The sequence below is a fragment of the Pantoea sp. EKM21T genome, from assembly GCF_011800405.1.
GTDB lineage: Bacteria > Pseudomonadota > Gammaproteobacteria > Enterobacterales > Enterobacteriaceae > Pantoea > Pantoea agglomerans.
Map to the genome: position 1 here is coordinate 228,073 of NZ_JAALFV010000002.1, position 57,671 is coordinate 285,743.

50 protein-coding genes (2 of these 50 only partly in view) are annotated in these 57,671 nt (G+C 57.3%); 22 read left to right on the forward strand and 28 right to left on the reverse strand.

What is annotated here, in order from left to right; translation table 11 throughout:
- The 10 genes from HFD87_RS04620 to ydgT form a co-directional block, all read right to left on the reverse strand.
- Positions 1–532, reverse strand: the 5' portion of a protein-coding gene (locus HFD87_RS04620) for an HPP family protein (RefSeq protein WP_010670074.1). The gene continues 188 nt to the left of window position 1, outside the view; 532 of the gene's 720 nt are visible here — the first part of the coding sequence; its start codon is at positions 530–532; the stop codon falls past the left edge of the window.
- Between the two features lie 207 nt (positions 533–739).
- Positions 740–1,372 (reverse strand): endonuclease III, encoded by a 633-nt coding sequence (gene nth / locus HFD87_RS04625; RefSeq protein ID WP_167422996.1) that lies wholly within the window; start codon positions 1,370–1,372, stop codon positions 740–742.
- Positions 1,369–2,073, reverse strand: a complete 705-nt coding sequence (locus HFD87_RS04630; protein WP_010245400.1) for an electron transport complex subunit E — start codon at positions 2,071–2,073, stop codon at positions 1,369–1,371. Before HFD87_RS04630 ends, nth begins: the two co-directional genes overlap by 4 nt.
- Positions 2,066–2,698: an electron transport complex subunit RsxG gene (gene rsxG / locus HFD87_RS04635; protein ID WP_010670075.1), complete on the reverse strand. Its 633-nt coding sequence runs from the start codon at positions 2,696–2,698 to the stop codon at positions 2,066–2,068. The genes HFD87_RS04630 and rsxG overlap by 8 nt, the downstream gene beginning before the upstream one ends.
- 3 nt (positions 2,699–2,701) lie before the next feature.
- Positions 2,702–3,760 (reverse strand): electron transport complex subunit RsxD, encoded by a 1,059-nt coding sequence (gene rsxD, locus HFD87_RS04640; protein ID WP_010670076.1) that lies wholly within the window; start codon positions 3,758–3,760, stop codon positions 2,702–2,704.
- The gene (rsxC, locus tag HFD87_RS04645) at positions 3,761–6,595 is read right to left on the reverse strand and encodes an electron transport complex subunit RsxC (RefSeq protein WP_167422997.1); all 2,835 of its coding nucleotides are present in this window, start codon (positions 6,593–6,595) and stop codon (positions 3,761–3,763) included.
- Positions 6,588–7,166: an electron transport complex subunit RsxB gene (gene rsxB / locus HFD87_RS04650; protein ID WP_167422998.1), complete on the reverse strand. Its 579-nt coding sequence runs from the start codon at positions 7,164–7,166 to the stop codon at positions 6,588–6,590. The genes rsxC and rsxB overlap by 8 nt, the downstream gene beginning before the upstream one ends.
- The gene (rsxA, locus tag HFD87_RS04655) at positions 7,166–7,747 is read right to left on the reverse strand and encodes an electron transport complex subunit RsxA (protein ID WP_003853423.1); all 582 of its coding nucleotides are present in this window, start codon (positions 7,745–7,747) and stop codon (positions 7,166–7,168) included. The genes rsxB and rsxA overlap by 1 nt, the downstream gene beginning before the upstream one ends.
- 123 nt (positions 7,748–7,870) lie before the next feature.
- Positions 7,871–8,314: a DUF2569 domain-containing protein gene (locus HFD87_RS04660; protein WP_010245382.1), complete on the reverse strand. Its 444-nt coding sequence runs from the start codon at positions 8,312–8,314 to the stop codon at positions 7,871–7,873.
- Positions 8,315–8,424: 110 nt separating this feature from the next.
- Positions 8,425–8,640: a transcription modulator YdgT gene (ydgT, locus tag HFD87_RS04665; RefSeq protein WP_003853427.1), complete on the reverse strand. Its 216-nt coding sequence runs from the start codon at positions 8,638–8,640 to the stop codon at positions 8,425–8,427.
- A gap of 687 nt (positions 8,641–9,327) precedes the next feature.
- Here ydgT and ytfQ point away from each other — a divergent pair.
- From ytfQ to yjfF, 4 genes are all read left to right on the forward strand, one after another.
- Positions 9,328–10,284: a galactofuranose ABC transporter, galactofuranose-binding protein YtfQ gene (ytfQ, locus tag HFD87_RS04670; protein ID WP_167422999.1), complete on the forward strand. Its 957-nt coding sequence runs from the start codon at positions 9,328–9,330 to the stop codon at positions 10,282–10,284.
- Positions 10,285–10,360: 76 nt separating this feature from the next.
- Positions 10,361–11,881: a sugar ABC transporter ATP-binding protein gene (locus HFD87_RS04675; protein ID WP_167423000.1), complete on the forward strand. Its 1,521-nt coding sequence runs from the start codon at positions 10,361–10,363 to the stop codon at positions 11,879–11,881.
- Positions 11,874–12,890: a galactofuranose ABC transporter, ATP-binding protein YtfT gene (gene ytfT, locus HFD87_RS04680; protein WP_167423001.1), complete on the forward strand. Its 1,017-nt coding sequence runs from the start codon at positions 11,874–11,876 to the stop codon at positions 12,888–12,890. Before HFD87_RS04675 ends, ytfT begins: the two co-directional genes overlap by 8 nt.
- Entirely contained in the window at positions 12,887–13,873 is a 987-nt protein-coding gene (gene yjfF, locus HFD87_RS04685) for a galactofuranose ABC transporter, permease protein YjfF (protein ID WP_010245373.1), read from the forward strand. Before ytfT ends, yjfF begins: the two co-directional genes overlap by 4 nt.
- A gap of 44 nt (positions 13,874–13,917) precedes the next feature.
- Here the strand turns inward: yjfF and HFD87_RS04690 are convergent, their stop codons facing one another.
- From HFD87_RS04690 to HFD87_RS04700, 3 genes are all read right to left on the reverse strand, one after another.
- Positions 13,918–14,385, reverse strand: coding sequence for a GNAT family N-acetyltransferase (locus HFD87_RS04690; RefSeq protein WP_167423002.1), 468 nt, complete (start codon positions 14,383–14,385; stop codon positions 13,918–13,920).
- Positions 14,386–15,212: 827 nt separating this feature from the next.
- The gene (gene araA / locus HFD87_RS04695; RefSeq protein ID WP_099257449.1) at positions 15,213–16,712 is read right to left on the reverse strand and encodes an L-arabinose isomerase; all 1,500 of its coding nucleotides are present in this window, start codon (positions 16,710–16,712) and stop codon (positions 15,213–15,215) included.
- A 202-nt stretch (positions 16,713–16,914) separates the two neighbouring features.
- Positions 16,915–18,618, reverse strand: coding sequence for a ribulokinase (locus tag HFD87_RS04700; protein WP_033757547.1), 1,704 nt, complete (start codon positions 18,616–18,618; stop codon positions 16,915–16,917).
- Positions 18,619–18,983: 365 nt separating this feature from the next.
- On the opposite strand from HFD87_RS04700, the gene HFD87_RS04705 reads away from it, so the two are divergent.
- The 5 genes from HFD87_RS04705 (at position 18,984) to HFD87_RS04725 (ending at position 24,726) form a co-directional block, all read left to right on the forward strand.
- A complete protein-coding gene (locus HFD87_RS04705) occupies positions 18,984–19,967 on the forward strand; it encodes an arabinose ABC transporter substrate-binding protein (protein WP_010245365.1) in 984 nt (327 codons plus the stop codon).
- A gap of 99 nt (positions 19,968–20,066) precedes the next feature.
- A complete protein-coding gene (araG, locus tag HFD87_RS04710; protein WP_010245364.1) occupies positions 20,067–21,587 on the forward strand; it encodes an L-arabinose ABC transporter ATP-binding protein AraG in 1,521 nt (506 codons plus the stop codon).
- Positions 21,588–21,599: 12 nt separating this feature from the next.
- A complete protein-coding gene (gene araH / locus HFD87_RS04715; RefSeq protein WP_010245363.1) occupies positions 21,600–22,583 on the forward strand; it encodes an L-arabinose ABC transporter permease AraH in 984 nt (327 codons plus the stop codon).
- Between the two features lie 76 nt (positions 22,584–22,659).
- Entirely contained in the window at positions 22,660–23,577 is a 918-nt protein-coding gene (gene araC, locus HFD87_RS04720) for an arabinose operon transcriptional regulator AraC (RefSeq protein WP_003853440.1), read from the forward strand.
- 102 nt (positions 23,578–23,679) lie between these two features.
- Complete coding sequence (locus HFD87_RS04725) at positions 23,680–24,726, forward strand: oxidoreductase (RefSeq protein ID WP_010245361.1); 1,047 nt, start codon at positions 23,680–23,682, stop codon at positions 24,724–24,726.
- Positions 24,727–24,808: 82 nt separating this feature from the next.
- On the opposite strand, the gene add is transcribed toward HFD87_RS04725, so the two are convergent.
- From add to malX, 3 genes are all read right to left on the reverse strand, one after another.
- Positions 24,809–25,804, reverse strand: coding sequence for an adenosine deaminase (add, locus tag HFD87_RS04730; protein ID WP_045140385.1), 996 nt, complete (start codon positions 25,802–25,804; stop codon positions 24,809–24,811).
- Positions 25,805–25,947: 143 nt separating this feature from the next.
- Positions 25,948–27,120 (reverse strand): MalY/PatB family protein, encoded by a 1,173-nt coding sequence (locus HFD87_RS04735; RefSeq protein ID WP_167423003.1) that lies wholly within the window; start codon positions 27,118–27,120, stop codon positions 25,948–25,950.
- Between the two features lie 17 nt (positions 27,121–27,137).
- Positions 27,138–28,727: a maltose/glucose-specific PTS transporter subunit IIBC gene (malX, locus tag HFD87_RS04740; protein ID WP_010670088.1), complete on the reverse strand. Its 1,590-nt coding sequence runs from the start codon at positions 28,725–28,727 to the stop codon at positions 27,138–27,140.
- 174 nt (positions 28,728–28,901) lie between these two features.
- Here malX and malI point away from each other — a divergent pair, with 174 nt between their 5' ends.
- Positions 28,902–29,927 (forward strand): Mal regulon transcriptional regulator MalI, encoded by a 1,026-nt coding sequence (gene malI / locus HFD87_RS04745; RefSeq protein WP_167423004.1) that lies wholly within the window; start codon positions 28,902–28,904, stop codon positions 29,925–29,927.
- A gap of 42 nt (positions 29,928–29,969) precedes the next feature.
- On the opposite strand, the gene HFD87_RS04750 is transcribed toward malI, so the two are convergent.
- Together HFD87_RS04750 and manA are read right to left on the reverse strand one after the other, a co-directional pair.
- Positions 29,970–31,469, reverse strand: a complete 1,500-nt coding sequence (locus HFD87_RS04750; RefSeq protein ID WP_010245343.1) for a YdgA family protein — start codon at positions 31,467–31,469, stop codon at positions 29,970–29,972.
- 132 nt (positions 31,470–31,601) lie between these two features.
- Positions 31,602–32,777, reverse strand: coding sequence for a mannose-6-phosphate isomerase (manA, locus tag HFD87_RS04755; protein ID WP_022625703.1), 1,176 nt, complete (start codon positions 32,775–32,777; stop codon positions 31,602–31,604).
- Between the two features lie 199 nt (positions 32,778–32,976).
- Here manA and fumC point away from each other — a divergent pair, with 199 nt between their 5' ends.
- On the forward strand, positions 32,977–34,374 hold the full coding sequence (gene fumC, locus HFD87_RS04760) for a class II fumarate hydratase (protein ID WP_010670092.1): 1,398 nt from the start codon (positions 32,977–32,979) through the stop codon (positions 34,372–34,374).
- Positions 34,375–34,416: 42 nt separating this feature from the next.
- Here fumC and tus read toward each other — a convergent pair whose 3' ends face one another.
- Positions 34,417–35,346: a DNA replication terminus site-binding protein gene (tus, locus tag HFD87_RS04765; protein WP_167423005.1), complete on the reverse strand. Its 930-nt coding sequence runs from the start codon at positions 35,344–35,346 to the stop codon at positions 34,417–34,419.
- A gap of 202 nt (positions 35,347–35,548) precedes the next feature.
- Here tus and HFD87_RS04770 point away from each other — a divergent pair, with 202 nt between their 5' ends.
- The 4 genes from HFD87_RS04770 (at position 35,549) to HFD87_RS04785 (ending at position 38,262) form a co-directional block, all read left to right on the forward strand.
- On the forward strand, positions 35,549–36,733 hold the full coding sequence (locus HFD87_RS04770) for an MFS transporter (protein WP_167423006.1): 1,185 nt from the start codon (positions 35,549–35,551) through the stop codon (positions 36,731–36,733).
- Between the two features lie 207 nt (positions 36,734–36,940).
- Positions 36,941–37,435: an Rrf2 family transcriptional regulator gene (locus HFD87_RS04775; RefSeq protein ID WP_010245324.1), complete on the forward strand. Its 495-nt coding sequence runs from the start codon at positions 36,941–36,943 to the stop codon at positions 37,433–37,435.
- A 196-nt stretch (positions 37,436–37,631) separates the two neighbouring features.
- Positions 37,632–37,814 carry a type II toxin-antitoxin system HicA family toxin gene (locus tag HFD87_RS04780; protein WP_010245321.1) on the forward strand — a complete coding sequence of 61 codons (183 nt, stop codon included), beginning with the start codon at positions 37,632–37,634 and terminating at the stop codon, positions 37,812–37,814.
- A gap of 22 nt (positions 37,815–37,836) precedes the next feature.
- Complete coding sequence (locus HFD87_RS04785; RefSeq protein WP_010245317.1) at positions 37,837–38,262, forward strand: type II toxin-antitoxin system HicB family antitoxin; 426 nt, start codon at positions 37,837–37,839, stop codon at positions 38,260–38,262.
- Positions 38,263–38,497: 235 nt separating this feature from the next.
- On the opposite strand, the gene oqxB is transcribed toward HFD87_RS04785, so the two are convergent.
- Positions 38,498–41,650, reverse strand: a complete 3,153-nt coding sequence (oqxB, locus tag HFD87_RS04790) for a multidrug efflux RND transporter permease subunit OqxB (protein ID WP_167423007.1) — start codon at positions 41,648–41,650, stop codon at positions 38,498–38,500.
- A 12-nt stretch (positions 41,651–41,662) separates the two neighbouring features.
- On the reverse strand, positions 41,663–42,817 hold the full coding sequence (locus HFD87_RS04795) for an efflux RND transporter periplasmic adaptor subunit (RefSeq protein WP_010245312.1): 1,155 nt from the start codon (positions 42,815–42,817) through the stop codon (positions 41,663–41,665).
- Between the two features lie 302 nt (positions 42,818–43,119).
- On the opposite strand from HFD87_RS04795, the gene HFD87_RS04800 reads away from it, so the two are divergent.
- From HFD87_RS04800 to HFD87_RS04810, 3 genes are all read left to right on the forward strand, one after another.
- On the forward strand, positions 43,120–43,461 hold the full coding sequence (locus tag HFD87_RS04800) for a helix-turn-helix domain-containing protein (RefSeq protein ID WP_009090299.1): 342 nt from the start codon (positions 43,120–43,122) through the stop codon (positions 43,459–43,461).
- A gap of 86 nt (positions 43,462–43,547) precedes the next feature.
- Positions 43,548–43,982 carry a ribonuclease domain-containing protein gene (locus tag HFD87_RS04805; protein ID WP_010245306.1) on the forward strand — a complete coding sequence of 145 codons (435 nt, stop codon included), beginning with the start codon at positions 43,548–43,550 and terminating at the stop codon, positions 43,980–43,982.
- A gap of 2 nt (positions 43,983–43,984) precedes the next feature.
- A complete protein-coding gene (locus HFD87_RS04810) occupies positions 43,985–44,248 on the forward strand; it encodes a barstar family protein (protein ID WP_010670099.1) in 264 nt (87 codons plus the stop codon).
- On the opposite strand, the gene HFD87_RS04815 is transcribed toward HFD87_RS04810, so the two are convergent.
- The 4 genes from HFD87_RS04815 to HFD87_RS04830 all read right to left on the reverse strand — a co-directional run bounded on the left by HFD87_RS04815 (position 44,245) and on the right by HFD87_RS04830 (position 52,319).
- Positions 44,245–46,611 carry a virulence factor SrfC family protein gene (locus HFD87_RS04815; protein WP_167423008.1) on the reverse strand — a complete coding sequence of 789 codons (2,367 nt, stop codon included), beginning with the start codon at positions 46,609–46,611 and terminating at the stop codon, positions 44,245–44,247. The genes HFD87_RS04810 and HFD87_RS04815 overlap by 4 nt on opposite strands.
- Positions 46,608–49,571: a virulence factor SrfB gene (locus HFD87_RS04820; RefSeq protein WP_010670101.1), complete on the reverse strand. Its 2,964-nt coding sequence runs from the start codon at positions 49,569–49,571 to the stop codon at positions 46,608–46,610. Before HFD87_RS04820 ends, HFD87_RS04815 begins: the two co-directional genes overlap by 4 nt.
- 2 nt (positions 49,572–49,573) lie before the next feature.
- Positions 49,574–50,935: an SrfA family protein gene (locus HFD87_RS04825; RefSeq protein ID WP_167423009.1), complete on the reverse strand. Its 1,362-nt coding sequence runs from the start codon at positions 50,933–50,935 to the stop codon at positions 49,574–49,576.
- Positions 50,936–51,107: 172 nt separating this feature from the next.
- A complete protein-coding gene (locus tag HFD87_RS04830) occupies positions 51,108–52,319 on the reverse strand; it encodes a benzoate/H(+) symporter BenE family transporter (RefSeq protein WP_155740623.1) in 1,212 nt (403 codons plus the stop codon).
- A gap of 84 nt (positions 52,320–52,403) precedes the next feature.
- On the opposite strand from HFD87_RS04830, the gene HFD87_RS04835 reads away from it, so the two are divergent.
- The 3 genes from HFD87_RS04835 (at position 52,404) to HFD87_RS04845 (ending at position 54,029) form a co-directional block, all read left to right on the forward strand.
- Complete coding sequence (locus HFD87_RS04835; protein WP_167423010.1) at positions 52,404–52,961, forward strand: helix-turn-helix domain-containing protein; 558 nt, start codon at positions 52,404–52,406, stop codon at positions 52,959–52,961.
- Positions 52,962–53,027: 66 nt separating this feature from the next.
- Positions 53,028–53,453, forward strand: coding sequence for a MarR family winged helix-turn-helix transcriptional regulator (locus HFD87_RS04840; RefSeq protein ID WP_010245273.1), 426 nt, complete (start codon positions 53,028–53,030; stop codon positions 53,451–53,453).
- 15 nt (positions 53,454–53,468) lie between these two features.
- Positions 53,469–54,029, forward strand: a complete 561-nt coding sequence (locus HFD87_RS04845; RefSeq protein WP_109650288.1) for an isochorismatase family protein — start codon at positions 53,469–53,471, stop codon at positions 54,027–54,029.
- A gap of 13 nt (positions 54,030–54,042) precedes the next feature.
- On the opposite strand, the gene HFD87_RS04850 is transcribed toward HFD87_RS04845, so the two are convergent.
- From HFD87_RS04850 to pqqU, 3 genes are all read right to left on the reverse strand, one after another.
- Positions 54,043–54,384, reverse strand: coding sequence for a contact-dependent growth inhibition system immunity protein (locus tag HFD87_RS04850; RefSeq protein WP_033779224.1), 342 nt, complete (start codon positions 54,382–54,384; stop codon positions 54,043–54,045).
- Positions 54,353–55,177, reverse strand: coding sequence for an RNase A-like domain-containing protein (locus HFD87_RS04855; protein WP_167423011.1), 825 nt, complete (start codon positions 55,175–55,177; stop codon positions 54,353–54,355). The genes HFD87_RS04850 and HFD87_RS04855 overlap by 32 nt, the downstream gene beginning before the upstream one ends.
- Positions 55,178–55,268: 91 nt before the next feature.
- Positions 55,269–57,389: a TonB-dependent receptor PqqU gene (gene pqqU, locus HFD87_RS04860; RefSeq protein ID WP_170933467.1), complete on the reverse strand. Its 2,121-nt coding sequence runs from the start codon at positions 57,387–57,389 to the stop codon at positions 55,269–55,271.
- 165 nt (positions 57,390–57,554) lie between these two features.
- Between pqqU and HFD87_RS04865 the strand changes: the two genes are divergently transcribed.
- On the forward strand, positions 57,555–57,671 hold the start of the coding sequence (locus HFD87_RS04865) for an NAD(P)-dependent oxidoreductase (protein ID WP_167423012.1). It continues 774 nt past the right edge of the window; only the first 117 of its 891 coding nucleotides appear in the window; it begins with the start codon at positions 57,555–57,557; its stop codon lies off the right edge, out of view.

Below are 57,671 nucleotides of genomic sequence, written 5' to 3' on the forward strand. Positions count from 1 at the left end.
GACGACCGGCCAGATTATTAAACAGCAGAGCCAGCAGGGCCAGGGTCAGTGAATTGAGCAGGATCGGCGTCAGGACAAAGTGATATCCAAGCTGCTGCACCGAAGGGCCGCCCAGAATAGCGGTCAGCGCAACGGCACCGCCGGGCGGATGCAGACAGCGCAGCTGGAACATTAACAGGATCGCCACACAGGCTGCGACGCCGCAGGCAAGGGCAGGATCAGGGATCAGCTGGCTGACGGTAACGCCCGCCAGCGCTGACAGGCTGTTGCCGCCGACGATTGCCCACGGCTGAGCCAGCGGACTGGCGGGCAGACCAAAGAGTAAAACCGCCGAGGCACCGACCGGCGCGACAAACCACAGGTTCAGTTCGCCCAGCACCCAGTGGCTCAGCAGGCTGGTCAGGATCAAGCCGATACCGGCACCCAGTCCGGCGATCACCACATGCTTTTTACTCACTGCCAGCGGATGTGGCCAGAGGCGCGCCAGAAACAGGCGCAGAGGATGGCTTCCGGCAGAAGCGCTTTTGTTCATTACTTTACTCACTGTGTCATAACATTTTCTTATCGTCAGGGGCGGCGATTTTCCATCATCAACATCAATGTAACAACCCGACAAACTGTACTGTTATTCGTACGAACAGGGAGAGCAGCGAAAAGGGGGATCGGGCAGGAGACGCGTTAGCAGAAGTGATCGCCGGATAATAAAAAACCCGCCGCAGCGGGTCTTTCATCAGTGCAATCACTCGACTTTGTCGGGATACTCGCAGAGATCTTCAATCAGGCAGGAGCCACAGCGGGGTTTACGCGCTACGCAGGTGTAGCGACCGTGCAGAATCAGCCAGTGATGGCAATCAACCTTATACGCCGCCGGAACCACCTTCAGCAGCTTCTGCTCCACCTCTTCCACATTCTTACCCGGCGCAAATTTCGTCCGGTTGCTGACGCGAAAAATATGGGTATCGACGGCAATCGTCGGCCAGCCAAAGGCGGTGTTGAGCACCACATTGGCGGTTTTACGGCCGACACCGGGCAGGGCTTCCAGTGCCGCACGATCTTCCGGCACTTCGCCGTTGTGCTGCTCAAGCAGAATGCGGCAGGTTTTAATCACATTTTCCGCTTTGCTGTTAAACAGGCCGATGGTTTTAATGTACTCCTTCACGCCATCCACACCCAGCGCCAGCATCGCGGCAGGCGTATTGGCCACCAGATAGAGCTTTGCGGTGGCTTTGTTCACGCTGACATCGGTCGCCTGCGCCGAGAGCAGCACCGCAATCAGCAACTCAAATGGCGTGCTGAAGTTGAGTTCGGTGGTCGGATGCGGATTATTCTGCTGCAGCCGACGGAGAATTTCGGTGCGTTTGGTCTGATTCACACCGGTTTCCCGACAGCGTCCTGAGGCGGCGCGGTTTCAGCCGCCTGAGCACGCAGTGCTGCCCGCTGTTTCATCTTCTGATCGATCAGATATTTTCCGGCCAGCATCATGCCCAGGCCGATAAAGGCGCCTGGCGGCAGCATCGCCAGCAACATTGGCGAGTCGAAATGGACCACTTCGATACGCAGCGACTTCGCCCAGGGACCGAGCAGCTGGTCGGCACCGTTAAACAGCGTGCCACTGCCGATAATTTCGCGCAGCGATCCCAGCACCACCATGGCGCAGGTCGCGCCCATGCCGATGGCGAAGCCATCCAGCGCGGCAAGCGGGATGCTGCTTTTAGAGGCGACGGCTTCAGCACGACCGACCACGATACAGTTGGTCACGATCAGCGGGATAAAAATCCCCAGCGACTGATAAAGACCATAGGCATAGGCGTTGATCAGCATCTGTACACAGCTCACTACCGAGGCGATGATCATCACATAAATCGGGATACGAATTTCCGATGGCACCCAGCGGCGCGAGGCGGAAATAAAGCTGTTGGTCAGGGTCAGCACCAGCGTGGTCGCCAGACCTAAACCCAGCGCGTTGGTGGCGGTTGCCGTGACCGCCAGCAGCGGACAGAGGCCCAGCAGCTGCACCAGCGCTGAGTTGTTCTTCCATAATCCACCGACCAGCAGGCTTTTAGCTTCACTCATTTGCGTCTCCACATACCGGTAACGAAGAGAGTCTCTCCGGAAGCGTTTTCATTAACAGCGCGGTGCGTTTGGTTGCATTGACCACCGCGCGTGGGGTAATGGTGGCACCGGTGAACTGATCGAATTCACCGCCATCTTTCTTAACCGCAAAAGCTTTATCCGCCGGACCATGAACCACTTTGCCATTAAAGCTGTTGATCCAGTCAGAGATACGCAGTTCGATCTTATCCCCCAGACCGGGCGTTTCGTGGTGTTCAATCACCCGCACGCCCAATACTTTACCCTGGAAATCGGCACCGACCAGCATCTGTATCGCACCAGAATAGCCGTCAGGTGCAGTCGTCTCCAGTGCAGCCGCGACCGGCTGGCCGCCTTTACGCGCCAGGAAGAGATGATGCGGCGCACTGTTGCCCAGCGCTGCATCCGTGACAACGTAACAGTCCTGCTGGATGTTGTTGTCATAAAGCTCAACAGGCACCACCTGGTCCAGCAGGTTTTTCTGCTGCAACAGGGTCTGATGTTCCACCGTCGGCCTGGTTACGGTATTTACCACTGCCGTGGCGGCGGTGGTGATCGCGGCAAAAATCGCCAGCGTTACCCCATTTTTGCGAATCGTCTCCAGCATCGCTTAATCCTTCTGATGGCCGTAAACGCGCGGCTGGGTGTAGTAATCGATGAGCGGCACGCAGATGTTCGCCAGCAGCACAGCAAACGCTACGCCATCGGGATAACCGCCAAAGCTGCGGATCAGCCAGACCAGCAGTCCAATCAGCGCGCCATACACCAGGCGGCCACGGTTGGTGGTTGAAGCGGTCACCGGATCGGTGGCAATGAAGAACGCACCCAGCATGGTGGCACCGGAGAAAAGATGAATCAGCGGGCTGTTCAGCGATTCTGGTGAGAAGAACCAGCCCAGCGTCGCGCAGAAGGCCAGTGACAGTAGCATGGCGGCAGGGACATGCCAGCGGATAGCATTTTTCCAAAGCAGGAACAGGCCGCCGGCCAGATAACCCACGTTAACCCACTGCCAGCCGAGGCCCGCCAGCACGCCGCTGTAAATCGGCTGCGCCAGCAGATGTTCAGCACTGTGCCCCGCGCGTAAACCAGTTTTAAACGTATCAAGCGGCGTCGCCTGGCTGATGCCATCAACACCCATCTGTAACTGCTGCATGGTTTCACCCGCCAGCGTGTGGCCCTGGAACACCATGCTCAGGCTGTCCATCAGCCCGGGTTTGATCGCCTGAAGCGTATCGGGCGGCAACCAGCTGGTCATCTGCACCGGGAAGGAGATGAGCAGGACCACATAGCCGACCATCGCCGGGTTAAACGGATTCTGGCCCAGTCCGCCATAGAGCTGCTTCGCAATGACGACAGCAAACAGGGTACCGATCACCACCAGCCACCACGGCGCCAGCGGCGGCAGGCTGATACCGATCAGGACGGCGGTCAGCAGCGCCGAGTTATCTGCCAGGGTGCTGGCAACGGGCGCTTTGCGCAGTCGCAGAATCGCTGCCTCTGTCAGCCAGGCAGTCAGCGTCGCCAGTAAGACCTGTAAAAAGGTGCCGTAGCCAAAGAAATAACACTGTGCAGCAAAACCTGGCACCGCGGCCAGCACCACCAGCAGCATGATATTGCCGGTGCTGCGGCGATTATGGGTGTAAGGAGAACTTGCGATACGAAAAGCCATTTAATCCTCAAGCGTCGTAGACGACTGCGCTTTACGCGCTTTGGCACGGGCGATGGCGGCAGCAATAGCGGCCTTGCGCGCATCATCGGGTTGATTCAGTTCAGGTGCCTGTTCAGGTTCTGCATTGGCGTTGTTTGCCTGCTCCTGGGCCTGCTCCGCTTTATCCACCGCAAAATGCGCGGCGGTGGCCAGTGCTGCGGCATCACGTGAAGCGGCATCCGCCTCACTTTCCGCCTGTGCGGCTTTCTTCGCTTTGGCGCGGGCGATGGCGGCCTGAACTGCGGCTTTACGCGGATCGATTTCAGCGGCGGCGTCCGGCGCAGCCTCTGCAGCGCTGTCGCCTGCGGCCTGCGGTGCCTCGGCGTTTTCTGCCTGTAAGGCTTTCTTCGCTTTGGCACGGGCGATGGCGGCCTGAACCGCGGCTTTACGCGGATCGGTTTCAGCGGCGGCGTCCGGCGCAGCCTCTGCAGCGCTGTCGGTTGCGGCCTTCGGTGCCTCGGCGTTTTCCGCCTGAGCGGCTTTCTTCGCTTTGGCGCGGGCGATGGCGGCCTGAACCGCGGCTTTACGCGGATCGGTCTCAGCGGCGGCGTCTGGCACGGCTTCTGCAGCGCTGTCGCCTGCGGCCTGTGCCTCGGCGTTTTCAGCCTGTGCGGCTTTCTTCGCTTTGGCGCGGGCGATAGCGGCCTGAACCGCGGCTTTACGCGGATCGGTCTCAGCGGCGGCATCTGGCGCAGCCTCTGCAGCGCTGTCGCCTGCGGCCTGTGCCTCGGCGTTTTCAGCCTGTGCGGCTTTCTTCGCTTTGGCGCGGGCGATAGCGGCCTGAACCGCGGCTTTACGCGGATCGCTTTCAGCGGCGGCGTCTGCAGCGCTGTCGGTTGCGGCCTGCGGAGCCTCAGCGCCTTCAGCCTGAGCCGCTTTCTTCGCTTTGGCGCGGGCGATGGCAGCCTGAACCGCGGCTTTACGCGGATCGGTCTCAGCGGCGGCGTCATGTGCGGCGTCTGCAGCGCTGTCGGTTGCGGCCTGCGGAGCCTCGGCGTTTTCCGCCTGAGCGGCTTTCTTCGCTTTGGCGCGGGCGATGGCGGCTTCTACTGCCGATTTACGCGGATCGACACTGGCCTCAGCCTGGTTATCCGCCGCATCAACCGGCACTGTTTTCTTCGCTTTCGCCCGGGCAATAGCCGCTTCAACTGCCGCTTTACGCGGATCGACGGTCTGACGCGTCACCGGCTGTGTTTCAGCCTGCGCCTCGGCCTGACGCAGACGCGCCTGCGCATGGCGGGCTTCACGCTGGGCTTCAAGCGTTGCCTCATCCGGTTCGGCCGTCTGGCGGGCTTTCACCCGCGCTTTGGCCGCAGCCAGTTCGCTGGTATCCGTGCGGGCAACGCGTTGCTTCGCCTCTTCATGACGCGCTTCACGAGCCTGCTTTTCACGCTCCAGTCGCGCCTGGCGTGCTTCGAAGCGTGCTTTGGCTTCCAGCGTGCGTTTCGCTTCCAGATCGATGGCGCGCAGTTCCGCTTTTTCCTGACGGTAATATTGCACCAGCGGAATATTGCTCGGGCAGACATAGGCGCAGGCACCACATTCGATGCAGTCATCAATATGGTGAGCGCGCGCTTTATCGTGATCGCCGCCCTGGCTGTACCAGTAAAGCTGCTGCGGCAGCAGTTTGGCCGGACAGGCATCGGCACAGGCTGAACAGCGAATGCAGGACTGCTCTTCGTCGTTGTTGCCCATCTCACTGGCAGATGGAGCCAGAATACAGTTGGTGATCTTCACCACCGGCACATCCAGCGATGGCAGAGTAAAGCCCATCAGCGGACCGCCCATGATCACCATCTGACGCGGCGCAGGCGTGAACCCGACATGGTGCAACAGATGGCTGATTGGGGTGCCGAGACGACTCCAGACGTTACGCGGCTGGGCGATCGCCTCGCCGGTCAGCGTCACAACGCGTTCGGTGATCGGTTCACCATTAATAATGGCCCGCTTAACCGCCCAGGCGGTGCCGACGTTCTGCATCAGCACGCCGATATCGGAGGAACGCCCGCCGTGCGGCACTTCCTTACCGGTCAGGATGCGGGTCAACTGCTTGGCTCCGCCGGAGGGATATTTGGTCGGGATGACCCGGATGTGCAGATCACGCTCGCTACCCAGCGCCTGCTTCAGTGCGGCAATGGCTTCAGGCTTGTTATCTTCAATGCCAATCAGCACCTGTTCAGCCTGTAACACCCAGGCGAGAATACGGCTGCCTTCCAGGACTTCGGCAGCGTAGTCCTGCATCAGACGATCGTCAGCGGTGATATAAGGTTCACACTCCGCCGCGTTAATAATCAGTGTTTTAACCCCGCGCAGGCCGCCCTTCAGTTTGGTGGCGGTGGGGAAACCCGCGCCGCCGAGACCGGCGATGCCGGCGTCGTGAATGCGCTGAACAATGTCGGCGCGCGGATGCTGACGGTAGTCAGGCAGCGGATCCAGCGGCATCCAGCGGTCGTCGCCATCTGGCGTCAGGAAAATGCAAAGCTCAGAGAGACCAGAAGGGTGCGCGGTCATATGCTGACCGATATCTTCAATCACGCCGGAGGTGGGCGCATGGACTGGCAGCATGCGGCCAGTGCCAAATGTCAGAGGCTGACCGCGCAGCACTTTGTCGCCAGGCGCAACGCAGATCTCACCTTCATGTCCGATATGCTGTTTCAGTGGGATAATAAAACGGTGTGGCAACGGCAGTTCGCTGAGCGGCGTGCCGTTGGACTGGGTTTTCATTTCAGGCGGATGAATACCGCCCTGAAAATCCCAGACCTTCTCTTTTTTCAGGAAGTTAAACAGATTAAGCATGAGTTTCTACCGGGATCACCCGTACAGGAATGGTATTTAAATCCCACTTCCAGTTAGCTGGCGTGGTGGCAACCGGACGCATTTCAATACAGTCAGTCGGGCAGGGCGCGACACAGAGATCGCAGCCGGTGCAGACATCGCTCAGCACGGTGTGCATGGCGCGGGTTGCCCCGACAATCGCATCCACCGGACAGGCCTGAATACATTTGGTGCAGCCAATGCAGTTGGCTTCATCAATAAACGCCACGGTGCGCACCGGCTCTTTCGCCGTTTCATCGCCATCAATCGGCTGCGGTTCAACGTTAAGCAGGGTTGCCAGCTTGAGCATGGTCTGCTCACCACCTGGCGCGCATTTATTGATCGCTTCACCATTGTTACCGACCGCATCCGCATAGGGGCGACAGCCCGGATAGCCACACTGACCGCACTGGCTCTGCGGCAGAATGGCATCAATCTGCTCAACAATAGGATCTTCTTCGACTTCAAAGCGGCGCGAGGCGTAACCCAGCAGCGCGCCGAACACCAGGCTCAGCGCACTTAATACGGCAACAGCAATCCAGATCGCGGTCATCAGAATTTCACCAGACCGCTGAAGCCCATAAACGCCAGCGCCATCAGGCCCGCGGTAATCAGGGCGATGGAGTTGCCTTTAAACGGGGCAGGAACATTGGCCAGCACCAGCCGCTCGCGCATACCGGCGAACAGCACCATCACCAGCGAGAAGCCGATAGAGGCACTGAAACCATACAGCGCGGCCTGCATAAAGGTGTGGTTAAGGTTGACGCTCAGCAGAGGTACGCCCAGCACCGCACAGTTGGTGGTGATCAGCGGCAGAAAGATACCCAGCAGACGATAGAGCGACGGGCTGGTTTTACGCACCACCATTTCGGTGAACTGCACCACGACGGCGATCACCAGGATATAGGCCATGGTACGCAGATAGACCAGATCCAGCGGCAGCAGGATCAGATGGTTGACCAGCCATGCGCAGATCGAGGCCAGGGTAATGACGAATGTCGTGGCGAGACCCATGCCAATCGCCGTTTCCAGTTTTTTGGAAACGCCCATAAAAGGACACAGGCCGAGAAACTTCACTAATACGAAGTTATTCACCAGCACGGTGCCAACAAAGAGAAGCAGATAATCGGTCATTTTTTCGCCTGGGAGCCAGAAAGCGGCTTATTATCATTGATAGCGCGGCGTATCTCAACACCTGCGCCATCCGCTGAGCGGCAGACCGCACTCAGAATTAAATTCCTGACATAACTCACAGCGTTATGGCGCGATAAAGGTCGTTTTTACCCGTTTTGAGCGTTTGAAGTAGGGCGCAAACACCGCAGCGGCCAGCAGCGACAGCAGTAATGTCTGGAGGGCACGGCTATCGGTAACGGGCGTAAAGGCAAAGGTTTTCAGCGCCAGCAGCACGGTAATCAGCAGCCAGAGCAGGTAGTGACGCGGCAGGCGGCGGGAGCGCTTAAAGAACAGCCAGCTGATCCAGAGACTATAAGCCCAGACCGCCACGGCGGTGAGCAGGGAAATAGCCCAGTAAGAGAAGAGTGTGCTGCCGTGAGAAAACAGCGCCACACGCCATTCCGGATTAAACAGTGGTGTCAGATACATCGCCAGCACCAGAACGGTGGTTAACAGGGTCATTATCAGCCAGGCCAGCGGCAGCAAAAGCCAGCCACCAATACGCGGCGCAGCAACCTGTTCATTCATCGTGGTTATTCCTGTCTCGGGGAGTCGAAGCGCAGCAGAATAACATGTCCAGAGGGGCACGCCCATCCGGACAAGATCAGCGGGATAAACCGCGATAAATCAGCCGGAAATCAGACCACGTAGCGCCACACCGTTTTAGGGACACAGCCGAGATCATATAACCGTCCGCCAGAGACCAGTTCAGCACGTCGGTGATCGGCAGCCCGGTACATATTGATGATTTCCAGATCATTCGTCAGGGAGTAATTAAGATGATCGAAAAGCTTTTCCAGACTGTCTGAATTATTTACTTTGCGGAATTTAAGCAGGTAATCGTGCGCAGTCATCATTGCCATAACAGATAGAAGTAACAAAGGAGTACTCAGTATAGGGGGCAAGCTTATGCTGTCCAGATCATGCGGCTTAAAAAAGGCGAAAATCAGATAAAAGCACCTTATTAGTCACTAAAACTCCATATCTGGCTTTTTTACTATTGTCTGACCCAGCAACTCAGCGTCTCTATCTTAAGCACCTCACTAACTTATTACGGACAGAGCCGGCATAAAGCGTTTAAAAGCAGAGGTTAAATATTATTTTTTTTCTTATTCAGCGCTGACAATGCATTAGTGGCTTCTTTCTCACCCTTTTAGCCCAAAAAAATTAACCATTCTGCACTTACTGCCAGAGAAACGTTTCGCGCCTGACCCAGACCAGCAACCTACTGTGCGGACTATCACAAATCCCATTTTTTGTTCATCGCAGGCCGGATAACCCGTTTTGTACGCCTGGCTGTAATCGTTTCCAGTGGCAGTAAGCATAAGCGATTCTGTTTATTACAATTATTTAACGAGCAGATTTTTTCTGCTCAGCCGTTTTATCCATAACTCCCTCGTCAGCCAAACCGTGTGACTACACGTAACCCCTTTAAATTGCTCTGTTTTGTGAAGTGTGTCGCCATTATGCACGCTTTTTTAGTCCAGTCTAAGCAGGCTCTCTACCCTAAACAGCAAACGCCTTTCAGAGGATTAAAAACTATGTGGAAACGTTTACTTCTGACCACGCTGGTCAGCGCCGCGTTAACCGGCCCGGTACTCGCTGCAGATATGACGGTCGGCTTCTCGCAGGTAGGTTCGGAATCTGGCTGGCGTTCGGCGGAAACCAACGTAGCGAAAAGCGAAGCCAAAAAACGCGGAATCACCCTGAAAATCGCCGACGGACAGCAGAAACAAGAGAATCAGATCAAGGCGGTACGTTCGTTCATCGCTCAGGGCGTTGATGCCATCTTCATCGCACCGGTGGTGCAGACCGGCTGGGAGCCGGTACTGGAAGAAGCCAAAGATGCCAAAATCCCGGTTTACCTGCTGGACCGCGCCATTGTGGTAAAAGACAAATCGCTCTATCAGGCGGTGGTGACGGCTGACAACGTGCAGGAAGGCAAGCTGATTGGCGACTGGCTGGTGAAAACCGTGGGCGACAAGCAGTGTAACGTGGTGGAACTGCAGGGCACGGTGGGTGCCAGCGTGGCAATCGATCGTAAGAAAGGCTTTGCTGAAGCGATCAGCAACCATCCAAACATTAAAGTGATCCGCTCGCAGTCGGGTGACTTTACCCGCAGTAAGGGTAAAGAGGTGATGGAGAGCTTTATCAAGGCGGAGAACAACGGCAAAAACATCTGCATGGTTTACGCGCATAACGATGATATGGCGATCGGTGCCATTCAGGCGATTAAAGAAGCTGGCCTGAAACCGGGCAAAGATATTCTGACCGGCTCGATTGATGGTGTACCGGATATCTATAAAGCGATGCTGGCGGGTGAGGCTAACGCCAACGTGGAGCTGACGCCAAACATGGCTGGCCCGGCGTTTGATGCGCTGGAAAAATTCAAGAAAGATGGCACGCTGCCGCCAAAAGTGATCAAGACCGAATCTAAGCTGTTCCTGCCTGCCGACGCGCAGAAGGAGCTGGATACCAAAAAAGGCATGGGTTACTGATTCACCGATCAGCCGCAGACCAGCCGCAGACCGCCCTACGGGGCGGTTTTTCATGACGTGAGGCGGAGTGAGCAGAATGACCACGCAAAATGAAACACCGCTGTTATCCATCAGCGGCGTCAGCAAAGGTTTTCCCGGCGTCAAAGCGCTGAATAATGTTTCCTTTGATATCCGTAAAGGGGAGATCATGGCGCTGCTGGGGGAGAACGGTGCCGGCAAATCCACCCTGATTAAAGTGCTGACCGGTGTTTACAGCCGTGATGCAGGGACTATCACCCTGAATGGTGAGCCGATTACGCCGCATAATACGGCGCAGGCGCAGGAGATGGGTATCGGCACCGTTTATCAGGAAGTGAATATGCTGCCGAATATGTCGGTGGCAGATAACCTCTATATTGGCCGCGAACCGCGCCGCTTTGGCATGATCGACCGTCGCCGGATGGTGCGGGAGGCCGATGCGCTGATGCGGAATTATGGTTTTTCCCTCGATGTAACACGTCCGCTGGGCCACTACTCGGTGGCGATGCAGCAGATTATCGCAATCTGCCGCGCGGTCGATCTTTCCGCCCAGGTTTTGATCCTGGATGAGCCGACAGCCAGTCTGGATGCCAGCGAGGTTGAGATGCTGTTTACCCTGATGGCGCAGTTAAAAGCCAAAGGGATGAGCCTGATTTTTGTGACGCACTTTCTCGACCAGGTGTACCGCATTACTGACCGGATTACCGTGCTGCGTAACGGGCAGTTTATCGCCACCCGCGATACCGCCACGCTGCCGCAGATTGAGCTGATTAAGCTGATGCTGGGTCGCGAACTGCTGGAGACGGCGCTGCAGCGGCAGGGCAGCACGCTGCGCAGCAATCAGCCGGTGGTGTCGTTTGAAGATTACGGCAGGAAAGGCACCATTGAGCCCTTTAACCTGGAAGTTCGTCCAGGCGAAGTCGTGGGACTGGCGGGGCTGCTGGGTTCGGGCCGCACCGAAACCGCCGAGGTGTTGTTTGGTATTCGTCGTGCCGACCGAGGAACAGCGAAGATCAAAGGCAAGGTGCAGCGCATTACTAATCCGGCGAAAGCCTCGCAGCTGGGCATGGGTTTTTGCCCGGAAGATCGTAAGACTGACGGGATTATCGGCGCGGCCTCGGTTCGTGAAAATATTATTCTGGCGTTGCAGGCGCAGCGCGGCTGGTTACGGCCAATTAAGAAGCGTGAGCAGCAGGCGATTGCCGATCGTTTTATCAAGAGTATGGGTATTCGTACGCCGCATGCAGAGCAGCCTGTGGAGCTGTTATCGGGCGGCAACCAGCAGAAGGTGCTGCTGTCGCGCTGGCTGGTGACCAAACCGCAGTTTTTAATCCTCGACGAACCAACGCGCGGCATTGATGTGGGCGCGCACGCCGAGATTATCCGTTTAATTGAATCCCTGTGCGCCGATGGTCTGGCGCTGCTGGTGATCTCCTCTGAACTCGAAGAGCTGGTCGGTTATGCCGATCGGGTGTTGATTATGCGCGATCTGAAGCAGGTGGCAGAAATTCCGCTGGAGCAGCTTTCGGTAGCGTCGATCGTCAATGCTATCGCGGACGGAGGGGTAAAACATGCTTGAGTCCCCTATGACATCTGAAAAAACGCCACGTAGTAAGCTGAAACTCCCGCCAGGGATGCCGCAAATCGCCGCGCTGCTGTTGGTGCTGTTGATTGACAGTCTGGTGGCCAATAACTTTTTTGCCGTGCATCTGCAGGATGGGCGTCTGTTCGGCAGTCCGATCGATATTCTTAACCGTGCGGCACCGGTTGCCCTGCTGGCGATCGGGATGACGCTGGTGATCGCCACCGGCGGCATCGATCTTTCCGTGGGTGCGGTGATGGCGATCGCAGGCGCGACGGCTGCGACATTGACCGTAGCCGGACACGGTGTGCCGTTTATTATTCTCTGCACGCTGGGAACCGGTTTAGCCTGTGGCGTATGGAATGGCGTGCTGGTGGCGCTGCTGCGTATTCAGCCATTTGTTGCCACGCTGATTCTGATGGTCGCCGGGCGCGGAATCGCTCAGCTGATTACGCAGGGGCAGATTGTGACGTTCGACAGTGACAGTCTTGGCTGGTTTGGTAACGGCTCGCTGTGGATGTTGCCGGTCCCGGTCTGGATCACACTGGTGGTAGCGCTGGCGGTCTGGTTGCTGACGCGCAAAACCGCGCTGGGTCTGTTTATCGAAGCTGTTGGGATTAATCTGCGCGCGGCCCGTAACGCGGGTGTGACAGGCTGGCTGGTGGTGATGTCAACCTACGCCATAAGTGGCGTTTGTGCCGCTGTTGCGGGGCTGATCGTCGCGGCGGATATACGCGGTGCGGATGCCAATAACGCCGGATTATGGCTGGAGCTGGATGCGATTCTCGCCGTGGTGATTGGCGGTGCGTCGCTGATGGGTGGCCGTTTTAATCTGGTGTTGTCGCTGATCGGCGCGCTGATTATTCAGTCGATGAATACCGGGATTTTGCTCTCCGGCTTCCCGCCTGAGCTGAATCAGGTGGTGAAAGCGGTGGTGGTGATGTGCGTGCTGTTGCTGCAGTCACCACGGTTTATTGCGATGTTGAAACGGAGACGCCCGACATGATTAAACGTCATCTTCCGCTGATGATCACCTTGCTGGTGTTTGTGGCGGGTTACCTGTTTTGTCTGAGTCAGTTTCCGGGCTTTGCCTCCACCCGGGTAATCTGCAATATCCTGACCGATAATGCTTTTCTTGGGATTATCGCCGTCGGCATGACCTTCGTGATTTTATCGGGCGGTATCGATCTGTCGGTGGGTGCGGTGATCGCCTTTACCGGCGTGTTTCTTGCCCGGGCGATTGGCGATTTTCATATCGATCCCTTGCTGGCCTTTGCGCTGATTCTGTCGCTGGGCGCGCTGTTCGGGGCCATGATGGGCTGGCTGATCGATGCGCTGAAGATTCCGGCATTTATCATTACGCTGGCGGGGATGTTTTTCCTGCGCGGATGCAGTTATCTGGTGTCGGAGAACTCAATTCCTATCGATCATCCGTTCTACAGCATGCTTTCCAGTCTGGCGTGGAAAGTGCCGGGCGGTGGGCGTCTCAGCCTGCTGGCGGTGATTATGCTGGTGGTGGTGTCTGGCGGGATTATTCTGGCGCACCGCACGCGCTTTGGAAACCGGGTTTACGCCATCGGTGGCAATATGACATCCGCCCAACTGATGGGCGTTTCGACCCGTGCGACCACCATTAAGATTTATATGCTTTCCACCACGCTGGCGACGCTGGCCGGGATCGTGTTCTCGATTTATACCTCGGCAGGTTATGCGCTGGCAGGGCTGGGTGTGGAGCTGGATGCGATCGCGTCAGTGGTGATTGGCGGCACGCTGCTGTCGGGTGGTGTCGGTACAGTTTTGGGCACGCTGTTCGGTGTGTTGATTCAGGGGCTGATTCAGACCTGGATTAACTTCGACGGTACGCTGAGTTCCTGGTGGACCAAGATCGCCATCGGAATTCTGCTGTTTGCGTTTATCGCCCTGCAGCGGTTACTGACGGTCATCTGGGATCGTCAGCAGAACGCGCCCGTTAAGCGATTACCTTCCTGAGTTCTTCAGTACTCCGGTCAATGGCGGCTCGCAGGAGCCGCCTTTTACTGCGCAAGACGCAGCACCATTACCGTGACTTCTTCACCCGCTATTTGCCGCTGTTCCACCGCCTGCCATCCTGAACGCTGATAGTACGCCTGTTGATCGGGTGTATAGAGCCACAGTTCACCCATCTGCTGTTGTCTGGCTCGCGCAATCGCCTGCTGTATTAACGCTTTTGCCACGCCCTGACCCCGGAATGCCTTGTCCGTCACCACCTCACCAATCCAGAATTCTCGTGCCGGAATGTCATCCAGTTCATAGCGAATGACGCTGCAGGTCGCGACCACCGTTTCGCCATCCGGTGTGGCAATAAGAGTAAATTCTGCCGAAGGTTTCTGATTGCGCTGTTTTAAACGCTCAAGGATGGCAGGCGGGTGAGACCATGCAGGAAGGTGTGACCATTCAGTGTGCAACAGTTGTGCAGTTTGTCCGGCATAGCCGGGATGTTGGTTTAGCTCGGCAATGTGCATGGCGCTGGCGACCTTTGTTTTGTCAGGCTACAAGCAATACAGGCTGGTGGGGGAAAGTGCAAGTTCATGAAAGGGTTAAGTTATAGCAAAGACTTAGGTTCTCTTTTGTATGACAGGAAAAACAATCGCTATTGGATTTAGGTGCAAGGTCAGGAAAGGTACGCCTGATCGCAAAGGATTCCCGCATCCATGCGGATCGGCCGCGCCTCCCTGGCGCGGACGCTTTGCTCTTCAGGCATACCATTCCTTCCCGGTTGGGCTGATGCATCGCTTTAAGAAGCAGGACAGTGGATATTTCTATTGATGGCGGATTAATACAAATTGCTGTTGGCTGATGAGAGAGGTCAGGAAAGGTATGCCTGATCGCAAAGGATTCCCGCATCCATGCGGATCGGCCGCGCCATCCCTGGCGCGGACGCTTTGCTCTTCAGGCATACCTTTCCTTCCCGATTGGGCTGATGCATCGCTTTAAGAAGCAGGACAGTGGATATTTCTATTGATGGTGGATTAATACAAATTGCTGTTGGCTGATGAGAAAGGTCAGGAAAGATATGCCTGATCGCAAAGGATTCCCGCATCCATGCGGATCGGCCGCGCCATCCCTGGCGCGGACGCTTTGCTTTTCAGGCATACCTTTCCTTCCCGGTTGGGCTTGATCATGGCTTTAAAAATATGCGCTGAACTATCAAAATTACGGAACGCCCGTCATTCCCGACTGAATAGCACAGTATTTATAAAAAACGATGCCGCATAATCCTGCGTCGGCCGTTTCATTAACTTACTTAAGAGCGCTGTTAATTAAAAAATCGAACAGCGCCCTTTAGTTATTAACGTTTCAAACGGTAATACGCTTCGTTCCAGCGCAGTGCGTCTTTAAACGCAGGTAAACGCGTGTGCTCATCAATCACCAGCACTTCAATGTCGTTCATCTCACCGTACAGATACATATCATCCAGCGTCAGCGCCTGGCTGAACACCGTATGGTGCGCGCCGCCGCCCAGAATCCACGCTTCGGATGCCGTTGCCAGTGACGGCTGGGCTTTCCACAGTGCGCGCGCAACCGGCAACTTCGGCAGCGGTTTCGGCTGTTCGATAGCATCCACCACGTTAACCAGCAGACGGAAACGATCACCCATATCAATTACGCTGGCGTTAATCGCGCGACCCGCTGGCGTTGAGAAAATCATGCGCGCCGGGTCGGCTTTATCACCAATGCCCAGGAACTGCACATCGATCAATGGCTTCTCTTCAATGGCAATTGACGGGCAGACCTCCAGCATATGCGAGCCGAGGACCAGATCGTTACCGGGTGAGAAGTGATAGGTGTAATCCTCCATAAAGGAGGTGCCACCTTTGCGATCGCCAGCCAGCACTTTGAAAATACGCAGCAGCGCAGCGGTCTTCCAGTCACCTTCACCTGCGAAGCCATAACCCTGACCCATCAGACGCTGAACCGCCAGACCTGGCAACTGCGTCATGCCGTGCAGCGTCTGGAAGTTGGTGGTGAAAGCGTGGCAGCCTTCTGCTTCCAGGAAACGTTTCAGACCCAGCTCAATGCGCGCGGCATCCAGCACGTTCTGACGCTTTTCGCCGCCGGAAGCGGCAACATCGGTAAAGCGATACAGGCTTTCATATTCGTCGACCAGCGCATTCACGTCGCCATCGCTGACGCCATTGATCACCTCAACCAGATCGCCGACGCCCCAGCCATTCACCGAATAACCGAACTGAATCTGCGCGGCGACTTTATCGCCTTCAGTCACGGCCACTTCACGCATGTTGTCGCCAAAACGCGCGACTTTCAGCTGCTGACTGGCCTGTTTTGTCAGTGCTGCACGCATCCAGTTGCCGAGGCGCTGCTGGCTGGCGCTATCCTGCCAGTGACCGGTCACCACGCTGTGCTGCAGGCCCATACGGGCGCCGATGAAACCGAACTCGCGGCCGCCGTGTGCGGTCTGGTTCAGGTTCATAAAGTCCATGTCCATGCTGTCCCACGGAATCTCCGCATTGAACTGGGTATGGAATTGCAGCAGCGGCTTATTCAGCACGCTCAGGCCACCGATCCACATTTTGGCCGGGGAGAAGGTGTGCAGCCAGGTAATGATACCGACGCACTGCTTGTCATAATTGGCATCGCGACACAGAGCCAGCGCTTCATCCGGTGATTTAACCAGCGGTTTCAGCTCCAGACGCAGCGGTAAACCGGCCTGATTTAAACCCTCTACCACCTGACGTGCATTCTGTTCAACCTGGCGTAACGTCTCCGCCCCGTAGAGGTGCTGCGTGCCGATGACAAACCACACGCTGTAGCTGTTTGACTGTTCCATAAAATCACTCCTTTACTTTGAGCCTACCTCAATAGGCTATTTTATTTGTCAGTCTGAACCTGGGCAGTGTTCACACAGGTTGCTTTAGCAACCTGAACGCCCGTCAGGGCGGCCCTGAAAGGGCGAGCGTAGCGAGTAATCCTCACGTACTCCGTGTACTACGGATTGTTCCGCGCTGTCCGTGTCCAGACTGCCTGCAACATTACGCCTGCTGAGATAGGCTCTTAGCGGAAGCGGGGCGTGCGGCGTATTGCGGTTCAGCCGCCACGCACCATTGTTGATAGCGTTGATAAAGTTGTTGATAGCGGGCGACGCGCGCCGGATCGGGCTGCAGCGTCACGGCAATCGGGCTGGCCATCACCTGCTGGGCGTCGGGAACGCTGGCGTGCACACCGGCGGCGACGGCGGCGAAAATGGCCGCACCCAGCGCACAGCACTCGTCAGAAGCGACGATATCCAGTGGGCGGTTCATCACATCGCAGCAGGCCTGCATAATCGCCGGGGATTTCCGCGCGATGCCGCCCAGGGTCAGAATGCTCTCGACCGGGATCTGCTGCTGTTCGAAGCACTCCATAATTGCGCGTGCGCCAAATGCGGTGGCGGCGACCAGACCACCAAACAGCGCGGGGGCATCGGTGCCCAGATTGAGGTCGGTAATTACCCCTTTCAGCCGCTGATTGGCATTTGGCGTGCGGCGACCGTTAAACCAGTCCAGCACCACCGGCAGATGGTCGAGCTGCGGGTTTGCGGCCCAGGCCTCGGTCAAATCTTTAATCAGACTCTTTTGCATCTCAGCCAGCTGAGGCTTCAGCTCCGGATGCTGCTGCGCCGCCAGCTGCAGCGGCCAGCCCAGTAAACGGCTGAACCAGGCGTAGATATCACCAAAGGCAGACTGACCCGCCTCCAGCCCGATAGCGCCTGGCATTACGCTGCCATCGACCTGACCACAGATGCCTTTGATGTCGCGATCGCCGACCTTTTCACTATCCGCAATCAGGATGTCGCAGGTCGAGGTGCCGATCACTTTCACCAGGGTATAGGGTTTGGCACCGCCACCGACCGCGCCCATATGGCAGTCAAATGCGCCACCCGAAAGCGTCACGGTTTGCGTCAGGCCAAGACGCTGCGCCCATTCAGGGCTAAGCGTGCCGACAGGCAGATCAGCGGTCCAGGTATCGGTAAACAGGGGAGAGTCGAGCTGTTGCGTTAACAGCGGGTCCAGCGCATTGAGAAAATCCACATCGGGCAGGCCGTTCCAGTCGCCGTGCCACAGCGCCTTGTGCCCGGCCGCACAGCGGCCGCGGCGCAATTTGTCAGGTGCGGTGGTGCCGCTTAACAGGGCTGGCACCCAGTCGCACAGTTCGACCCAGGAGACAGCGGCGTCACGCACGGCCGCATCTTCACGCGACACGTGCAGAATCTTCGCCCAGAACCACTCAGAGGAGTAAATCCCGCCAATATAGCGGCTGTAATCCAGGAAGCGGCCGCTGTGGCACAGCTGATTGATCTCTTCCGCTTCTTCTATAGCGGTGTGATCTTTCCACAACACAAACATCGCGTTGGGGTTGTCGGCGAACTCCGGACGCAGCGCCAGCACGTTGCCGTCGCGGTCAATAGGGGCAGGGGTCGAACCGGTGCTGTCAACACCAATGCCGACCACGGCGTTGCGCTGATCTTCACTCAGTGCATTCAGCACGCCGAGCAGTGCCTGCTCCATGGCGTCGATGTAATCCTGTGGATGGTGACGAAAACGGTTAGTGTGCGGATCGCTGTATAAGCCCTGTTGCCAGCGCGGATAGCTGAACACCGCACTCTGCAGCTCTTTGCCGCTATGACAATCCACGGCCAGCGCACGCACCGAATCACTACCAAAGTCCAGCCCAAGGGTGATGGCTCCAGCACGCATCGGAATCTCCTGTAGTTAGTTAACTCCTGTATCCTGGGTTCGGCGCGCCAAATCAGTTAGTCATCGCTGGCTGACAATATGCACTTTTCTGTCATCGGCAGTGATTTTGTGATCCATTGCAAAAGTTAAGGTCCGGTTAAATTTGCTGAATATATGGATCATTTTGTCGTGATTTTAAGATGTGATACCGCTCTACATTTTTCTTCGCTAATACCGCTAAAACTAGCCCAGCGTCTGGACAGTCTGTCAGCACATGCCAGCCTAACGCACTGATTTATGGCTGTACCCACAAAACAAAACAAACTGGTAGCGTTTACACCGATTCGTTATTAGCAGCGAAAAATAACCTGGTACCGGAGAGCATCATGCATAAATTCACTAAAGCGTTCGCGGCCATCGGCCTGGCAGCGGTTATGTCACAATCCGCTATCGCCGAGACCATGAAGCTGGGATTCTTAGTCAAGCAACCAGAGGAACCCTGGTTCCAGACTGAATGGAAATTCGCCGATAAAGCGGGCAAAGATCTTGGCTTTGACGTCATTAAAATTGCCGTGCCGGATGGTGAAAAAACCCTGAATGCCATCGACAGCCTGGCGGCTAACGGCGCGAAGGGTTTTGTTATCTGTACGCCCGATCCGAAACTCGGCTCTGCCATCATGGCAAAAGCACGTGGCTACGGTCTGAAAGTCATCGCGGTCGATGACCAGTTCGTCACCGCCAAAGGCAAACCAATGGATACCGTGCCGCTGGTGATGATGGCTGCGACCAAAATTGGTGAGCGTCAGGGTCAGGAACTCTATAAAGAGATGCAGAAACGCGGCTGGGATGTGAAAACCACCGGCGTGATGGCGATTACCGCCAACGAACTCGACACCGCTCGTCGTCGTACCGGCGGCTCCATGGACGCCATCAAAGCCGCTGGCTTCCCGGCAGCGCAGATCTACCAGGTCCCCACCAAATCTAACGACATCCCTGGCGCGTTTGACGCCGGTAACTCTCTGCTGGTTCAGCATCCTGAAGTCAAACACTGGCTGATTGTCGGCATGAACGACAACACCGTGCTGGGCGGCGTGCGCGCGACCGAAGGTCAGGGCTTTAAAGCGGCTGACGTCATCGGTATCGGCATCAACGGCGTGGACGCCATCAGTGAACTGTCGAAAGAGAAGGCAACCGGCTTCTACGGATCGCTGCTGCCAAGCCCGGATATCCACGGCTACAAAAGCAGCCAGATGCTCTACAACTGGGTCAGCAAAGGTGAAGAGCCACCAAAATTCACCGAAGTTACCGATGTGGTGCTGATCACCCGTGACAACTTCAAAACTGAACTGGCGAAAAAAGGACTGATGTAACCCTGAGCCTGCCAGGCAGTTTGTCGCCTGGCATCCTTAATAGCCAATTTCGCGCCGCCCGCCATAACTGGCCGGTGGCGCGAAAGAGTGAGGAAAAACATGAACACTGATTCAGCATTTCTGTCGTTTCATGGCATCAGTAAAACCTTCCCTGGCGTCAAAGCGTTGCAGGATATCTCCTTCGACTGCCGTGGCGGTGAAGTCCATGCTCTGATGGGCGAGAACGGCGCAGGCAAATCGACGCTGTTAAAAATACTCAGCGGCAGTTATCAGCCGAGCGGCGGTGAGATTCGTATTAAAGGCCAGCCGATGAGCTTTCAGCGCACCACCGATGCGCTGGACGCGGGCGTCGCCATTATTTACCAGGAACTGCATCTGGTGCCGGAAATGAGCGTGGCAGAGAACATCTATCTCGGTCAGATCCCGCACAAACATGGGCTGGTCAACCGTAAGCTGATGCGTTTTGAGGCGGGCCTGCAACTGAAAAATCTCGGCATGGATATCGATCCCGATATGCCGCTGAAATATCTGTCGCTGGGGCAGTGGCAGATGGTGGAGATTGCCAAAGCGCTGGCGCGTAACGCGCGCATTATCGCCTTTGATGAGCCAACCAGCTCCCTGTCGGCGCGTGAAATCGACAACCTGTTCCGCGTCATCCGTCAGCTCCGTGAGGAGGGCCGGGTGGTGCTCTACGTTTCACACCGCATGGAGGAGATCTTCGCCCTCAGCGATGCCATCACCGTCTTTAAAGATGGCCGCTACGTGCGGACGTTTACCGATATGGCTAACACCCATCACGACGATCTGGTGCAGGCGATGGTTGGACGAAACCTCGGTGATATCTATGGCTATTCACCGCGTGCCAAAGGCGCGGTGCGGCTGGAGCTGGACAAGGTCGAAGCGAAGGGCGTGCGGACGCCGATTTCGCTGAAAGTCCATGCCGGTGAAATCGTCGGCCTGTTTGGCCTGGTCGGTGCCGGTCGCAGTGAACTGCTGAAAGGGCTGTTTGGCGGCACGCGTCTGCGCGGCGGTCAGGTGATTCTGGACGGCAAACCGCTGCCGCTGCGGGAGCCGATCGATGCCATCCGTGCGGGCATTATGCTCTGCCCGGAAGATCGCAAAGCCGAGGGCATTATTCCGGTGCATTCGGTGCGCGACAACATCAACATCAGCGCCCGTCGTCATAACCTTACTGCGGGCTGCCTGATTAAAAACGGCTGGGAAAATAAAAATGCCGACAGCCATATCCGCTCGCTAAACATCAAAACGCCCAGCGCCGATCAGCTGATCATGAACCTTTCCGGCGGCAACCAGCAGAAGGCGATTCTGGGACGCTGGCTGTCAGAGGATATGAAGGTGATCCTGCTGGATGAGCCAACGCGCGGTATCGATGTCGGTGCCAAACATGAAATCTATAACCTGATTTATCAGCTGGCGAACCGGGGCATTGCGGTGCTGTTCGCCTCCAGCGATTTACCGGAAGTGATGGGCCTGGCCGATCGCATCGTGGTGATGCGCGAAGGTGCCATTGCCGGTGAACTGCTACACGACGACGCCACGGAACAGCAGACGCTGAGCCTGGCGATGCCCAAAACCACTCAAGCGGCCGCCGTGGCCTGACAGGAGATCATCATGGCTTCATCCACGACCTCAAATACGCCGCAGCCCGCTTCACGCGGCGGCCTGCAGTTAGGTCGCATCTGGGACAACTTCGGCATGCTGGTGGTATTTGCATTGCTGTTTATTGTCTGTGCGATCTTTGTGCCGAACTTCGGCTCGTTTATCAATATGAAAGGCTTAGGGCTGGCGATGTCGATGTCCGGCATGGTCGCCTGCGGCATGCTGTTCTGTCTGGCCTCCGGTGATTTTGACCTGTCGGTCGCTTCCGTCATCGCCTGTGCGGGTGTGGTTACCGCCGTGGTGATTAACATGACCGAAAGCCTGTGGATTGGCGTGGGTGCCGGTCTGGTACTCGGTATGATCACCGGCTTTATCAACGGCTTTGTGATTGCCCGCCTCAAGATCAATGCGCTGATCACCACGCTGGCGACCATGCAGATTGTCCGCGGGCTGGCCTATATCTTCTCTGACGGTAAAGCGGTCGGTATCGAAGATGAGCGCTTCTTTGAACTGGGCTTTGCCAACTGGCTTGGCGTGCCTGCGCCCATCTGGCTGACCCTGGCTACGATGCTGATCTTCGGCTTCCTGCTCAACAAAACCACCTTTGGCCGTAACACCCTGGCAATTGGCGGCAATGAAGAAGCAGCACGTCTGGCCGGTGTGCCGGTGGTGCGCACCCGCATCATCATCTTTATCCTCTCCGGTCTGGTTTCAGCGGCGGCGGGCATCATCCTGGCGTCACGTATGACCAGCGGCCAGCCAATGACCTCCATCGGCTATGAGCTGGTGGTGATTTCTGCCTGCGTGCTGGGTGGCGTTTCGCTGAAGGGCGGCATCGGTAAAATCTCCTATGTGGTGGCAGGGGTGCTGATCCTCGGCACGGTAGAGAATGCGATGAATTTATTGAATATCTCGCCATTCTCACAGTATGTGGTACGCGGTCTGATACTGTTAGCTGCGGTGATTTTTGACCGTTACAAACAGAAAAAAGCCTGATTGAGCGAGCCGTTGGTCCGCAGAGGCAGAAGTCTCTGCGGGCTATCCGAACAATAACAGACTGAGTGAGGACGCTATGTATCACCGTGAATTACCGGCCGAGCAGCAAAACCCCTTGTTGCCGGGCTATTCATTCAATGCCTGGCTGGTGGCGGGGCTGACGCCCATCACCGCAGATGGCCCGCTCGATTTCTTTATCGATCGCCCGCACGGCATGAAAGGTTACATTCTGAATCTCACTATTAAAGGTAAAGGGCGGGTATTTGACGGCGAGCGGGCATTTGACTGCGAACCTGGCGAAATGCTGCTGTTTCAGCCGAAAACGGCTCACTATTATGGTCGCGCGCCGGACAGCCCGCAGTGGTTTCACCGCTGGGTCTATTTCCGTCCGCGCGCCTACTGGCACGACTGGCTGCGCTGGCAGGATGAGCAGGAGGGCGTGGGACGACTGCTGCTGCCTGAATCGCTGCGTGGCGAATTTGATCGCCTGTTTGCCAGTATCGAGCAGACCCACAATTCGGGCCGTCGGTTTGCGGAAGAGCTGGCGATGAACCTGCTGGAACGGCTGCTGCTGCGCGCCGTTGAAGAAGATCCTCGTAGCCATCAGTTAATTCGCGATCCGCGCGTGATTGAAGCCTGCCAGTACGTCACCAACCATCTCGCCAGCGAGGTTAAGATTGAAGAGGTGGCGCGCCACGTCTGTCTGTCGCCGTCGCGGCTGGCGCACCTGTTCCGCGAGCAGATGGGTGTGAACCTGCTGCGCTGGCGTGAAGATCAGCGTGTAATCCGCGCGAAACTGCTGCTGCAGACCACCCAGGAACCGATCGCCTCGGTAGGACGTGAAGTGGGCTATGACGATCAGCTCTACTTCTCGCGGGTGTTCCGCAAGCGGGTCGGCGTCAGTCCCAGCGACTTCCGCCGCCGTAATCAGGATGCGCACGACAGCCTGGCCGCTCAGACCGCCTGGCCGCTGGCGCGAAGTGCTATCTCTTAGTTTTTTCGGGGAATTCCGGCTTGTCGTCATTTGGTTAATAGTCTTAAATCAATCAGGTTATCAACTAAGAGCCTGGTCAATCAGGCTCTGAGAGGAATACAAATGAGCGATAAATTACGTGTTGGTCTGATCGGCTACGGTTTTGCCAGTAAAACGTTTCATGCTCCGCTGATTGCGGGGACGCCAGACGTCGAACTGGCAGCCATTTCCAGTAGCGACGCCAGCAAAGTCCACGCCGACTGGCCTGCTGTTAAGGTGGTGGCCGACCCTCAGGCACTGCTGGACGACCCGACGCTGCAACTGATTGTTATTCCTACCCCCAACGACACGCACTTCCCGCTGGCAAAAGCAGCGCTGAACGCCGGTAAACATGTGGTGGTCGATAAGCCTTTCACCGTGACGTTGTCACAGGCGCGTGAACTGGATGCGCTGGCGAAAGCCAAAGGGCTGCTGCTGTCGGTGTTCCACAACCGCCGCTGGGACAGTGACTTCCTGACGCTGAAATCGCTGATTGAGGCCGGTACGCTGGGTGAAGTGCGCTACTTTGAATCGCACTTTGACCGCTTCCGTCTGGAAGTGCGTAATCGCTGGCGTGAAATGAAAGGTGCAGGCAGCGGAATCTGGTATGACCTGGGGCCGCATCTGCTGGACCAGGCGCTGCAGCTGTTTGGCCCGCCGGTCGCTATCACGGTTGATCTGGCCGAGATGCGTCCGGGCGCGCAGACCACCGACTACTTCCACGCGACGCTGACTTATCCGCAGCGCCGTGTTGTGCTGCACGCCAGCATGCTGGTCGCGGCAGAATCTGCCCGTTATACCGTCCACGGCACGCGCGGCAGTTACGTCAAATATGGTCTTGATCCGCAGGAAGATCGCCTGAAGTCAGGTGATTTCCCGCCGCAGGAAGACTGGGGCTATGACATGCGTGATGGCACTCTGACGCTGGTTGACGGAGATTCCCTGACCGAAACGACCCAGCTGACCCAGCCAGGCAACTATCCCGCTTACTATGCAGGCATCCGCGATGCGATTGCCGGACGTGGTAACAATCCGGTGGCAGCGGAAGAGGCGATTCATGTGATGGAGCTGATCGAGTTAGGTCTGCAATCCGCCGAGAAACGCCAGACGATGTCGCTAAAGCGCGTTTAATCGGTCGGTGCTTAAAACGCAATAAGTAAAAAAGCGAAACGGGCCGGATATCCGGCCCGTTTTTTGTCGCTACGCTTCAGGATTACTGCACCCGGGCGCGAAGAGCCGCTTTCTCTGCTTCGCTAAGGAACGCAATCGTCAGACCATTTTCCTGCGCCTGACGAATCTGCGCCGCGCTCAGACCGGCAGCCGGAGCGGCGTGATGATACTCATGCGCCAGTTCAATGCCCTGAACCGCCGGATCATCCGTGTTAATCGTCGCCAGAATGCCATGCTCCAGGAAGGTCTTCAGCGGATGCTGCGCCAGTGATGGCACGGTGCTGGTCTGGATATTGGAGGTCAGGCAGGATTCAATACCAATACGGTGCTCCGCCAGGAAATCCATCAGCGCGCGATCTTCAATCGCTTTCACGCCGTGACCGATACGTTCTGCACCCAGCTCCCGAATCGCCTGCCAGATGCTCTCGGGTCCGGCCGCTTCGCCCGCATGGACGGTAACGCGGAAACCGGCATCGCGCGCCTGGGTAAAGTGGCTCAGGAACTCGCTGCCCGGGAAGCCCAGCTCATCACCCGCCAGATCGACCGCGGTGATGTGATCGCGATGGGCAAGCAAAGCTTCCAGTTCGCTGAGGCAGGCATCTTCGCCAAAGGTACGGCTCATAATACCGATCAGACGCACGTCGATATCGTGCTGCTGACGGCCTGCGCGCACGCCCTCAATTACCGCTTCAACCACACCGGCAATCGGCAGGTTGTGGGTCATCGCCATATAACCAGGGGAAAAACGCAGTTCAGCATAGTGAATACCCGCGCGGGCGGCATCTTCGACATTCTCCTGCGCGATCCGGCGGCAGGCATCCAGATCACCCAGCACTTTCACACCCCAGTCGAGCTTCTGCAGGAAGCTCACCAGGTCAGGCTCATTCTGGCCGACCTGCACATGCGGACGCAGCGTCTCCAGCGTGGAAGCAGGCAGGGCGAGGTTAAACTGGCGACCTAAATCGAGAATGGTTTGTGCACGGATGTTGCCATCAAGGTGGCGGTGAATATCAGTCAGAGGAATTTTAGAATCGATCATGGCGCACTCGCTCAGTTGTCGGTGAAGTGCAGAGCATTATAAAAATATCTTGCGCAACAGCGCCAGCTATTTGCGCAACAGCTGCGCCGGATGCTGCTTAATTACGCATAACCGGCGAGCAATGGTTGCCTCGCCGGCTAATGTCAGCCCTGCAACTGATGGATCGACGCAATCAGGCGTGAAACGCCCTCATCAACTTTGCTGCGCGGACAGCCAACGTTAAGACGCAAAAACCCTTTGCCTGCATCACCGTAGGTCGATCCGGGCATAATTGCGACCCGTTGCTGGATCAGCGCCTGTTGCAGGGCCTCTTCTGGAATGCCCAGCGGATTGATATCGAGCCAGGCGAGATAGGTCGCCTCGGGAATGTGCCAGTCAAGTGCGGGAAACTCAGCGTTAAGCCGATTGGCAACCAGTGTGAAATTATCATAAAGATAGCTGCGCAGGGCATCCAGCCAGGGTGCGCCTTGTTGGTAGGCGGCAACGTGTGCCGTGACGGCCAGCACGGCCGGAGAAGAAAGGCCGTCAGCATTTTTCAGCGCCTGAAACCAGGCGGCTCTGTCTGCCGCATCCGGGATAATTCCCCACGCACCGGTCAGGCCTGGTACGTTGAAGCTTTTCGACGCCGAGGTAAACAGCGCCCAGTCACTGCGCGCCACGCTGGCCCACGGAGTATGGGGCTGATTACCCACTACCATATCCATATGGATTTCATCGCTGATCACCCGCACGCCGTGACGATCGCAGAGCGCCGCCATCTGTTGCAGCTCAGCTGCTGTCCACACTTTGCCGGTGGGATTGTGCGGGCTGCAGAGCAACAGGATCTTGCAGCGCGGGCGCGCCAGCCGCGTCTCCAGCGCGGCCATATCACATCGCCAGCTACCGTTATCCCGCTGCAGCGGCATCTCCAGCACCTGTCGCTGATTGCCGCGTACCGTTTTATAAAAAGCATCGTAGGCGGGGGTGTGGAGCACCACTTCATCATCCGGGTTGCTCCAGCGGCGCAGCATCTGCGCCACCATATAGATCACCGAGGGTCCATAAACCAGCGTGTCAGCATCGGGCTGGTAGCCGAAACGGCTGGACATCCAGTGGCAGCAGGCGGAAAGAAAATCGTCATGCTGCCAGCGACTGTAACCCAACACGCCGTGTGCTACGCGCTGGGCCAGCGCCTGCTGAACCGCTGGCGCAGTTCTGAAGTCCATATCCGAAATGGTAAACGGCAGCAGATCGGGGACGCCAAAGCGGTCAGCCACGAAATCCCACTGGGTAGACCAGCTGCCGCGGCGATCGATGACTTCGTCAAAGTTAAACATTAATCGGCTCCGGCACTTCAGGCAGGGACATTCATCAGGTGTGACAGTTCATCTTTCACCGACTGCACCTGTGGACCGATAACCACCTGCAGGCTGGTCTGATTAAGATGGACCACACCTATCGCGCCGTTGGCTTTCAGCGCCGCATCATCCACTTTACTCATATCCGCCAGGGTCAGACGCAGACGCGTCAGACAATTATCCAGCGAGGTAATATTCTCCACGCCGCCAAGTGCCGCGAGAATAGCCGGTGAGTTATAGCCAGATTTGCCTTTACCGGCATTGCTGACCTGCTGCGCAACCGCACTGGCACTTTCCACTTCGCGTCCCGGTGTTTTGATATTGAAGTGCAGAATGGCGAAACGGAAAATCAGGTAGTAACCGACAAACCATATCGCTGCGACAACGGGTACCCAGTACCATTTGGTCGACAGCCCGTGCAGCACACCAAACACCACAAAGTCGATGATATTGCCGTCTGTATTGCCGATAGTGACGCCCAGTATCGCCATGATGCTGAAGCCAACGCCGGTCAGCAGGGCGTGGATCAGATAGAGGAACGGGGCGACAAACAGAAACAGGAATTCGATAGGTTCGGTGGTGCCGCCGACCACGCAGGCCACCACACCGGAGATCAACAGGCCTTTGATCTTATGACGATTCTCCGGGCGAGCGCAGTGATAGATGGCCAGGGCAGCACCTGGCAGACCACCCAGGAAGGCAGGCATTTTACCCTGTGACAGGAAGCGGGTCGCGCTTTCAGCAAAACCGTGGGTTTCCGGGCAGGCGAGCTGCGCCTGGAAAATGGTTAAGGCACCGCTCACGCTCTTGCCACACACATCCAGTGTGCCGCCTGCATCGGTAAAGCGCATGATGGCGACCAGAATATGCTGCAGGCCAAACGGCAGCAGCAGACGTTCGCCGGTTCCAAAGATCATCGGGCCAAAATCACCCGCGCTGTTAATCATCCAGCCTAATCCGGTGATACCCCGCGCGAAAAAAGGCCAGATCAGCGGGACGACCAGTCCCAGTAAACCAATCACCAGCGTGGTGATAATCGGCACAAACCGGGTGCCGCCAAAGAAAGCCAGCGCATCGGGCAGTCGGATGTTATGAAAGCGCTCATGCAGCCAGAACACCACAATACCCACAATGACCGCGCCCAGAATGCCGGTATCGATCGACGGGATCCCCAGGATCGGCTGAACGTTGTTAGCTTTCAGCACGGCGGCATCGGTGGTTGGCAGAATGCCGTGGATATTGAGCCAGAAGTTGATGCTGAGGTTTAGCACGGCATACCCCACAAAGCCGGCAAACGCTGCCACGCCCTTGTTCTCGCGCGCCATACCCAGCGGAATCGCAATGGCGAACATCACCGGCAGATAGCTAAAGGCGAACGATCCCAGTTTGGCCATCCAGAGAAACAGATATTGCAGCCAGGGGTGATCCAGCACAGGTAACAGGGTCAGGACATCACGACTGCTCAGCGAACTGCCAATCCCGAGCATGATGCCGCAGAAGGAAAGCAGGGCAACCGGCAGCATAAAGGTTTTGCCCAGACTCTGGAAAAATTCCCAGACGGACATTTTTTGGTGAGAGGGTGACATGAACGCTCCTGGATAAACGGACCACTGAGTGAAGTGGCGGGATGATAAAACGTTTTACCTGGATCTTATGCGCGCTGAATCACACTCTTCAGGTCATGGACGATATAATTCTGACGTCACAAGGTGTAACGTTTTACCTTGTTTTCTAATGCTGTAGTTCAGTTGAGTAATCTGATGAGTAAAATCACCATCAATGATGTTGCGGCGGCGGCGGGCGTGTCGGTGACCACGGTATCGCTGGTGTTATCCGGCAAAGGACGGATCTCTGCGGCCACCATGGCGCGCGTGAACGAGGCCATTGAGCAACTCGGTTTCGTACGTAACCGTTCGGCAACCATGTTGCGCGGGGGTGAGAGTGGCGTGATTGGCTTGATCGTCCGCGATCTCAGCCAGCCATTTTATGCCGAAATGACGGCAGGTCTGAGTGAAGCGCTGGAGAAGCAGGGCAAATTGCTGTTCCTGACGCAGAGCGGCGCCCAGGGACAGCATCTGCATCGCTGCTTTGAGTCACTGGTCGCTCAGGGAGTGGATGGCGTGGTGCTGGGAGGCGGTGCCGATAAGGCCAGTCAGATTGTGACGCGGGCCAGAGAGGTGAATATGGCCTTAGTCTGTGCCGCGCGCGCCAGTAGCCTGGAGGAGGTGGACGCTATCCGCCCCGATAATGCTCAGGCTGCGCGTCTGGCCACAGAATACCTGATTCGTCAGGGGCATCAGCGCATTGCCTGGCTGGGCGGCCATAGCGCATCACTGACCCGGGCAGAACGTCTTGGCGGCTACTGCGCCACCCTGCTGCAATATGGGCTGCCGTTCCGGCCTGAATGGATTATTGAATGTGGTAACACGCAAAAAGAGGCGGCTGATGCGGCGATACAGCTGTTTCAGCACCATCCGCGGCTGACCGCCGTGCTGGCCTATAACGCCACTACCGCGCTGGGATGCTATTTTGGGCTGTTGCGCACCGGGCGAACGTTCGCCCGGGGTGCAGTCGACAGCTATTACGATCAGCAACTGGCTCTGATGGGCTTTGGCGATGAACCGCAGGCGGAACTGACCGATCCGCCGCTGACGTTTGTCACCAGTTCAGCCCGGGAGATTGGCCGTGTGGCAGCTGAGCGTATCCTGCAACGGATAGCGCAACCCGATGCCGCCCGGCAGAACGTGATTATGCCGCCGCAGCTGGTTATTCGCGGCTCGGCATAAAAAAGGCGACCCGGAGGTCGCCTTTAAAGGAAGAGTAGAGAATTACTGCGGCATCCCTTCGCTGGTCGGCATACCCAGCATATAGCGGGAGAGGAACTGCTCCAGCGTCATTTTGTCGCCGTTCATGTTCACCTGACCGTTGGTATACTGCAGGCTGGTGACGATATTGTTATCCTGCTGCTGGGTCAGGCGGAACATCTGACCCATCGCCGCCAGTCCTTTCACCTGCTGATCTGCCAGCTTCTGTGCGTCATCGGCCTGATATCCTTCAGCCAGTCCCACTTTATGCATGGTTTCGGTCGCCATTGGCATATTGATGACCAGCTTGCTGTCCAGGCTCTTCAGTACCCGATCAACCATGGCGCTGAGTGTCTGGGCTTCGCCGGTCACCGCAGAGGGATCGTTGAAATTAGCGTTCAGGTTAAAGGTGCTTTCACCTTTATCATTTTTCCAGCTCAGCGGGGCGATACTGATCGCAGGTGAGCCCTTCAGCAGCATCGGCAGGTTGCTCATCAGAATCTGATGCACACCCGCCTGGTAGCGGATAGGATCTTCCGCGACGCCAGGCTGGCTCAGCAGTTCCTGCATCTGCGCGTTGTAACGATCGGAGAAGGCTTTTACCGCCTGCGCATCAAACTGTGACAGTTTCATCTTCAGCGCTGCCTGACCAAAATCCTGCTTCTGCAGCTGAATGCCTTCAACTTTGTAGTCGATATTGCCGCCAATCTTACCGGCGCTGTTATCGAAAGAGGAGGTGCCTTTCATTTTGTGCAGCGTCAGGGCGTCCTGACCATTGATGCTGGCGTTGACCTTCTCAATATCCACTGACTGGTCACCAATACGCACGCCTTCCGGGCTGAGATGGGTGTTACCGCTCAGCTTCAGACCATTAATGGTGAACAGCACCGGCTGGCCCATCTCATTTTTACTGGTCAGCGCGAGGCTATCAACGTCACTGTCCAGCGACACTTTGTCGCCTTTGTTATCCGCGCTGACGTTGAAGGTGCCCCCATTGGTGGCCAGACGCTCGCCGCTTTGCGCATTCTGATAATCAACCGGCAGAACGCGCAGCGCCGTATCGGTGGCACCGCTGTAGCCGATACGGGTATCGGCGTTAATCAGCGACTTGTTGCCGGTCAGCTCAAACAGCTTTTTCACCGCATCGGTGTTAGCCAGTTCGGTATGAACCGACGCCATGCTCGGGATCAGATTGAAATGCTTCAGCTGAGCAAACGGGAAAGGGCCATGATCGATGGTTTCGTTCAGGATGATGCTCTGGCCTGGTTTAAGCAGAGGATTATCTTCCGTCTGCGAGTTGGCCTGAATCACCAGATTCACTTTGCTGCTGAACACGCCGCGCTGATAGTCCTGATAGCTGATCTTCAGTCGGCTGTTAGGGGCATAAGCATTCAGCTGGGCATTGGCGTTCTGCACCAGCTCATCCCTGTGGCTTTCAATCTGCTTGCCGGTGAACCATGCCGCGCCAGTCCAGACTACGCCCAGTGCGATGATGACACCTACGGCAACATTGGTCTTTTTCATTGCTGATTCGTCCTTATCCTTGAGTCCGCTTATGCCGCAGGTTTACCCCAGCGACTGAAGAAAAACGCCCGCAGGCGTTTAAAAGCTAATAGGTTGAAATAATAGCAGTTAACAGGCACTCCGTCAGCCGCTTCACCCTAAGTCGTTAAATACCCGCGCCAGTCGGCCCGTGCCTGCGACCGTTACGGGGGATTCGCTGGCGGCAATGAAGCAGGATTCACCTGGTTTCAGCGTCACCTGCTGCTCGCCTTTGGCGATCACCGTCTGGCCTTCGATGCAGAACAGCAGTGCGGCGCTCTGCTGCGCCAGCGGCTGTGGCTCTGCGTTCAGGGTATGAATGGCAAAGGCAAAATCCTCCACCGGAATCGGGAAGCGCAGCGCGTTGCCCTGTTGCTCTGGCTCGGTCAGCAGGGTGCTGGCTGGCTTCTCTTCAAACTTCAGGTTCGCCATCAACTCGGCAATATCGATATATTTCGGGGTTAAACCGGCCCGCAACACGTTATCAGAGTTTGCCATCACCTCCAGCGCCACGCCTTTCAGATAAGCGTGCGGGGTCTCCGCGTAGAGGAACATCGCCTCGCCCGGTTGCAGCGTGATTACGTTCAGCAGCAGCGGCGAAAACAGGCCGCTGTCGTCAGGATACTCTGCCGCAATCATGCGAATGGTCTGCCACGGCTCACCCTGTTGTGCATCAACCGCGGATTTCAGGATGCCCAGCGCCAGCGATTTCGCCTCACCCTCCAGTGACAGCAGGGTAGAGAAGAGCGCGGCCAGCGTATCCTGATCGGGATGCTGCAGAAAATGGGCTATCTGTGGATGTGCGCCCGCAACCGGCTCCAGCAGTGAGACCATCTCCGTCAGGGTGCGAAAGCCATTCATCGCCTGGAAGGGCGTCAGCGCGTAGACCAGCTCCGGCTTGTGGTTGGCATCTTTATAATTACGCTCAGCAGCTGTCAGCGGAATACCCGCCGCATTCTCACGGGCAAAGCCCACTTCGGCCGCGCGTTTGCTGGGATGGACCTGAATCGACAGCGGCTGATCGGCAGACAACACTTTGAACAGGAAGGGCAGTTCACCAAAACGCTGTGCCACCGCTTCGCCCAGCATGGCGGCAGGCGCGGCATCAATCACGTCACGCAGCGAACGCTCGCTGCCCTGGTCAATCACGGTGGAGGGGCTTTTCGGATGTGCGCCCATCCAGAGTTCCGCCATCGGCAGCCCCTGTGGATTAGCGATTCCGTAAAGCTCAGTCAACGCAGTTTTGCTGCCCCATGCGTAGTTTTGCAGCGTATTGTTCATTTTTTGCATTGTATAACCCTTTATCACGGGAAATTATTGCCAGTATTAAAGCAGAAACTGCCGGTAAAAATACATCTCCAGCGCAAAAGGACGCTAAGCTCTGATAATGTTAAATTATTGTGTATTACTATCCTGACCGCCCGGCAGTCGATCGTAATGACGTACCGGGCGGTCATTCTTTTAAAAACCAGATGAAGGAGACGTATTCATGGCAGCCAATCGCATTGAGAAAGATTCAATGGGCCCCATCGACGTACCGGCAGACAAACTGTGGGGCGCGCAGACACAGCGCTCACTGGAACACTTCCGCATCTCAACCGAAAAAATGCCGACCGCGCTGGTGCATGCACTGGCATTGACCAAGCGCGCCGCGGCCAGCGTTAACCGCGATCTGGGACTGCTGCCCGCTGACCGCGCCGAGGCGATTGTCAGCGCGGCCGATGAGGTGCTGGCTGACAAGCATGCGGATGAATTCCCGCTGGCGATCTGGCAGACCGGTTCCGGCACCCAGACCAATATGAACATGAATGAAGTGCTGGCGAACCGCGCCAGTGAAATCCTTGGCGGCGAGCGCGGAATGGCGCGGCTGGTTCATCCCAACGACGATGTGAACAAGAGCCAGAGTTCCAACGATGTCTTCCCGACGGCGATGCACGTTGCCGCCGTTATCGCCTTGCGCGAACAGCTGATCCCTCAGATTCAGGTACTGAAGAAGACCTTAAGCCAGAAGTCCGACGCCTTCAAAGATATCGTCAAGATTGGCCGTACTCACCTGCAGGATGCCACGCCGCTGACTCTGGGCCAGGAGATTTCCGGCTGGGTGGCGATGCTGGAGCATAACCTGAAGCATATTGAGCTGAGCATTCCGCACGTGGCGGAACTGGCGCTGGGCGGCACGGCAGTAGGTACGGGCCTGAACACCCATCCGGAATATGCGGTGCGCGTGGCGAAGGCGCTGGCCGATCTCACGCAGCAGCCATTTGTCACTGCGCCAAACAAGTTTGAGGCGCTGGCAACCTGTGATGCGCTGGTGCATGCGCATGGCGCGCTGAAAGGGCTGGCCGCCTCGCTGATGAAAATCGCGAACGACGTGCGCTGGCTCTCTTCCGGCCCGCGTTGCGGCATCGGCGAAATCGCCATCCCGGAAAATGAGCCAGGCAGTTCCATCATGCCGGGTAAAGTTAACCCGACCCAGTGCGAAGCGATGACCATGCTCTGCTGTCAGGTGATGGGTAACGATGTGGCGATCAATATGGGCGGCGCATCCGGTAACTTTGAGCTTAACGTGTTCCGTCCGATGGTAATCCATAACTTCCTGCAATCAATTCGCCTGCTGGCGGATGGCATGGACAGCTTTAATCATCACTGCGCGGTCGGCATTGAGCCGGTGCGTGAGCGCATCGATCAACTGCTTAACGAATCGCTGATGCTGGTGACGGCGCTGAATACCCATATTGGCTATGACAAAGCGGCAGAAATTGCCAAGAAGGCGCACAAAGAGGGGCTGACGCTGAAAGGCTCGGCGCTGAAGCTGGGTTATCTTACCGAAGAGGAGTTTGATGCCTGGGTTCGTCCGGAAGAGATGGTCGGCAGCATGAAGTCGTAAGGTTTGAGTGAGTCAGAGGCCAGCGAAAGCTGGCCTTTTTATTTATATCGGACAATCGACCCACAGATGCAGTCTGGGGATCAAAAGATTCAGCGGTTCTGCAGCAGGTTTATAACGATGGTTAATATTATCGGCATCGTAGTTAAGCAATTCGCCCAGTACCGGAACCTGCGTGCGATCGCGACAGATAACCAGAATCGGAGAAGGACAGGCCAGCTGAGTCTGTTTTTGTTCATCCGCGCGCCAGACGCGGGCAACCGGCTGAACTTTCACCGGGCGCTTGATTTTCAATCGTGCCGAGGCGGGCAGGGCACGCACGCTTGCCAGCTCTTCCTGCACTTTTTCCGCCCACTGTTCACGTGACCACGGCGCTTTTGCACGTCTCGACTTCAGGCTTTTTTCCAGCTGGGCGATCACCTCTTCACGCTTGAGATTCTTGATAATGTGCTTGTTGGCCCAGCCGAAACGCAGGCTATCCGGTGCGCTCAGCAGGGTGATAGTGCGATAGGCATTCAGGGTGATCAGTCCGCGCAAATGCTGGTGGACGAACTCAAAACGCGCTTCACTCGGCAGGCCTGAGTCCACCGTAATCAGCTGCTCCAGCCGTGCTTTCAACTGATTGATGACGTCGACCAGCGAGCCGATCTCCGCCTCCTGCTGCGCGTCGCATTCGATACAGAGCGCGCCAGGCAAGCGCACGGCAGCCTTGGTGCTCAGCTGTTCTGACTGATGCTGCATAAACAGGCGGCAGTAGTGGTCAAGCGCCATCTTTAACGCGCTCTCCCCGAGATGCTGCTCGACAGCAATCCGGGTGATCGCTTCATGTTCGCGACCTTTAACCACCGGCGGCAGGCTGAAGACGCGGGCGATCAGCAGAGGCTGCGCTTCAATCTGCTGACGCAATTCACCCAGCGCCAGTTCCAGGTCATTTACACATTGATGCATATCAGCCACTAAGTCGTAGCGCGTCATGTTGTGCCTCCATAGTTACAACGTCCACAATGTGGCAGAAGCCTGGCGAGGATGCAAGCGTCATATAGTTACAACATACTATAGGTGGTTTACTTAAAACCGTGCGGCCTGCATAGCTGTCCAGTCAAAAGGGCATCACGCATTTTGGCTTATCGCAGAACATGTTATAAAAACGGTTCGCCTGCTAACCAGGAGATTGCCTGTGAATCAGAACAATAAACCCGGCATCGCCGCCATTATTACCCTGGGCTGGGTGCAGATCCTGTCATGGGGCGGGTCGTTCTACCTGATGGCGGTGATGGCGAATCCGATTGCGGCTGAGACAGGCTGGTCACAGCAGTGGATTTATGGCGCACTCTCGACCGGGATTCTGGTATCGGGCCTGCTGTCACCGCTGGCAGGCAGGATTATCGCCCGCACCGGTGGCCGCCTGTTGCTGGCACTGAGTGGCATGGTGATGGCGGTGGGGCTGATGATCATGGCTTATAGCCACTCTCTGCCGCTGTTTCTGTTTGCCTGGGTAATTATTGGCATCGGTATGGCGATGGGCCTTTATGACGCACTGTTTGCCACGCTCGGCACCTGCTATGGCGGTCAGGCGCGTGCAGCGATCACCGGTATCACCCTGATATCTGGCTTCTGCACCACGCTGGTCTGGCCGGGAACGGCGTTGTTAATCCACGGATTCGGCTGGCGGAACGCGTCGCTGATAATTGCGGCACTGATGGTCGTCTGCGTGCTGCCTGCCTATCTGTTTGCCTTACCCGACAGTCACGCTAAGCGGCCGGAGAAACGACTGAGTCCGCAGCCTGGCACGGCGGAGATTGCGCCTGCGCTGTTCTGGCTGCTGTGTGCCATTTTCACTCTGGCGTCCGTGATCATGACAGCTATTTCCGTGCAGCTTATCGCCTTGTTGCAGGCGAGTGGTCATACGCTGACCTCGGCGCTGGCGATCAGCGCCGTACTTGGCCCGTGTCAGGTGGGATCCCGACTCGTCGATATCGCCTTTAAACGCAGTCATCCCATCCGTACCACCTTTTTTTCCGTCGGGCTGGTGGCACTGGGCTTGCTGTTGCTGGCACTGTTTCCGCAGATGGCGTTGCTGAGCATGGTGTTGTATGGCGCAGGAAATGGCTTACGTGCCATCGTGCGGGGAACTTTACCGCTGGCGATGGTCAAACCAGAGTCCTATGCGATTGTGGTGGGTAAAATGGCCCGCCCGGCGTTGATGGGGCAGGCACTGACGCCGCTGATAGGTGGATATGTGTTTGAAAAGATGGGTGCATCGGCGACGCTGTGGTTGCTTTGCGCCCTGGCAATCTTTAACGTGGTACTGGTTATGGCGCTGAAGCAGCGATTACCGGCGACAGCGGCCACCACGGCATAACGGAACGGTTCTCCTTGCTCCGCAGGAAGAGGGCCGTTAGCAGGCTAAGCACCTTGTGCTATCGGGCCTCAGCCTTTGGTGAATACGTGCCTTGTCACCGCCGGTTTGCTTCAAAAAAGCAACAGTGTTTGTTATATTTATTGCTCATTGATTGTTCACTTATGCGGCAATAAAACAATAAGATGCACCGCAACTCAGGATAAAGAAATGCTTGATTACCGCTTCCCGACAGCTTTGCAAATGGTTCTGAGCGTAGCGATGGCGGAGCAAATGGGAAAACGCTCTACCAGCGCGATTCTGGCCTACGGGCTGGAAGCGAATCCCAGTTTCATACGAAAATTAATGGTCCCGCTGACCCGTGACGGCATTATCGTCTCCACGCTGGGCCGTACCGGTTCGATTCATCTGGGCCGTCCTGCTGCGGAAATTACTCTGCGGGATATCTATGTCTCAGTGATCGAAGACAAAAAAATCTGGGCCGCGCGTCCCGACGTCGCGCCACGCTGTCTGGTCAGTGCCAACCTCTGCTGGTACTTCAAGTCGATAGCCGATGAAGCCGAGCAGGCGTCGCTGGATGTGCTGGCAAAACGCACCGTGGCAGATGCACTGAACGAACTGAAGAAACGCGACACCAGCAACTGCACCGCCGTGCCGGAACCTGAACCCGAAGAGATTGATGATCTCTGCAAAAAAAGCCGCTGATTAGCGGCTTTTTTATGCCTGCTGGTCACTAACTTCCTGCCTCAAATCTGCCATAAGCCAATAACTCACTTTCCTGGGGTCGGTTATCACGCTGAAGCTGATCAATCATTTGAAAATTCAGCATCCATCACAACATTAATGTTGTATTGATTATCACCAATGTTATTCTTGCTGTTATACACAGCGAGGGAACGCGATGAAGTACAGTGAATTCAGACGCTGGCTCATTCAGCAGGGCGCTATTTTGACTAAGCACCGCAGTGGAAGCAGCCATTTCAAGGTCTTCCTGGGCGACAGGCAATCCATTTTTCCGGATCACGGAGCAAAAGAAATGCCTGAAGGTACGCGCAGAAAAATTTTAAAAGATCTGGGCCTGTGAGCCCGATCAGAGAGGTAACTCTATGTTTAATTATGCCGTCAGATTAACTCATGACGCCAAAACCGATACCTATGAGGTCTCGTGTCGTGATTTGCCGTTACTGCATTCCGTCGGTGACACCGTTGAGGAAGCACTTGCAGAAGCCGAAGATGGACTGGTGACGGCAATCTCTCTCGAGATGGATACGCGTCGTCCGATTCCGGTTGCCAGTAAACCGCTGGAAGGAGAGTACATTGTCTCTGTGCCTGTACTGGTGGCAATGAAAGCGGCACTTTACAACGCAATGATTGAAACCGGCACCCGTAAAGTCGATCTGGCACGCCAGCTGGGCGTGAATGGCCCACAGGTTGATCGACTACTGGATGTAGAGCACTCATCGAAAGTCGAAAATGTGGAGCTGGCGCTGGCTCAGCTGGGACGCAAAGCCCGGATTGAAATTCGTACCTGATCATCTGCCCGCAAGCAGAACGCTGGAGGTCAAAGATGAATAATAATTCAGATCTGGCTAATGTCGCCGGGCAACCCGCCATGATCAATGAAACCTCGCTGAATGCGTTTATCATTGAAACGCTGAATGAAAGATTGAAGCGGCGCTAACCTGCAAGGCGGGGTCTGCTGGAATCAGTGAATCACAGGCAAAAAAAAGGGGCGATCATATGGTCGCCCCTTTTAACTTTTACGGTTTACGCCGTCACGGACGATGCACTACCTGACCGGCGCGTCACCAGCTTGCGCAGGGCGACGTAGAACACCGGCGTCAGGAACAGGCCGAACAGCGTCACGCCGAGCATGCCGGAGAAGACCGTAATACCGGTAACGCCACGGACCTCTGCACCCGCGCCTTCACCCAGAATCAACGGTATTGTACCGGCGATAAAGGCGATGGAGGTCATCACAATCGGACGCAGACGCAGGCGACACGCTTCCAGCGCCGCTTCCACAATCCCTTTGCCCTGAATCTCCAGCTCCCGCGCAAACTCGACGATCAGAATCGCGTTCTTACAGGCCAGCCCCATCAGCACCACCAGTCCGACCTGCACGAAGACGTTGTTGTCACCGCCAGTCAGCCAGACGCCAAACAGCGCAGAGAGCATGGTCATCGGCACAATCAGGATCACCGCCAGCGGCAGCGTCCAGCTCTCATACAGTGCGGCCAGCACCAGGAACGCCAGCAACACGGCCATCGGGAAGACAATCAGCGCGGTATTGCCCTGCGTTGACTGCTGATAACTCAGATCGGTCCACTCGATGTTCATGCCGTTTGGCAATAGCTGACCGGACATCGCTTCGAGCTGACTCATCGCCTGCGCCGAGGAGAGTACGCGTGGGTCGGCATCACCAATCAAATCCGCCGCCGGATAGCCGTTATAGCGGATCACCGGGTCGGGACCGTAGGTGGTGGTAATGTTGACTATGCTGCCAATCGGCACCATCTCACCGCGATCGTTTCGGGTCCGCAGGTTAGCGATATCTTCGATGCTGTCGCGGAAATCCCCGTCAGCCTGCGCCATCACCCGCCAGGTGCGGCCAAAGCGGTTAAAGTCATTCACATACGACGAGCCAAGATAGGTCTGGAGCGTGCTGAACAGCGCGGTCAGCGATACTCCCTGCGCTTTGGCTTTATCCCGGTCTACCTTCACATCAAGCTGCGGAACGTTGGCCTGATAAGAGGAGATGGGGAAGTGCATCCCTGGCGTCTGCATGATGCTGCCCGACAGCGTATTAATCGCCGTCTGCAGTGCGCCATAACCCAGACCCGCCCGGTCCTGCACATAGAGCGAATAGCCCGAGCCCTGGCCCAGCCCCAGAATCGGCGGTGGCATAATCGAGAAGCCAAAGCCCTGCTGGATTTGAGCGATCTTCGCATTGATCTCAGCGTTGATCTCCGCCGCCGTATGTTTGCGCTCATTAAACGGCTTCAGACCGAAGAACACCGTGCCGCTGTTCGGCGTATTGGTGAACTGCAATGCATTCAGGCCAGGGAACGCGACCGCATAGGCGACGCCTTCGGTCTGCATACCGATTTCGCTCATCTTACGAATCACTTCATCCGTGCGCGCCAGAGAGGAACCTTCCGGCATCTTCACGCCACCAATCAGGTAGAGCTTATCCTGCGTCGGAATAAATCCACCCGGCACGGTGTGGAACATAAATCCGGCACCCGCCAGCAGCAGAATATAGACGCCAAACACGGCGCCACGGCGACGCAGCGTACGGCCCACCAGCGATTCATAACCATGGGCACTGCGCTGGAAGAAGCGGTTAAACGGCCTGAATAGCCAGCCAAACAGCGCATCAATGATCCGCGTCAGCCGGTCTTTCGGCGCGTGATGATCTTTTAGCAGCATCGCCGCCAGCGCAGGCGAGAGCGTCAGCGAGTTAATGGCAGAGATCACTGTAGAGATGGCGATGGTAGTGGCGAACTGCTTGTAGAACTGCCCGGTGACGCCAGAGAGAAACGCCATCGGCACAAACACCGCGCACAGCACCAGCGCAATGGCGATGATCGGCCCGGAGACCTCACGCATCGCCTGATGCGCAGCGGCGCGCGGCGACAGCCCCATCTCAATGTTACGTTCGACGTTCTCCACCACCACAATGGCGTCATCCACCACGATACCAATCGCCAGCACCAGCCCGAACAGGCTCAGCGTATTCAGCGAGAAGCCAAGCAGATAGAGCACGCTAAAGGTACCAACTATCGAAACCGGCACCGCCAGCAGGGGGATGATGGAGGCGCGCCAGGTCTGCAGGAACAGAATCACCACCAGCACGACCAGAATGACCGCTTCCAGCAGGGTCTGCACCACGGCTTTAATCGAGTCGCGGACAAACACCGTCGGATCGTAAGGCGCGGCCCATTTCACGTCGTTGGGAAAGCGGGTCGCCAGCTCATCCATTTTGGCGCGAACCGCATTGGAGAGGTCGATGGCGTTGGCGCCAGGTGCCTGGAAGATACCGATACCAACCGCATCTTTGTTATTCAGCTGCGAGCGCAGGGCATAGCTGCCCGAGCCCATCTCAATCCGCGCCACATCGCGCAGCCGCACCAGCGAACCATCTTCCGAGGTTTTCAGGATGATATCGCCAAACTGCTGCTCGCTCTCCAGTCGTCCCTGGGTGTTGATTGACAGCAGAAAATCGCTCTGTTTTTTCAGCGGCTCGGCACCCAGCTGACCGGCAGAGACCTGCACGTTCTGCTCCTGCATCGCCGTCACTACGTCAGAGGCGGTCAGACCACGCGCCGCCACTTTATTAGGATCAAGCCAGACGCGCATCGCATACTCGCCTGCGCCGAAAATCTGAATCTGACCGACACCCGGCAGCCGGGCGAGCTCATCTTTCACCTTGAGGGTGGCGTAGTTACGCAGGTAGAGCGAATCGTAGGTATTGTTCGGTGAGAACATGTGGACGACCAGCGTCAGGGTCGGCGACATCTTCTGGGTGGTGATCCCCAGCCGACGAACATCTTCCGGCAGACGGGCTTCCGCCTGCGCTACGCGGTTCTGCACCTGTACCTGCGCCTGATCAGGATCGGTGCCTGGACGGAAGGTGACGGTGGTCACCAGCACGCCGTCAGAACCGGCTACTGACTTCATGTACATCATGTTTTCGACGCCGTTGATTGCCTCTTCCAGTGGCGTCGCCACGGAATCCGCAATCACTTTCGGGTTAGCGCCTGGATACTCGGCGCGCACCTGCACGCTGGGTGGCACCACGTCGGGATATTCACTGACTGGCAGCAGCGGGATGGCAATCACCCCGGTCACAAAAATCAGGATCGACAGCACCGCAGCAAAAATGGGCCGGTCGATAAAAAAGCGGGAAAAGTCCATAGCGGCCTCGGGTTATTGAGCGGCTGCCGCACGCATGGCGACCGGCTGAGCAGTGACCGGCATGCCGGGCATAAATACTTTTTGCAGACCGGCGATGATGACCTTGTCGCCGGATTGCAGACCCGATTTAACGATGCGCAAACCATCCACCATCGCGCCAGGCTGGATATCGCGCCGCTGCGCTTTACCTTCGCCATCCACCACGTAGACATATTTGCGATCCTGGTCGGTCAATACCGCTTTATCATCGATCAGCACCGCCTCGAACTGCGCGCTGCCGGGCAGACGCACGCGGGCAAACAGGCCAGGCGTAAACTGACGCTGTTGATTGTCGAGCAGGGCGCGCATACGAATGGTGCCGGTGCTGGCGGTCAGCTGGTTATCCAGAAAGTCAATTTTGCCCTGGTGCGGGAAACCCTGTTCGCCGACCAGCGCAATCTCAACCGGCAGCGCATGGCGCTGCTGGCCCTGACGCGCCATCGCCTGATAGTTCAGGAAGGTGTTCTCATCGACATCGAAATAGACATACATCTGCTGCTGCGACACCAGCGTGGTTAACACACTGGCGCTGTCGCCGGCGGTCACCAGGTTACCGGCGGTGATCATCGCCCGGCTGGCGCGGCCATCAATCGGCGCGGTAACGCGGGTGAAGTCGAGGTTCAGCTGCGCCATATCGACCGCGGCCTCTGCTGCCAGCACATCCGCCTGCGCCTGACTGGCGGCAGAACGACGCTGCTCCCACGCTTCGCGGGAAATCGCCTGCGTGCCGATCAGCTTCTCGCTGCGGCCCGATTCGCTGCGGGCCAGACTCGCCTGACTGCGCGCCCGGGCCAGTTCCGCTTTGGCCTGCTCCAGCGCCGCGCGGTAACTCCGGTCATCAATGGTAAACAGTACCTGACCTTTTCTGACCTCATCGCCTTCACGATAGTTAACGGCATCAATGTAGCCAGAGACGCGCGGACGCAACTGCACGCTCTGCACCGCTTCAACCCGGCCATTGAAATTATCCCACTGACTGACCGGTTTGATCAGCACGGGTGCGGCACTCACTTCAGGCGGCGGGGGAGCGGCGTTTTGCGCCACACCTTTATCGCAGCCGCTCAGTTGCGTGATGAGCAGTACCATCCCTAAGAGGGTTAAACCCTGACGAACCCGGTTCGTAATCATTGTTGTTATTCCGCGATAGATATAAACAGGCGGCCTGCAGGCCAATATTTGCAACTTTTAAGATTGCAATTAATCGCGGTGAGTGTAGGCTTGCGTGGCTGGCAACTGCAAGAATAACAGATACACTTTATGTGCGGTTTAGGGCAGGGCGATGAAAGCCTGAACAACTTAGCTAAAACCACACAAATAGTGCGGCATTTAATGTACTAATAAAACTTGCATTAAATGGCATAGTCAGCCACCCTTAAGTGTAACTGCAACTGATACTAATACTTTTCGCCACGGCGACAGGAGAGACTGGAATGATGAGTGATGCTTTTATTCACGATTTAATCGACTGGATTGATAACAACATCGAAGCACGTCTGGATCTGGATACCGTTTCAGAGCGCGCGGGCTACTCCAAATGGCACCTGCAGCGCATGTTTAAAGAGCACACCGGTTATCCACTGGGTGAATACATCCGGGTTAAGAAGCTGAAGAAATCAGCCGACCGCCTGACCAGCACTGATGAACCGATTCTCAATGTGGCGATATCGTTAGGTTTCGACTCCCAGCAATCCTTTAACCGCAGCTTCAAACGCCAGTATGGCGTCGCGCCGGGTGCATGGCGTCGGCACAGCGGGGATTCGCACGCAGCATAACCTCGCCAGGGCCAGCTTGTCTGGCCCGCGCTTTTCTCTGCGCGCAAAACTGGTATCATCTGCGTCCTGTCGTCACGGATGCCATCATGTCAAAAAAACTCTGGATTGGACTTTTTCTCGTCCTCGCGGCCTGTTTCTACGGCCTTAAACCCTATCTGAATTCCGTTTCAGCCCCTGCCCAGGCGGATATCGCCACCCTGACTGACGCCCATACCGTGGCGCGCTGGGTGCTGCAGCATCAGCAACTGCCGGACTACTACCTCACCAAAAACGACGCGCGCAAGCGTGGCTGGAATCCGGCCAAAGGCAACCTGTGTGACGTGTTGCCAGGCAAAGCCATTGGCGGCGATCGCTTTACGAACCGTGAAAAGCGTCTGCCCGCGCGTGCGGGCCGTCAGTGGTATGAAGCGGATGTGAATTATCGCTGCGGGCATCGCGACGCCGATCGCCTGGTTTACTCCTCTGACGGGCTGGTGTTTCTCTCCACCGATCACTACCGCAGTTTCAGGCAGGTGCCCTGATCATGCTTAATCTGACCTTTGACCTGCGTCAGCTCACCACGCGCGCGGCGTTTTATCAGCAGTTTGCTGAGCAGAGCGGCTGTCCGCAGACCTTCGGACATAATCTGGATGCGTTATGGGACTGGCTGACGGGCGGGATGGCGCTGCCTGCGACAATGTGGTTGCAGCACTATGCCGCGCATCAGGCCGATTTAGCGCCGGTGCTGGCGCTGCTGGAAGAGGCGGCGCAGTCGCTGGAGGGCGAACTGCGCCTGATCATTGATTAAGCGCGTAGCGGCTTGAGCAGCGCAACCAGCGCTTCGCGTGCTGCCAGTGGCAGATCGCCGCCGCCAGTGTAACCATTGTTCTCAATGATGACCTGGTTCAGCCCCACCAGCCAGTCGTAGATATAGTAGGCCGTGTGGTTGGCCGGGGCGGCAGAGAGTCTGGTCAGACGCTGACCGGAACTGAAGCTGACGCTGGGAGCCGGAGGCCGCGAGAAAATCACCTGACCCCGGTTAACGCGGCTGGAAGGGCGTTCATTTTCAGGACGCTGTAAAAAGCCGAGCCAGGCCACAAAATCCCCCAGCACCGTCATCGCCCGCGTCACCTGACGATCCGCGCGTGATTCATGGCTGACGCTCTGCGTATCGGGCTCATGCAGCGCCTGCTGCAGCTTTTGCGCGATATCGGTGCGGAATCCGGCCGTGATCAGCTCTTCAACCAGCCACTCCATCGTTGGCTTATCCACGTTCAGCAACGCCAGCAGGCTGCGGTTTTCCGGCAGCTGACGCAGATGATCCAGCCACAGCAGCAGCACCTGACGCGGATAGTGCTGCGCGCTCTGCAGACTCTGACGCGGCTGAACCGGCGCTTCAGCCGGGCTCTCACTGAACAGGTCAAATTCAAACCCGATGCCAAACTGATTTTCCGGGGCCTGAATACTGGCCGGTTTGCTGCCTTGCAAGGCCGACTGATTGAGCCACAGCTGACGCAGCGCCTCACGCGGCGGCTGCAGGCGTTCCAGCAGCTCGCCATGCAGGCCGGTCCGATGCTGTAAACACTTCAGTAGCGTATCGGCGATATTCTGTTTGCGTGCCGCCTGTTCCGGGCTGGCACCCGCTTCGGTCCAGGGCAATAAACGCCGCTCCACCACAGTGTGCTGAATCTGCGCCAACTGAGCCAGCAGCATGTCGCGGCGCGCTTCCGGCTGCATCTCATCCTGCAACCAGCTCGCCATGCGGTCGACGCCCGCGCGATCCAGTGCCAGCATCGATCCCCAGTGCTGACCGGGCTGTCCCATCTGACGCTGCACCGCTTCATCCACATTGACCTGCTGATGGCGGGCGTCGAAAGGGGTAATCGCCCAGATCAGACGCGGTTTCTCTGCGGATTCCTGTGCAGGCTGCTGACGCTGCCATTCGCGCAGCGTTTCGCTGGCGAGGTCGGCATCCTGACGCTGGCTGGCTGCGGTACAGACCAGCAGCAGATCGATTGCCTGACGCGCGGCGTAAAAACCGGGCAGCAGGGCACGTTTCTGTTCCAGCAGTTGGGCACGCAGCGGATCCTGCTGCTGCAGGCGCTGACGATCTTCCTGGGTTGCCGCGTCACCGGACTGGCCTGGCGCGGGCAGTTCCAGCATATCGGCATCATCATAGAGCGCGGTTCGCGGTGTGGAACTCAGCGGGACCAGCACTTCCAGCGTCAGCAGCGCCAGTAATCCCAGTGGCACGTTCTGCGCCTTACCGATGCGGTTACCATTCAGCGGGCAGACTTCCACCAGCTGCTGCTGATCCTGCTCACTGGCCGGCACAATCAGCTGCTCGGCCGGCAGCAGTGATGTGTCGGTCAGCAGGCTCAGTGGAGCAAGCACCCGGCTGCTGTTACGCAACTGGTGACGCAGATGCAGCAGGGTGCGCAGCATCTCATTCAGTTCAGGCTGACCAGGCCACAGCAGTGAAAAAAGCTGTACCCGGTCGTCAACGCTGAGCCAGGGCGCCAGCTCAACCGCCTGCGGCCAGAAATGACGATCAAGCCGCGCATCGTGGTGCGCACGGCGACGGCACCAGGACCAGAGTGTTACAAGCGCATCGCCTTCCAGACCCGCCAGCGGCGTGGCGAGACGATGACGCTGCAGGCGCTGCAGTGCGCTGTCGATCTGTGCGGTGTCGGGCGTTGTCGCGCCGGCACAGGCGACTATCAGCCGTACGATCTCCGCTTCACTCAGCAGCGTCAGTTCAACCGGCCACTCGTTTGAAAGCGGCTCGCGCTGATGGCTGAAACGGGTGGCGGTAGCAAAATCGAGGTTGCCGGGATTGATATGCTGAAACCAGTTCAGCAGTTTATCACCCATGCGGGTCACTAACTGGCCCTGTGCATCGGCCACCATTTCGTTCAGCAGCCAGGCTTTACCCGCCTGCGACTGGCCAAACAGCGCCAGCGTCACCGGACGCGCCACCTGCTGCGCCAGCGCCTGAGTCTGCACGCGCGCCTGGCGCAGTTGCAGCGTCAGGGTTTCTGCTTCCAGCGCCAGACGCGGCGACTGCTCACGGCTGCTCTCAATCCAGGCCAGACTGTTATTCAGGGCGTCCTGCAACAGGCCAAGACGTTTTGCCAGCGTTTGCGGCTGACGGGGTTTCAGGGCTTTCATCGTTTACACACGCTCCCGCTGTCAATCCAGTATTGCGCATTGGCATTGCCGGTCGCCGACAGGGTATTCAGCTTAAGACTCAACTGCTCCAGCGGCACGCGGGTGCCATCATCCAGGCGGGCATCGCTCAGCACCAGACTTTCCGGGCCGGACGCGTCGGGTCCGGCTTTTACCGCCAGCCGGATGCGCAGCACGCTCTCACCGGCCACTTTACGCGCCAGGGTCGCGTCGTTCAGCGTCAGGCTATAGAGCGGCGAGGCGGGCCAGCGATCGTTATCAAGCTGGCGGAAGCCGAGACAGACGTTGCCGCGAATACGGAAACTGCGCTTTTTATCCAGCACATAGCCGGGATCGTCGAGGTCAATTTCGCTGTAGCAGAGGTTCTCGTCCGTCAGCGCCTGGTTTTCGTCGAGCATGCCAAGATAGCGAATCGTCGAGTAGGGTTCAAAATCGCCTGCGCGGAACCAGAAGCTGCTGAGGCGCAGATCCAGCGCCAGCAGGCAGAGCATCGCGCCGACCGCCGCGGTCGATTTCGGGTTGTCGATGCGGCCATGTTTGTTAAACGGATACCAGTCGCTGGTGTGATAGCCTTCCAGCGACAGTATACGGCTGCCCGGCAGCGGTTGCAGATGACGCACCAGCGCCTGAATGCCCGGGAAGCGCGACGGGCGACCGGTCAGCAGCAGCACGTCACACTGATAGAGCGACACCACTTCACACATTGAACGCAGCGCCGGGATAATCGCCATCCGGTGCTGCATAAATTCACCGTGCAGCTGTGACAGGCTCACCACCAGCGGTACCTGCAGCAGGTCAAAGCGGCTGTTACCGCCCAGCTCGCGCTGAATCTCGCCGTTGACGAAGGCCAGTACCGCTTCGCCCGGCGGCTGATCGACCAGCTCGCCAAACAGTGCGTTGATCTCCGCGTGGCTCTCCAGCGGATCCCAGTTTTCGTAGCGTTCCAGTACCGCCTGCGCCAGCGGAATAAACAGTTGTAAGGTGATCTGCTGACGCAGCGTGGCCTGACCGTCCATGCGGCTGTCGTGACCAAACAGCTTGTTCATCAGCGGTTCCGCCAGCGTCAGGCCCGCTTTCTGCAGATGCTGCTGCAGCGCCGGTAAAATCCACAGCTGAATCACATCCAGCAGGATATCGTCGCCCGCGACTTTAAAGCCTTCGCGGAACAGCAGTCGCGGCGTGATTTTGACGTTGTTGCCCTGACCATCATCCAGACGATACTGGGTGATGGCGAGGTCAGTAGTGCCGCCGCCGATATCAATCGAGGCGATGCGCAGGCTCTTGCCTGGCAGTTCGTCAGCATCGCGCGGGCGATCCGGACGGGCCATGCTGCTGAAAAAGTCTTCGGCGCGACCGGCAAAGTTGACCTGGGTTTCATTAAACAGCCAGACCATCTGACCACAGGTCGCTTCATCCCACTCCATCTGCACATCCGGCAGCGGTTTCGGGTTCTGACGTGGCAGTGCTGGTGAAAGGTCATCTTCGTCAGCCAGCCAGCCTTCCGCTTTCCAGACCAGCGCCAGCGCTTCCTGCATCCGGCGGCGGAAAATTTCACGCTCCGGCTTCGGCATCGCTGACGGCAGCGTCAGGATCACATGGCGCAGCTGACGCGGCGCGTGGCTCTGTGGCATCCGCTGACGCTGTGCCGCGCTGTTCATCTGCATCAGCGCCTGAGCCAGCAGCTCACACAGCATAAAGGTCATCAGCGAACTGCGGCTGTAGTGCGGAGAAAAGACCGGCAGACGATCGTCGGGTGCCAGCGTCGAGAGCGGCTGGCCTTCGTCGTTGAGCAGGGTGGTAAAGGGTGCGGCATAGGCCAACGGTTCAGCCTGCTCGCCGGGCGTGTTAAAACGCCAGCCTGGCTGATAGCGCGCCTCATCCCACAGATAACGGCGCGGGCTGGAGAGGCCGGTGCTGCCTTCCAGTCCCACACGCTGCAGGGCCAGACGGCTCGCTTCACGGCCGACGCGGGTCAGAGAAGGCCACATAAAGGCCTGCTCACGACCGCTCTCCAGCGAGAAGTTCGCTTTGCCAAAACGGGTCTCGGCAAACTCCAGACGGCTATCAAACAGCTCGTTGTAAACCTGATGCGGCTGCGACAGATCGCGCAGCTGCAGCTCATAGGTCTGCTTCAGGCCGTTGCTCTCTTCCGGGTGATCTTCCACCAGAATGCCGCAGGTATGGGAGTTACCGACATCCAGAATGATATCGACATTGACCGCCGGGGTCTGCAGCGTGGCAGCCTGAATATGGATCTCGCTGAGGTCGAGCTGTTCGCCCAGCAGTTCCAGCAGATTGAGGTAGTGCGCCTGATACTCAAACTCGCGCAGCGCCTGATTAATCGCCTGTTCGCGGCGATCGGAGACGCGGTCGGTAAAGGATTCGCGCAGCCAGCCGTCAACCCAGGTCAGGTCAAGAAAATCACCCAGCTCGTAGTTGTGCCAGGCGAGCGCAAAGGTCACACCGTTCTGAGCATCAGCCGTGCTGAGGCCGAGCTGTTCACCGCCATCCTGTTCCGCCACGCAGCGGGTATCAAAGGCCAGGCTGACGCGATGGGTATTGCCCGCTGCATCGGGCGCGGGCAGCGCAACCAGACGCATCCGCGCCCAGTTTTCAGGACCGCCGATAAAACGACGTCCGCTGGCACAGCGCAGCATCGGCAGCGGCAGCCAGCAGGCTGACAGCAGAGAGAGCGAGTCCGCCAGCGCGATATCAGACTCCGGGCGCACCACTTCCGCAGCGCCGCCATCTTCCGGATAGAGCAGGAACTTACCGCTGTTGCCATCGACGTTCAGGCGCAGCAGCGGGCCGTTGGCGGTCTGGCGCACAAACTGGCGGCGCGCCGGGGTATCTGAGAGTTGCAGGCCGAAATCCAGAAACTGCACGCCGCTGTTTTCAATCAGCGAAATTTTTTGTTTGTCATCGATCAGGGGAGCCAGCATCGTTATTTACTCTCACGCTTAATCGTCATCGGGAAGACCCGGTCATCAGCATACTGCGCTTCACATACTGCGGCGCCGATACTCGCATGGCAGACCAGCAGCGGCATACGGTAGCGCGAACTGTTCTGGCACTTCGCCGTGTAGCGGCTTTCAATCACCAGGTTACCGGCGCTGGTCATGGCCGCGCTGACATCCGCTTTACAGGTAGTATTGCCCTGGGCGATCTGCACGCTGCCTTTGCCGTTTTTAAACTGGAAGCGCATTACCGGAGGCTTACCGGTTGGCGTCGGCATCTGGTCGATAGTGACACGCCAGCGGCCATCAATCACCCTAACCTGGCCATCGCGCACCGCATCCGGCGTCACGATCAGGTCATCGGGTTTGGCCGGAACCGGCGCCGTCACCGTTGTGGCAAGGGTAGCAGATGCGTCTGCCGGTGCGGTATCGGTGGTGGTGTTGGCCGGTTTCTGCGGCTGCGATTCAGGGAGTTTTTCCGGTGCTGCCTGCTCTGCAGGTGGCGTGACAGACGGTGTCGCCGCAACCGGTGCCGGAGTCGCAGCAGGGGCCGGAGTGGATACCGTCGCCGGGGTTGACGCTGGCTTCGCAGTGGCAACCGGTGTTTTTACGGGTTCAGAACGATGCAGCAACACGGCCACCGTCACGGCAGCAGCAATCGCCACCGGCGGTAACAGATACCAGACGCGGAAACGGCGGCGAGCCGCTACAGGCGTCGCCGGCTGAGCTTCAACGGGTGCCGCAACCGGCAGCGGTTCAGCCACAGGTTCAGGTTCGGGCTCAGTGATTATCTCTGGTTCAGCGATGACCGGCGCGGCAGGCAGCTCAGGCAGCGGTTCAACCAGCGCCACCGGCAGGTTCTCTTCCAGCGTGTCACGCAGGCAGGCCAGCGCGTCATCGCGGCTACGCGCCTGGGCATCGACAAAGCCCCAGAAGGTGATGACCGGTTTGCCATCAACCAGATAGACATACTGCTGGTCGGGGAATTGCAGGGTTTTGCTCAGCAGCGCACCAAACAGCCGCATTGATGGATTCTCTGCCGCGCGCGCGCGCGTACTGAGATCCTGCATATCCTGCTGACAGGCGGTGAGCTGTTGCAGCGCCGCGCGACGTTCATGATCGCTGGCACCCAGCCAGGATTTGACCCGGCCGCTAAAAGGGGCATACCAGTCGAGGCGATCGCCCCGTTCATTGGCCTGAGGAATGGCCAGGCAATCTGCCAGTGCGCTCTGACGGCGCAGGCGCAGGGTTTCACGAATTTGCAATGCTGAAGCGTAGACCGGCTGGCCATTTTCACCTAACGCCAGAACTGCATCTAAATTACCGCTGCGCAGAAAAGTTTTTGCCACCTGTTGGGCCCTTATCGGTCGTTGTCTGAGGCAGAAAATCGCGTGTTATCGACGATTAGGTTGATTTTACGCGGGGCAATGACAAATCAAACGGCAGAAAAAGGGGGTAAATCCACTGTTTTTTTCACCGGCTGACGGAAAAACCACCGCTATTTCAGAGAGTATGACGCAATCAGCCGGATTTGCGCACCAGCAACAGGTGGGCGATGACGCCACCCGCCAGTCCCCAGAAGGCCGGACCAATGCCCAGCAGCGAAACGCCGGATGCGGTGATCAGAAAGGTGATCAGCGCGCTGTCGCGTTCGGCAGGCAGATCCAGTGCGCGGTGGAGGCTGCCACCCAGCGTGGCAAGGAGAGCCAGACCCGCCAGCGCCTCAATCAGCACCACAGGCAGGGCACTGAACAGCACGGCGATCAGCGCACCGGACGCGCCCGCCAGCAGATAGAAGATCCCCGCCAGCGCCGCCGCACGCCAGCGTTGCTGAGGATTTGGGTCGACCTCATCGCTCATGCAGATGGCCGCCGTAATCGCCGCCACGCAGACCGAAAACCCCCCTAATGGCGACAGCAGCAGCGCAATTAATCCGGTCCAGCTCATCAGTGAAGAGACGGGTGGACGGTAGCCGTGCGCCTGCAGCGTGGCGATGCCGGGGGCGTTCTGTGACGCCATCGTCACCAGGAAATAGGGCACGCCGATCCCCAGCAGCGTGGTGAGGGTAAAGTGCGGCATCACGACTTCCGGCATTGTCAGCCTAATCGGCTGCGGCGGAAAGTGGATGGCGTGCTGTGCCAGCGCGACGGCAACACCCACCAGCAGCGTGACCAGAATTGCATAGCGGGCCAGCCAGCGGCGGGCCAGCAGCCAGGCCAGGCACATGCTGCCGCACAGTACAAAGTTACTTTGCAAATCGGCAAAGGTCTGCAGCCCGAAGCGCAGCAGAATACCTGCCAGCATCGCCGCTGCCAGCGAGGCAGGAATGTAGTTCATCAGCCGGGCAAACAGGCCGGTGACGCCGCACAATACGATCAGCAGGTTGGCGAAAACAAAGACGCCTACCGCCTCATTCAGCGAAATGCCGTGAAAACTGGTCGCCAGCAGCGCAGCGCCGGGCGTTGACCAGGCAGCCAGCACCGGCATGCGGTAGCGCAGTGACAGGCTCAGCGAAGCGATCCCCTGCGCAATGCCCAGCACCGACAGCCAGCCGCCAATCTGCGCGGGCGTGGCGCCCGCCGCCTGAAACATCTGATAGATAATCGCGCCACTGCTGCTGTAGCCCACCAGCACAGCCACGAAGCCGGAAACCAGCATCGGCAGGGTAAAACGGGGAGGTTCCGCTCTCGTCATGGTCAGACTCTTTATGAGATTGTGCGTTATAGCGCACATGGTCGCATGATGCGCTATAACGCACAAGTGTTACACTATTGCCATAACGTCACTCACCAGGATGACGAGAAAGCAGGAGAAAAAATGGCGGATTTTCAGCAACACCTGAGCAGCGCGCTCAGACAGTTGCGGCAGGCCAATGGCTGGAGCCTGACGCTGACGGCGGAGCGAACCGGCGTCAGTAAAGCGATGCTGGGCCAGATTGAGCGCGGCGAATCGAGTCCCACCGTGGCGACGTTGTGGAAGATTGCCACCGGTTTCAACGTTCCTTTTTCCTTTTTTATCGACGGCAGCGTACTGCCTTCAGGCGCCGCGCCTGGATTCAGTCAGCCCAATGCCGACATGTCGGTACGGTCGCTGCTGCCTTACGATCCGCAACTGCGTTTTGATCTGCTGGCGGTGGAGCTGGCAGCGGGCGCGCAGAGTCATTCTTCGCCCCATGAAGCGGGCTGTGTGGAGCAGGTGGTGATCATCGAGGGCGAACTATTGCTGGGCGTCGGTGACCTCTGGCGACGTCTGCTCGCCGGGGAGGCGTTCCAGTTCAGGGCCGATGTGCTGCACAGCTACCGTAACCCGCTCAGCACGCCGCTGCGCTTCCACAGTCTGATCCACTATCTGCAGCGCCCGGACGTTACAAAATGATACCTGAGCAAACTACACAGTTTACCTTCGTATCTTTATACTTTCGCTTATCGATGGAGACGTGTAATGAGCGATCTGACTGAATCCGCTGCAATGCTGCGCATGCTGGTGGGCAAGCTGGGCCGCCGGTTGCGCGAGTCAGCACCGCCTGGCGAATTAACCTGGTCGCAGGTCGCGGTGCTGGGTCATCTGGTTCGCGATGGAGCGATGACGGTGACGCAACTGGCGGCGGCCGAGGGCGTACGCACCCAGTCAATGGGCGCGACCGTCGCTGGGTTACTGGCGGCAGAACTGGTGACGGGCGAGCCGGATCCCCATGATGGCCGTAAAACCCGCTATCTTCCCACGACGTCCAGCCTGGCGGTGATTACGTCGAGTCGCGCGATGCGCGATGACTGGCTGGTCCGGACGCTGGAAGCGCGACTGAGTCCGGCAGAACAGCAGCAACTGACCGACGTTCTCCCTCTGCTGCAACGACTCACTGACTATTAAATCTGAGGATTCAACATGGCTGTAACCACACTTGATGCAAAAACTGCGCTGATTGTTATCGACCTGCAACATGGCATTGTGGCGCTGCCGCTGGTTCATGAACCGCAGCCGGTGATCGAACGCTGTGCCGGACTGGCTGAGGCGTTTCGCGCGCACGATCTGCCGGTTGTGCTGGTTAACGTGGCTGGTGGGGCGCCGGGCCGCAATGAGCAGGCACGTCACAGCGGCGAACTGCCCGCCGACTGGGCGACGCTGGTTCCGGCGATGACCCCACAGCAAAATGACCTTACGGTCACCAAGAAAACCTGGGGTGCGTTTCACGCCACGGCGTTGCACGATGAGCTGCAAAAGCGCGGCATTACTCAGGTAGTGATTTGTGGTATCGCGACCAGTATCGGCGTGGAGTCCACCGCACGACAGGCGTATGAGCTGGGTTACAACGTCACGCTGGCGACCGATGCGATGACCGATCTCAACCTGGATACGCACAACAATAGCGTGAACCTGATCTTCCCGCGCCTGGGTGAAACCGGCAGCTGTGAGGATATTAAGGCGCAGTTAAAATCGCGCGCCTGATTGGCGTGTGACGTTAAGCGTCGGGCCACCGCGACGGTGGCCCGTTTAGGGCAGACATAGCTCTTATCAAAAAACTGCGCCATGTTTCTCCCCAGGGGGCCGGACGAAACTCTTCATCAGCAATCGCTGACATAATGACATTCAAATCGTCATCCTCATTCTGAAGCAGGATGTTTATTTCATTCCGCGCTTCAATAACAGGCATGTCATGATCAATATAGCTCTGGAGCATTTCTTCGAGGGTACTGCCAAAGTCGTCATGGTGGCAGCTTAAAAACACTCTTAACATGCCGGTTAGCGCCGGGTATTGTTTCTCGGGTTTATCACCCCATCCACGGATAAGACGTGAGAACATAGTAAGGTTTCCCGTTATAAGTTTGCTTAAGCAGCACCACGCGCACAGCGTAACAGGTTTCTTTTGTCGCTTTACCCTGCCTGAATCCATAACCCACAGCAGCCCTGCTACGATATACCAGTTCCAGAGGACTGGCGTTATTCCCCCAGTTCGCCCAATGAATGATCCTGAATCGGTTAGCTTTCAGGGCTGAGCTGATCGCTTTTTCTGCAATCTGAACTGAATAATATGATGATACTGAGTGCATATTTGGGCTGAGGGCCAGCCTGGCGAGTAAATCATTATCAGAAATTGCAACGTGCTTAGCAATGGTGTGGCCGCCAGCCCTTACAGAGCTGACAGCCTCATGCTCAGCAATTTTAAACGTACCCGCCCGGACGTATACAACACGGGCTGCACTAACAGTAAGTCCAAAGGCAGCTGGAACACCCACATCTATGACCAGACCGATATTCCATGCTGCTGTGTCGTCAGCGCCAAATTTCTTTGCGAGAGCAACAGCCGTCTGGTAGGTGGCAGTTCGGGTATTCTGGCCGGTCAGCACCCGGTTAGCTGCAGCATTAATGCTATCCATACTGTGAGCACCAACGACAATACATGCTGCCTTGGTTATCCCGGTGGGTTCGGGAGCCATACACAATGCGGTTGCACCAGCCAACTCCAGACTACCCATGAGCAGGTCAAGACCACCCATAAGACGGTTGCTCATTCCCTCGGATTCAGTAACTGACTTATCGGAAATCACCGCAGCAAGATGTACCGGAGACATTGCAATTTGTAGCTCGTTGTCCATAACAATCAATCCTTAAAAGAAATTCAATTCGCGCGCCTGATTCGCGTGTGAAGGGAAGATCCGGGCTACCACAACCGTGGCCCGAATTGTTTTAGCGGAAGGCGTAACCCAGCGTTAAACCGACGCTGTAATTGCGGCCCGGCGCAGATTCGAAGTAGCGTCCATTACTCTCATTCACAATCACTGAACCCACATAGTGCCGATCAAACAGGTTATCGACCCGGCCAAACAGATCCAGCGTCCAGTTCTCAACCAGCCACTTATAGCCACTGTTAACCGCTGCAACGGTGTAGGACGGGGTGTTCACGCTATTCTGATCTTCAGCGGCGATCTGGCTCAGATAACGCACCTCACTGCCTGCATAAAAGCCCTGTTCCGGCAGGTAACCGAGTCCGGCGTAAGCCATGTTACGGGCAATACCAGGAATGCGGTTGCCGTCACAGCTGTCGCTGCCGCAGGCATTAGTGCGATAGCGCGCATCCAGCAGGGTGTAGGCCATCTTCAGCCGCCAGTCCCAGGCAAACTGCTGATCCAGGCTTAACTCCAGACCGCGACGGCGGGTCTGACCGGCATTTTTATAGGTAGTGCGTCCGCCACTGCTGGCATCCGCCACAATCTCATCCTGGGTATCGGTCTGGAACAGCGCCGCGCTGATCAGGCCATTGCCGATGCGTTTCTTACTACCAATCTCCAGCGTATCGCTGGTGGCCGGTTTCAGCCCCAGATTCAGACCGGTCGCGCCGTCTGAACGGTAAGAGAGCTCATTAATGGTCGGGGTTTCAAAGCCGCGACCGGCGGAGATCCACGCGTTCCAGCCTGGGTCAAAGGCATACTTCAGTGCCGCAGCGGGCAGCCATTTGTGATAGCGCGCATCACCGCTGTCGTCGCCGTTACCGGGCTGAATATAGAAGTCATCAGAGTCAAAGTTAACGGTGCTGAACCGCACACCCGCATCCAGCGACAGCTTATCGGTCAGTTGCCAGGCGGTCTGCAGATAGGGATCGAGCGTCCACATCAGGTTACGCTCATTGCGGCGCAGATTGCCCTGTTCGCCCAGCTGTGTCACCCCGTTGCTGACCGTGAAGTTTTCATAGCCCTTGCGGCGCTCGGTCATGGTTTCGTAGTCGAGTCCGCCGGTCAGCGCCACCGGAATCGACAGCAGCGTGTCGCGATGGGTCCAGCGGGTATCGACGCCCTGATAGTGGCGGGTCAGGGCGATCACGCCACCGGGATGAGACGGGTTGCGCTGCACGGCTGCAGGGATCGACTGGAACTGGGTAGTTTCGCGCATGCCCGCATAGAGCATCACGCTGAGGTCGTCATTTTCACTCATCTGGCGCTGATAACGCAGGCCGCCCTGAGTCTGATCGACAGTCTTACGGGTGTTATAAAGCGGGACGTTGCTGACCACCTGACGTGGATTCTCACGCCACTGCGCCTCGGTTAAGCCGCCGGGATCCTGCGCGTCAATGTGAACGCTGTTAAACAGCAGCGTCAGGGTGCTGACATCATCAATACGCACACCCAGTCGGGCGTTGCCAAGGTTCTTCTGCGCAGCGCTGTGATCACGATAGCCGTGAGTGGTGAAGCGTGAGGCGGAGACGGTGTAGTTAACATCCCCGGCATGGCTGCCGTCACCGGTCGCACCGCTGGCTTTCACGCTGTTGCGCCAGCTGCCATAGCTGCCGTACCAGCTGCTGGCTTCAAGCGTGGTCGGCTGCTGACCCTGCTGAGTGGTGACATTGATCACGCCACCCGAAGCGTTGCCATAAAGCGCAGAGAACGGGCCGCGCAGCACCTCAACATGATCAATTGAGCCGATATCGATATTGGAGGTCTGCGCCTGACCATCCGGCATGGTGGCCGGGATGCCATCCACATAGATGCGCAGCCCGCGTACGCCGTAGGTTGAGCGGGAGCCAAAGCCACGCATCGACAGCTGCAGGTCCTGTGCGTAATTTTGCCTGTTCTGGATCTGCAGACCCGGCACGCTGCTGAGGTTTTCCGACAGGTTAACGCGCGGTGCTGCCTGGCGCATATCGTCGCCACTGACCACGCTCAGGGCCGCAGGCGTATCGAGTTCGTTAAGGCCCGTTTCCGGCGGTGCAGCCGTGACGACCAGGGTATTGTCATTATCCGCCGCCAGCAGCGGCAGTGGCAAAATGGCAGGCAACATCAACAGCGTCGCCTGGCGCAGAGAGATTATTTTCATTATATGTGGCCTGAAAAAAGAGAGGATATGAACCAGGTGGAACAATTTCCGCATATGGTAAGGGTTTGATGCGCTGGGGTACATCGTTTCGGGCTGGATTTTTTCTCTGTTTACCGCCAGGCTGGAATCCATCTTTTGCAGTGATATGGCGTCCGATTCACCCGGATGCAGACAAAAAAACTCACGGGAGTCAGCATGAAACAACCTGAAGTGGCGGTTCTGGGATTAGGCGCAATGGGGCACGCATTTGCCGCCAACCTGCTGAAAAATGGCTTTCGCGTT

Coding starts and splice junctions, on each gene's coding strand:
- HFD87_RS04630 (WP_010245400.1), bottom strand. CDS start 2,073: ATGAGTGAAGCTAAAAGCCTGCTGGTCGGTGGATTATGGAAGAACAAC.
- rsxG (WP_010670075.1), bottom strand. CDS start 2,698: ATGCTGGAGACGATTCGCAAAAATGGGGTAACGCTGGCGATTTTTGCC.
- rsxD (WP_010670076.1), bottom strand. CDS start 3,760: ATGGCTTTTCGTATCGCAAGTTCTCCTTACACCCATAATCGCCGCAGC.
- rsxC (WP_167422997.1), bottom strand. CDS start 6,595: ATGCTTAATCTGTTTAACTTCCTGAAAAAAGAGAAGGTCTGGGATTTT.
- rsxB (WP_167422998.1), bottom strand. CDS start 7,166: ATGACCGCGATCTGGATTGCTGTTGCCGTATTAAGTGCGCTGAGCCTG.
- rsxA (WP_003853423.1), bottom strand. CDS start 7,747: ATGACCGATTATCTGCTTCTCTTTGTTGGCACCGTGCTGGTGAATAAC.
- HFD87_RS04660 (WP_010245382.1), bottom strand. CDS start 8,314: ATGAATGAACAGGTTGCTGCGCCGCGTATTGGTGGCTGGCTTTTGCTG.
- ydgT (WP_003853427.1), bottom strand. CDS start 8,640: ATGACTGCGCACGATTACCTGCTTAAATTCCGCAAAGTAAATAATTCA.
- ytfQ (WP_167422999.1), top strand. CDS start 9,328: ATGTGGAAACGTTTACTTCTGACCACGCTGGTCAGCGCCGCGTTAACC.
- HFD87_RS04675 (WP_167423000.1), top strand. CDS start 10,361: ATGACCACGCAAAATGAAACACCGCTGTTATCCATCAGCGGCGTCAGC.
- ytfT (WP_167423001.1), top strand. CDS start 11,874: ATGCTTGAGTCCCCTATGACATCTGAAAAAACGCCACGTAGTAAGCTG.
- yjfF (WP_010245373.1), top strand. CDS start 12,887: ATGATTAAACGTCATCTTCCGCTGATGATCACCTTGCTGGTGTTTGTG.
- HFD87_RS04690 (WP_167423002.1), bottom strand. CDS start 14,385: ATGCACATTGCCGAGCTAAACCAACATCCCGGCTATGCCGGACAAACT.
- araA (WP_099257449.1), bottom strand. CDS start 16,712: ATGGAACAGTCAAACAGCTACAGCGTGTGGTTTGTCATCGGCACGCAG.
- HFD87_RS04700 (WP_033757547.1), bottom strand. CDS start 18,618: ATGCGTGCTGGAGCCATCACCCTTGGGCTGGACTTTGGTAGTGATTCG.
- HFD87_RS04705 (WP_010245365.1), top strand. CDS start 18,984: ATGCATAAATTCACTAAAGCGTTCGCGGCCATCGGCCTGGCAGCGGTT.
- araG (WP_010245364.1), top strand. CDS start 20,067: ATGAACACTGATTCAGCATTTCTGTCGTTTCATGGCATCAGTAAAACC.
- araH (WP_010245363.1), top strand. CDS start 21,600: ATGGCTTCATCCACGACCTCAAATACGCCGCAGCCCGCTTCACGCGGC.
- araC (WP_003853440.1), top strand. CDS start 22,660: ATGTATCACCGTGAATTACCGGCCGAGCAGCAAAACCCCTTGTTGCCG.
- HFD87_RS04725 (WP_010245361.1), top strand. CDS start 23,680: ATGAGCGATAAATTACGTGTTGGTCTGATCGGCTACGGTTTTGCCAGT.
- add (WP_045140385.1), bottom strand. CDS start 25,804: ATGATCGATTCTAAAATTCCTCTGACTGATATTCACCGCCACCTTGAT.
- HFD87_RS04735 (WP_167423003.1), bottom strand. CDS start 27,120: ATGTTTAACTTTGACGAAGTCATCGATCGCCGCGGCAGCTGGTCTACC.
- malX (WP_010670088.1), bottom strand. CDS start 28,727: ATGTCACCCTCTCACCAAAAAATGTCCGTCTGGGAATTTTTCCAGAGT.
- malI (WP_167423004.1), top strand. CDS start 28,902: ATGAGTAAAATCACCATCAATGATGTTGCGGCGGCGGCGGGCGTGTCG.
- HFD87_RS04750 (WP_010245343.1), bottom strand. CDS start 31,469: ATGAAAAAGACCAATGTTGCCGTAGGTGTCATCATCGCACTGGGCGTA.
- manA (WP_022625703.1), bottom strand. CDS start 32,777: ATGCAAAAAATGAACAATACGCTGCAAAACTACGCATGGGGCAGCAAA.
- fumC (WP_010670092.1), top strand. CDS start 32,977: ATGGCAGCCAATCGCATTGAGAAAGATTCAATGGGCCCCATCGACGTA.
- tus (WP_167423005.1), bottom strand. CDS start 35,346: ATGACGCGCTACGACTTAGTGGCTGATATGCATCAATGTGTAAATGAC.
- HFD87_RS04775 (WP_010245324.1), top strand. CDS start 36,941: ATGCTTGATTACCGCTTCCCGACAGCTTTGCAAATGGTTCTGAGCGTA.
- HFD87_RS04780 (WP_010245321.1), top strand. CDS start 37,632: ATGAAGTACAGTGAATTCAGACGCTGGCTCATTCAGCAGGGCGCTATT.
- HFD87_RS04785 (WP_010245317.1), top strand. CDS start 37,837: ATGTTTAATTATGCCGTCAGATTAACTCATGACGCCAAAACCGATACC.
- oqxB (WP_167423007.1), bottom strand. CDS start 41,650: ATGGACTTTTCCCGCTTTTTTATCGACCGGCCCATTTTTGCTGCGGTG.
- HFD87_RS04795 (WP_010245312.1), bottom strand. CDS start 42,817: ATGATTACGAACCGGGTTCGTCAGGGTTTAACCCTCTTAGGGATGGTA.
- HFD87_RS04800 (WP_009090299.1), top strand. CDS start 43,120: ATGATGAGTGATGCTTTTATTCACGATTTAATCGACTGGATTGATAAC.
- HFD87_RS04805 (WP_010245306.1), top strand. CDS start 43,548: ATGTCAAAAAAACTCTGGATTGGACTTTTTCTCGTCCTCGCGGCCTGT.
- HFD87_RS04810 (WP_010670099.1), top strand. CDS start 43,985: ATGCTTAATCTGACCTTTGACCTGCGTCAGCTCACCACGCGCGCGGCG.
- HFD87_RS04815 (WP_167423008.1), bottom strand. CDS start 46,611: ATGAAAGCCCTGAAACCCCGTCAGCCGCAAACGCTGGCAAAACGTCTT.
- HFD87_RS04820 (WP_010670101.1), bottom strand. CDS start 49,571: ATGCTGGCTCCCCTGATCGATGACAAACAAAAAATTTCGCTGATTGAA.
- HFD87_RS04830 (WP_155740623.1), bottom strand. CDS start 52,319: ATGTGCGCTATAACGCACAATCTCATAAAGAGTCTGACCATGACGAGA.
- HFD87_RS04835 (WP_167423010.1), top strand. CDS start 52,404: ATGGCGGATTTTCAGCAACACCTGAGCAGCGCGCTCAGACAGTTGCGG.
- HFD87_RS04840 (WP_010245273.1), top strand. CDS start 53,028: ATGAGCGATCTGACTGAATCCGCTGCAATGCTGCGCATGCTGGTGGGC.
- HFD87_RS04845 (WP_109650288.1), top strand. CDS start 53,469: ATGGCTGTAACCACACTTGATGCAAAAACTGCGCTGATTGTTATCGAC.
- HFD87_RS04850 (WP_033779224.1), bottom strand. CDS start 54,384: ATGTTCTCACGTCTTATCCGTGGATGGGGTGATAAACCCGAGAAACAA.
- HFD87_RS04855 (WP_167423011.1), bottom strand. CDS start 55,177: ATGGACAACGAGCTACAAATTGCAATGTCTCCGGTACATCTTGCTGCG.
- pqqU (WP_170933467.1), bottom strand. CDS start 57,389: ATGAAAATAATCTCTCTGCGCCAGGCGACGCTGTTGATGTTGCCTGCC.